Consider the following 43,625-nt stretch of genomic DNA (forward strand, 5'->3'; position numbering starts at 1 on the left):
ACGTTCTTCCCAAAGCTGACGTTTGTCTTGGGTCACCACACCAGTCACCTCGCTAAGTTATGATGGTTCGATTATCCCACCACAACAAAACTGGTGCTATGTGGGTTAGCTTTGACGTTTACGTCTCAATGAGCTGTATGCTGTTACTGGACAAGTCGGTTTCATTGCGACCCAACGGGTTGATGGAAAGCTAATTCTTCCAGAATCGATTAAATATCTGCAGATGAAAGCTTCCTAAGTTAGAGTTAGGCAGGTGAGGGTTTTGGCGGTTTCTTTGGAGGAAGCAAAACTTTATTTGAGGGTTGATGGCGGTGAGGAGGATGCGCTCATCGCCGCCCTTATTGAAACGGCAAGTGAGCTGTGTGAAGGGGTGCTCAGAATGAGCCTTGAGGATTTTGAAGAAACCCCCAAATCGGTAAACCAAGCGATACTGTACATCACCGCAAACTTGTACGAGCATCGAGAAGAACTTGACATGAAGGTAGTGGAGGATGTTGTAAAAAGATTGCTGTCTCCATTTCGGAAAGAAGGTTGGTGATTATATTAACATCGGTGATCTTAGACACAGGATAGCTATCCTGGAGTTCACAACCTACATGGATGAATGGGGGAATCAGATTTCAGACTGGATTGAGACTGATCATCTTTGGGCTAGGGTTTCTAACATTCATGGCCGGGAGTACTTTGCAGCAGCTGCAGTCCAATTAGAAAAGATGCTTGTTTTTACCACTAGATACAGAGAAGGTTTGGATGAATCGATGCGGATACGATTCCAGGGACGCGATTATGATATCAAGTTCGTTGATAACATTAAATACCAAAACAGGTATATGGAAATCAAGGCTATGTTGACCGATGCCCAGTAGACAATCGAAAACATACCGGTTGTGACCGTTTAAGAAGAGGTGGTGAAGAATGGATCTATTGGTGGAGCTAACCAAGCTTGTGCTTCCCTTTGTGGGAGTTATGTTGAGTTTTGCTGTGGCCTACGGTGCAGAGTTTTTCAGACAGAAGTCAAAGAGTGAGGTAGCAAATCGGGCAATCAGCTCTGTTGAAAATATAGTACAGGCGGCGGTGCTTGAAGCGCAACAGACTGTGGTTGATAACCTAAAAGATTTAAATGGCGGCAAACTTACCGATGAGGAAAAAGTGCAGATTAAGAGTAGTGTGCTGGCTGCTGTAAAAGCTCGATTGACTGAGGAAACGATTAATGAGTTAAGAGGAATAACCGCTGATGTAGAAGGGTATCTGACCAGCTTAATTGAGTCCCATGTCCATATTCACAAAGAATTCCGTGGTGTTATTGGGGGAAAGTAGCAGGGCCTTCGCTTTCTCTTGGTCCGATTGCAATTAGAACCACTAGCGATGGTGGATTGGGTATCCAGTATGAATCAGGGAATTTGCTAGATGGGCGATTGCTGGCGGCCATATCTGTGAGTAGGGAGCGAGGTCCTAGCTTTGGTTTTCAATGGAAAAAAGTATTTTGAGGAACGTCTGTTTTCGGGCAGGCGTTCTTCTATTTTGCCCACGAAAGAGGTGGTCTAGGTTTGCGGGAAATATGCAAGCATCTGCAATTTATGTTTGCAGGTCTTGGTGCCTGGTTGGGGTGGTTCTTAGGCGGCTATGATGGCTTTATCTACGCTTTAGTTGCGTTGGTGACCATCGATTACATTACTGGCGTCATGCGAGCTTTTGTTGAGAAGCAACTATCAAGCGAAATCGGGGCGAGGGGTATTGTCAAAAAGGTGCTCATATTCACTCTTGTGGGCATAGGGCACACCATAGACAGTCAGGTACTTGGCGGTGGTAATGCGATTCGTACTGCCGTCATTTTCTTTTATCTAAGTAACGAGGGAATCTCTATTCTGGAGAATTCCGTTGCCATGGGACTACCCATTCCCGACAAGTTGAGAACGGTACTAGAGCAGCTACGTTCGGAGGGGTCTAAGACAGATGAACCTAAATAGGCTGTATCTCACAAAAAACGAGTGCTATCGTGCGGGGCAAATCATAACCCCAAAAGGAATTATGGTTCATAGCACCGGAGCCAACAATCCACATTTGAAACGGTATGTAGGGCCTGATGATGGAAAGTTGGGTGAGAATGTTTATAGAAATCATTGGAATCAAGCTCGACCAGATGGCAGACAGGTGTGTGTTCACGCTTTCATCGGTAAGCTCGCTGATGGCAGCATTGCCACCTATCAGACCTTACCCTGGAATTATCGCGCTTGGCATGCGGGAGGAACAGCTAATAACACTCATATCAGCTTTGAGATCTGCGAGGATGATTTGACCGATAGTGTGTATTTCAACGCGGTCTACAAGGAAGCAGTGGAGCTTTGTATCTATCTCTGCGATAAGTTTGGATTAGACCCTGAGAATATCGTTGACCACAGTGAGGGGTATAAAATGGGAATTGCCAGCAATCACAGCGATGTCATGCACTGGTTCCCTAGGCATGGAAAGACGATGGATAAGTTTCGAGCAAGCAGTAGAAGGTGAACTGAACAGCAGAACTACGTACGAGGTCTATACAGTCAAGCCTGGCGATACACTTTGGGGCATAGCAGAAGCCAAGCTTGGAGTTGGAAGTCGGCATCCCGAGATAAAAAGGCTTAATAGCTTGGAGGATGATACACTCCACTTAGGTCAGAGATTACAAGTTCCAAAACAGTAGAACAGTCCCGCGGTATGGTGCTTTTCCATTCCGCGGGACTCTTTTTTTACGCCCAACCCGTCCGTTTCACACCTTTCCTGTGGCTTATAGTGAGCATGCGCATGTTAATAGCATGTTTAATGTTGGGACTGCCATGGCCCATAAGAAGGTGGGAATTTGAGAAAAAACGCCTGCTGAATGGCCGTTTATCTTGCCACATTGTCTTGACTTTATCGCTTACAAAAGTGATGTATATAGGTAGGAAGGGGGGAGGCAGAGCACTTTTGATGTAATAATGCCCGGTTATTGGGCGGTTGTTCGTCGATGCCATTAAAAGAGGAAGGTGAGAAACTATGCTTTTTGGTACCGCATTGGAGGGGTACAGGTTATCACTTAGGCAGCAGGAGAAGAGTGAAAGGACAATAAAGGGATACCTGCAGGATTTAAAGTTTTTTGAAAATTGGCTGCAACAAGTATGGAATGGGCCGGTATACCTTGATGACGTTACATTTACTGATGTTGAAAAGTTCCTGACCTTTCTAAAGGAAAAGAGGTCGTATAAACCTGCTAGCCGCAGGCGTATAGCTTCAGCCTTAAAAAGTTTCTTTAGATATGCTTGGAAGCGTGAACTGTGCAGAACAGATATAGCGTCGGACATCGAGGACATTAAGTATGTCCCCACCGAACGAGAATTTCTTTCTGAAGAGGAAGCGTTACGCTTTATTGAAGAAATTGATCACGAATTGGTGAAGGTGTTTACCGTTACGTTGCTCTATACTGGAATGAGGATCTCCGAAGCCTTAGCGCTCACAATTGATGATGTGGATATGGACACCGATTGGATTCATATTCGTAATGGCAAAGGCGGCAAAGCGCGGAGCATACCCATTAACAGGAAGCTAAAGGATAAGCTAGAGGACTATGTCCAATGGCGGACACCATCCAAACAGTTTTTTGCTACCAAAAAAACCGGCACCCTTTCTTCTGGTACCGTCCAAGCAGTCATTCGGGAAACAAGAGAACGACTGGGCTGTAAGAAGAAGATAACACCCCACGTTTTTCGGCATTCCTTTGCAAGCGAACTTGTCAAGAAGGACGCGAACATTGTCAGCATTTCGAAGTTACTTGGCCACTCCAACCTCAAGACGACTTCCGTTTACACTCACGTATCCCAAAATCAGCTGATAGATGCGATTGCGAGACTGTAAGGGAGGGTTGGTATGGTGGAATTCAGTACTAATGCGGAGAAAGCGGAATATGTTGTCCGCAGTATTGACTCTGGCAAGGATGCCGATACGGTAGCCAGAGAACTAGGATATAAACATGCGAGATCCCTGGACGTTTTTATGCGCAGGGAAGGTTACTATAAGGAAAAAGGACGGAACAACTATGTTCCTACGAGTGTTAAGAGGGAGGACGGTGCGCCAACCAAGGCGAATCCCTCAGCAAAGGCCCTAACCGTAATGGCTCTGTACAAAGATAAGCAGTTAACGCCTAAAGAGATCGCTCGTGAGGTTGGTTTCGAGAACCTAAGGGAGATGGCTGATTACATGAAGTCTAAAGGTTTCGTTTGGGACACAGGTCGAAGCAATTATGTACCAGAGAAAGTGATTGCATCGGAAGAGCCTGTCTTAAACGGCATTACAGAGGAAGTCACAATTAGCGAATCTGTAGAAGTCCATGCCATCAAGGATTACTTGCTCTTACTGCAGTATCTAGAAAGTCGTAAGGAGAAACTTGTGCAACTTCTGGAGTCGGATATCTCTGGAAACCTTCCGAGGTACGTGGTGCCAGGCGTCTTTATTACGAAGTCAGTCCATATGAGCAATCAACTTGACCAGATGATTAGAGATTACAGCGCGGAGAATAACATGTCTCAAAGAGATATTTTTGAAATCGCCTTGATTGATTTCTTCAAAAAGTATGGTTACCGGAGAGAGGTAGAGGTGTTACTAACGAAAACGAATTGAAGGCCAGCGGAACCCCTGCAGTTACTGCAAATGTTGTAGTAGCTGCGGGGGTTTGTTATTGTTATCTGCATATAGTTGTGATAGACGGATGCTGGAGCCAGGGATTGATCGGAAACCGTTCGCCTGAGTTGTTTATTGGCGCCTTGACCCCCTAGTTTTGGAGAATATGCTTGTACTTCATTTACATATCGCATGATTGCTTCGTATTTCTACCAGTTGCACATTACCCATCTTAAGCGGCCTTGAGTGCTTCTTTGATATGACGATTCTTCAGATAATAGGACAGCGGCGACACATACCCAAGACTACCATGACGCCGGCGATTGTTGTAGTAATCCAGGTAAGCGGTCACTTCGCGATATGCGTCCTGGAAGGTCTCGAATTCATGTCTGCTGTAGCATTCATCCTCCAGAATACTGTGGAACGACTCTATATACGCATTGAGATTTGGTGTATTAATCGGGATTCTTTCATGGTTAATCCCCAATCTATCTAGTGTTTCTGTAAACTCCTTGGCCCTAAACTGCGGTCCATTATCGCTGCGAAGGGTTAATTGTCCGGGTTCAATGTTGCGCTGCTGAGCGGCGATTTCAACGGTTTTGGCAGCATCTTTTGCTTTAGCACTGAGGCCAATATGACTTCCTACAATGCATCGATCGAAAATGTCGATGATTGAAATCTGGTAAAATAACTGGTTGGTACCGTGTATATAGCCGTACTTAAGGTCTATCTCCCAATGTTGATTGGGCCTTTCAGCTTTCCGCTTGCGGCCCGGCTTGATAGGGCGGCATGGTTTTATCACTCTTCTGGGCCGCAGGATGTCGAGTTCCTTACATAGACGGTACACCTTCTTGCGGTTAATTCTCAACCCATAGGTTTCTCTCAGCTCAATTGTAAGTTTCTTGTAACCATAAGGAAAACCGTCTCCTGTAACCAACTCCAGTAGCATTCGTTTAATTGTCTCGTCATCAACCCGTTCGCCCTGTGTGTTAAGGCTATAACCCGGTATTGGTCTGCCTGGCTTTCGTGGCTCTGTTCGTGGCTGTTTTGATTTTATTCTAGCATAGTAAGTGGACTCGTTGAGGCCGACAGAGCGCAGGACGGTCCTTACAGAATAACCCTCCTGGGTCCACTCTTGAGCAATGGTTGCCCTGTCGGCTATTTGGGGTTTACTGTGTTAAGTAGATCCCGGAGTATTGCTATCTCAAGCTCCTTTTCTGCCACCAAGCGCTTGAGTCTATCATTTTCAGTACTGACCTTCTTCAGTTGCTCAGACATTGCTTTCACATTAGCCAGCTCACCACGCTTAAGGCTCCTAACAGTGCCCAACTCTCGGTACTTCCTCAGCCAAGTATGGATGGTGTTGGGAGAAATCTCATAGCGCCTGGCAACAAGTGAGACATTCCCTACTTCTTGGCACTCTTGAATGATCTTCTCCTTGAACTCATCAGAATACTGGCGTGACTTCATTTGAAAACCCTCCCTGACTCAATACTATCATAGTGCAAAGGGTTTCTCCAAACTCATTGCGGGGCCTATAGGTTGGCAGTGTGGCATTAAAAACAAATAATAAACTCACTTCCTATAACCTTGGATTACCAAAGGCAAATCATGTATTGATTCGATAATCCTTTGATTGTCCAATGGCACAAATTGAAAATCGCTTGAAACGAGCATGATTCGTTAGAAGCCCATGGCGTGGGGGTTACGGACATAATGCGTTTCCGTATATAATAAGGAAGTCTTTTTCTGTGTCACAGGGGAAGAAGATTCAACGTCAGTTGGGTGCTAATCAAGCTGGTGCTGCAAGGTCCATGGAAAAGCTCTCCTCGGGTTTGCGGATCAACCGAGCTGGAGACGACGCTGCAGGTCTGGCTATCTCAGAGAAGATGAGAGGGCAGATTCGGGGCTTGAAACAGGCTAGCCGCAATGCTCAGGATGGCATTTCCATGATTCAGACCGCTGAAGGTTCTTTGAACGAGACTCACTCCATTCTTCAAAGAATGCGGGAATTGGCAGTTCAGTCAGCCAATGACACCAATACAGCTGCAGACCGTGCAGAGCTCCAAAAGGAAGTTGACCAGTTATCACAGGAGCTTTCCAGAATCGGTGCAAACACGGAGTTCAATACACAGAAACTGCTCAATGGTAGCTTCAAAGGGATTTTCCACATCGGGGCAAATGAAAGCCAAAGCTTGACTCTAGCAATAGATGATATGCGTGGATTTGCATTAGGAGTAGCTGGGGATGCTAAGCTCAAACTGACAGCCGATCCTACAGGGACAACGGACTTTGTTGATGGAACGTACGAAGTGAAAGAGAGTGCCACCGCAGGTGAGTTTGACCTCGTGGACAAGGATGGTAACGTGATTGCTACAAGTAATGACGGAGCGGGTAAAGTATTTGCATCAACTGGTGGTGCAACTGAAACCCTTACTTTTACCGAAGCGGTTACTACCGGAACCGTAGTAATAGCAGAAGGGACCGCTTCCGCTACAGCGTCCGTAACCAATGCAGGTTTACAGGCTGGTACCTATACGTATGATGCAACCGCCGGTGGATTAGTTGACGGTAATGGTCAAGTCGTGGCAAAATCCACGGATGGCATAACATTTAGTAGCTTAGATGGTGCTACCACTCTTATTACCTTCAGTGCGGCTCTTGCTACAGGCGACGAGTTTTCTGTTGGCGGCATCGATGTTTCATCTCAAGGTGCAGCAGATGCAGCAATGACAGCCATTAACAATGCAATCGAGACCGTATCTGCTGAGAGGTCCAAATTGGGCGCTACTCAAAACCGTTTGGATCATACCATTGCTAACCTTGGAACCTCTGCAGAGAATCTCCAGGCTGCTGAATCAAGAATTCGTGATGTAGATATGGCCGAAGAGATGATGGCTTTTACCAAGTTCCAGATTCTACAGCAGGCCTCTACAGCTATGCTTGCACAGGCTAACATGGCACCGCAGTCGGTACTGCAGTTGCTTGGATAGGATAAATAGTTTCAGTATTACAGGCGGCCCTGGGATATCCTAGGGCCGCTTTCAACTAACCAGTGATACTTGGAACCCTTTCATTAAGGGGGAGGGCAGAGGTTGTGCCAAAACCAATATTTCAGACACTTGATTCATGAGACAGTTTCCCAACTACCAGATAGAGCGGCGTATCGACATTTTCTTTGGATATTATCTCAAAGAAATCGTAGAAAATCAATTATCGAACAGAAATGGGAAACCGGTTAGGCTCCAGGAAACGATTATCCCTGAGTTTCCCATCAGGAAGTCGTTGGTACTGAAGATGGCACCAACCGGTCTGTCAAGGTGGATTATGTCCTTTTCTCAGAGCAGCCAAAAGGGGTCATTTTCTTGAAACTGAAGACGGATAGGGCAGGGGGAAACCTTACACATGAGTATCTTTCTGAGATTGCGGGACAACCTTTTGTATGGGTTCTAGAGAGTCTGAAAGAGATATTCCTCGGGACGAATCATAGATGCAAGTATCTATACCTGTTCCAGCAGCTGCAGAAAGCAGGGTGTGTGCGGCTCCCGGATGACCTGGAATCTAGTCTGAGGGCTTCTAGTTGCACAACCAAGTCCCTAATTCGCGAGATCAAGGTTATTAAGAGCGATGCGAAGATCAACGTGATCTACATTATGCCTAAGCAAGACCTAAAGCTTTTGGGAGATTACATCACTTTCAAAGAGATCTCCGAGTTGTTAGGGAAGCAGGACAATGATGCTATGGCAACAGAGTTTGCGAGCCATCTTTTACGGTGGCAAGAAGGTCCCTAACGGTGACTCTGATAAGCCCTGATACCCATGAGACTTAAGAAGCCTACTTGATAGTTGAGGGCAGCTTTCCATATCCACTTAGTATGTACTGCTTCATTGTTTTCAGCAGAGATAATCTAGTCAACCACTCACAGAGGAATTGTTACTATATATGAGCACACTACTATCCCTACCCCAAAGCTAAATCGGCCCTGCATAGAGCCCGTTCTGGTAAGCATAGTGTCCGTAGCGGGTAAGCCGTATGTTTATGAACTCGCCATGGCGTATACCCCTGACGAAGATGCCGCGGAAAGACTAGTCAACACGATTGCACCTTTGTTCCAGCAACCAACGACTTACGCCTTAGCGGAGAGTAGATCCTTGCGGAATACAAAACACAAAGCAGTGTAGAGAAGAAGTTTCAGCAGCTAAAATCTCCCCACCTTGTTAACTCACTCTATCCAAAAGACCCGTCTCCGCATAGAAACCGTCGCATATATGCGCCCTATAGCCATGATGATTCTGTCAGTAGTGGAACGGGTAGCCCGTCGGGAAATCAAATAAGAGGATGCTATGGTAATCGGTCCCGGTGGCGTAAAGATGACCCAGCCAACCCTGAGAGCTATCTTGGGTATGTTCAACTTAGTTCAGTATAACAGAATCATTTACAAGAATCGGGTAATAAACGATCGAAAGGCGGTCAATGGAGTAGGCTAAAGCAAATATGTCAATTGGGGAAGTGGCGTCTTCGCCGAGTTGCTTCCTTAATTGGATGGCTCTTTTCCGTAAGTCTAGTTTATCCATTGGCATGATTACCCTCAAGCAATTGGGTCATAAAGTTGCAATTCAATGCAATCTTATTTATGGCACTGATTGCTTCCAGATTCTCCTCACTAATTTTGCTTGCACGAAGCGCAAAGTTCAACGGTTTTGCCGGTTGTTTCGCATCTTCAAAGGCAGATACCTGCACTCCATATAAAGCGGCTAGTTTGTCAAGCATATCGGAAGTAAGCGCTCGTTTTCCTCAATATTACTTTGTGTAAAGCTGGCATGTTCACGCAAGGCTTTCAACTTTAAACCAATGTTTCCACTCTATTGCTTATAGTGACCCCTTTTCTCTGACTATATTATATGCGAGCGGTGTCATAAAACCAATGGGTGGGGCATCGAACTTTATGACAAGGGCTTTCGAGTCATCCTATGGTTCGCATAAACGAAGGCGAATACTTACAATACAACAGACAAACAGACATAGCATTTCTGCGGGCTACTAGGTGTCTTTAGTAGTATACTGTTGTAGCTATTTGGCCCAAACCATTAATTGCGGACAGTCTTCGGCCCTTTCGGGGTCTGTTAGCTGTGACTTCGATTGACCACCTCAGCCAAGACAGTAGCACTGGTTACGTTATCTGCATCAAGCGCTCCGCTCCTGTTACAGAACGATTACCAATGAGACATAACCATTCGGGTATCGTACTAAGACTATCAGTGAATACGAGGGCTATCTGGAGGTGCTGCGCCACGGGTTTAGGTGCTTCGGCAAGACCTTTTGGTTTGCTTACTCTGTCTAGCCAGTGATTGAAATCCGGAGACTAACGATTGCATAACGCGGATATCTTAACCATACTAGTCAAGTTCGGTACGCCAAGGCAGCATACCAAAACCTGGGCATGCCCACTATGGAATAGAAGAATCTAAAGAAGTCCATTCTTCATCTGTTACTACCGAGACATCTACAACGGTATTCACTGCTCCGAACCGTTTTTCGCGTAGACTGCTTAGACCATTGCAGCAACGCAGGCTAAACATTGCCCTTCAAAAACCGATATATCCTACATAACAACCTAATGATTCCGCCGCCGCAATTAAAGAGGTGTCAAGCACATGCAAATAAAGCCTGCGAGCGAAATCAAGGCGGTATCTAGTGTAGCAAACAACCTAGAAACACAGCATAAACAACTACCGAGCGAACGCAACGGGACGAAGGTTCATCAGCAAATCAGGCAGCCTGGCATAGGTGAGATAGAAAACGGCACCAAGCAGCTGCAAGCTATTGTTTCTACATTCAACAAACGTCTGAAATTCGATGTGCATGAAGAGACTAACCGAATCTTTGTGCAGGTTATTGACAGTGCCACCGGCGAAGTAATCCGGGAAGTTCCTCCGGTACAGATTTTGGACATGCTGGCCAAGATTTATGAAGTGGTGGGACTCTTAGTAGATGAGCGGGTTTAGGAGGTAGTAAGATGCGTATCGATGGTATTGTATCCGGAATAGATACTGAAGCGTTGGTTACACGACTAATTGAATTGGAGAAGGGGCCGATTCTGCGCCTTTACAGTGAGCGAACCAAGACCCAAAGGCTTCAGGATGCTTGGCGTACCCTCAATACACGCCTGCTAGCCCTCGAGAATACTATCAAGGACCTAAAGCTGAGCAAGACCTTTACCAGCAGAAAGGTCACATCGTCAAATGAGGGTACAGCTACCGCTGCAGCGGCAGCCAATGCTGTGGCTGAATCCTATCGGGTGGAAGTTGAGCAACTGGCCAAAGCCGATCGCGTTGCCTCCAACCGGTTTGATGATGTAGATACTTCCCTTGGATTACAAGGTGAGTTTACTGTCAATGGCAAGACCATTACCGTGACTGCAGAACATAATCTCAAGGATATCCAGGACATCATTAACCAGGTGGAGGATCTTGGTGTAAACGCAAAGATTGTGGACAACCGTCTCATCTTAGCTGGTGCAAAGACAGGTACAAAGCACGGCATCACCGTAACTGATCCCGATGGCCTTCTCCAAGAACTTGGTGTTCTGACCGAAGAGCCGACCCCTACCTTTCAGCATCACATTCAAAAGGCTCAGGATGCCATTGTGCATATTGATGGTCTTACAGTCACACGGAGCACCAATGTGATCGACGATGCGGTGCAGGGAGTAACTTTTACCCTCAAGGATGTCGGTAGTACAGATATTACCGTTAAGATCAACACCCAAGAGACTGTGGACAAACTAAAGACCTTTGTCAACCAGTATAACGCCCTCTCAGAGTATCTGCAGCAAGGGCAAAGCCGAGACGAAGCCACTGAGACAGTTGGTATCTTCTTCGCGGATAGTACCGCCAGAACGCTCCAATCGGCTCTGCGCCGGACCATTACCGATGTTATGGGACATGGTGACTTCCACTCAATTGCAGACTTAGGTATCGAGGTCGACCGCTATGGTAAGATGAGTCTTGATGAGAAGAAGTTGGTTGCTGCTTTAGAAGAGGATGCCGAGAAGGTACGCACCTTCTTCTACGATGGAGACAAGGGACTAGCATCCCGGGTTCAGGACTTTCTTGCAGACTACACCAAAAGTTACGACGGGGTGATCGCCAACAAGCAGGATTACCTAACGAAGCGTACGAAGGATATTACGAAGCAGATTGAAGCACAAGAAGACCGGCTCGAGCGGAAGAAAGAGTCCTTATATCAGCAGTTTACCGCGATGGAGAAGGTACTCTCCGAGTTGATGGGCCAAAGCGATTGGCTTGAAGCCCAGCTTACCAGCCTAAACAGTCTGGCTTCGCAAAGAACCCGTCGCTAAAGCCTTAGAGAAAAGGAATCGATCAATGTCTAAGAACCAGACGCTACTAACATTGTTCAAACAGCTACATGCCCTAACCCTAGAACAAAGCAAGTGGATTGGTCAGGGAGATTACGATAAACTACAGGAACTAGTAGATAAAAAGCAAGATTTAATGGAGAGCATCGATGGATTAGGCGATGTTCCCATCGAAGATGTGGATCAGATTAAGGACCTGCTGCTTCAAATACAAAGCCTTGATCGGGTTAACGAGAAAGAGGTACTGGCAAAGTACATCGATACCTGTGTTCAGCTTACTGAGCTAAATAAAGGCTCAGAACACCCTAAACCACAGGCACGGTTTTTAGATAAACGGGCCTAGGAGGTGAGGAATGTGTTCAATCCCCAAAACGCCTATGTTCAGTCTCAGGTGATGACCCAAAAACCTGAGAAATTAGTCCTACTTGTCTTTGAGGAAATACGAAAGGCCCTACGAAGGTCCCTTGTGGCTTTACGCCGAAAGGAACTTGAGGCAGCCCATAAAGATCTCGTTCGGGCACAGGATTTGCTAGGAGAACTATCCGCTGCCTTGGATCCGGAATATGAGATCAGTATCGCCATGGGGCAGCTTTATGATTACCTTAGTCAAAGAATCTTAGCAGCAAACATCTCAAAGAATCCTCAAGATATCGAAGAAGTACTCCCCTTCATTGAAGAGCTTAAAGATACATGGTCTGCAGCTATTGAGCATGTAAGCAGATAAAAGTACCCCCTCCCCTAAGGCCTGCAAATCCATTGGATTGGCAGGCCGTTTTTCTTGTTTATCCTTGGTTCAGCAAATTTTCGGTAAAATCTAGCAGGAATTCCATTATTACCGTCGAATAATAATTATAACCGTCGTGAAATGGGAGAAACGGGACTAATAGCATAGGGAAAACCGGGATGTCGAGTGTTAATAGTCCGACTTGAGTCCTACTTTTGCTGGATATTTACTTTCTTTGTTCATGAAAGAAGGGTTTTGGTAGATTTTAACGAATATTAAATATATGAACTGAACATAATCTAAAGCTCAACGATAAAGGCAAACCCATCGTGAGGTGGGGACGCAAAGCCACGGGTCTATCAATGGATGATCGGGATAGGTAGCCGGGTTACCGAAAGAGGCTTCTTTTATCTAAAGGCAGTCTAGATCCTTTATTGTTGTGATTTAGACTGCCTTTTTTGTATTTACTCAGTCAGGAGTTGATCGCACGATGCAAACAAGAGCCATCACTAACTTAGAATACGCGCTGGATGTTGCGGCGGCACGGCATGAGGTCATCGGCGATAACATCGCCAACATTCACACGCCAAAGTACCGGCGGAGGGAAGTACTGTTTAAAGAATCCTTAAAACAAGCTTTAGGAGAGACTACGAATCTACGGATTGTGGGTACCAACGAACGGCACATCGGATCCCGCCTTAATACCGGCCCGATCATAAAAGAAGTGCGGACAAGCATCCGCCAGGACGGGAACAATGTGGACTTAGAGTATGAGAATGCTGCCCTAGCAAAGAACACGGTGTTTTACCAAGTCACGTCCCAGGTTCTGTCCAGTCAGTTTCGGATGCTCCAATATGCGATTTCCGAAGGGAGACGGTAAGTCATGGGTTTTTTCAGCTCCTTTGACGTGAGTGCTTCTGCCCTTACCGCAGAACGGTTACGGATGGATGTGATCTCGGCAAACGTAGCTAATGCCCAATCTACACGAACTGAAACCGGTGATGTGTATCGAAGAAGGCTTGTGGTGTATCGACCGGCAAGCTACGCCCCAAGTTTTGCCCAAATTCTTGCAGGTCTCCAAGGGGATAAGGCCGCGGTGTCCGGGGTAAGGGTAGATAAGATCGTGGAAGACAACTCGGATTTTCGTCGAGTTTATGAACCGGGTCATCCCCATGCCGATGAACAAGGCTATGTAACCTATCCTAATGTGGATGTCATCCGGGAAATGGTGGATATGATTGGGGCGGTGCGTGCATACGAAGCTAATGCTGCAGTTATTCAAGCGGGAAAGACCATGGCCCAATCGGCCTTACAGATCGGCAGATAAGGAGGTTACGTGCTCATGATCGTGGAGAACATTCGACCACTACAACTACAGATTCAACAGCCCCTAAATAGGATAGATGGGCAAGGCAGTAGCTTTGCAGATTTGCTAAAAGAGGCGGGGAAGGACTTGCTTGTGAGTCAGAAGCAGGCCCACCAGGAAGCCCTAGATCTAGCATCGGGCCAGACGGATAATTTGCACGGGGTAATGGTGACCATGCAGAAGGCGGAGCTGAATCTACAGCTTGCCATTCAGGTACGAAACAAGGTTGTGGAAGCATACAACGAGATTATGCGGATCCAAGTCTAAATTACTCAAGGATTGAGTGGCATCTATGGAAATGTTTCAACAGCTAACAGCTAAGCTCAAAGCTTTGCCCCGGTCGGCTAAGATCGGCTATGGTCTAGTTTCACTACTTGTCGTTTGCACGATTATTGGTCTTTCCCTTTGGGCGGGACACAAGGACTTGGTACCATTGTTTACCGGGCTTGAGTCTAAGGATGCAGGTGAGATCTTAAGAAAGCTTGATGAACAAGGCGTATCATACAAGCTTACGGATCAAGGAACAACTATCCTAGTTCCCCAAGAACAGGTCCATAAACTAAGGCTCGAGCTTGCTGCCGGGGGGTTACCTAGCGGCGGAGTAGTAGGTTTTGAAACGTTTACGGAATCAAGCATTGGTAGTACTGAGTTTGACCGGAAAGTGAAATACACATGGGCACTCCAAGGGGAATTGGTCCGCACCCTCAAGCAACTAGACGAAGTTGAAGACGTGCGGGTTCACCTGGTCATTCCAGAGCAGAGCATCTTCCTAAGAGATCGCTACGAGCCCACCGCTTCGGTGCTAGTGAAGCTTCGGCCGAACAAAGGACTAAGCGATTGGCAGATCCGGGGGATTGTCAATCTGGTAGCCAGCAGTGTCGAAGGGATGAAGCCCAAAAACGTTACTGTTGTAGATACCCAAGGAAATACCTTATCCGCGATTATTGGCGAAGAGGGTGCTTTCCAGCTATCAGGGCAGCAGCTGTCAACCCAATTCCAGCTGCAACAACAATATGAAAGGCATCTAGAAGATCGGTTACGGTCACTTCTAGAGCAGGTGTTTGGATTTGGTCGGGTGGTGACCCGGGTCAATGTAGCCATGGACTTCGATTACCGGGAGACTACCAGCGAGACCTTCGACCCTGGTGAAGAGGGGCAGCTTATTCGCAGTGAGCAGGTCTATGAGGAGACCTTCCGGGGAACCGCAGAGGTACCGGGCGGTGTGGTGGGTATTAGTGCTAACATACCGACCTACGAACAGACCGATGAGAATACCATTGGTGATTATGCCAAACGGGACGCCACAAGGAACTATGAGTTAAATCGACAGATCGAAAAGACGGTGATTGCTCCGGGAAAGATCACCAGCTGCTCAGCCGCAATTTGGGTTGATGGGGAGCTCACCCCGGAACTTGAAGATAGCATTCGGACGACGGCGATGGCTATTCTTGGTGGCAGTGAGGATACACCCTATACTCTCGCGGTATATTCTACCGCTTTTGCGCCGACGTTGTTTGATCAACTAGATATGTTGGAGGATCCGGTGCCCGAGGTAGGACCCAAGCGATTGCCGTGGATCTTGCTTGGGGTGGCCCTTGTGGTCATTCTCATTCTTATGATTGTTCTCTTGCGACGGAAGCCAGCACCGGTAGAGGAGGCACCAATGCCCGAATGGTTGAAGGCTGCCTTTGAAGCTGCCCCAACGGACGCAGTCCCGAAAGAAGAGCCTAGTGTTCAGTACGACCTACAAAAGGAAATTGCCGAGATGTATAAGGAAAATCCAAGTCAAGTGTTAGATGCACTACGGGCCTGGTTAATGGAGGATCGATAAAATGGCAAGAGTGCTAGCTGACCAGTCCCGCATGTCGGGGTTAGAAAAGGCAGCGGTATTAATGATTTCCCTTGGACCGGAGATATCCGCAGCGATGGTGCGGCAACTAGATGAGACCAATGTGGAAAGGCTGGCAGCAGAGGTTGCCTCAACCAAAAGTGTAGATATGGAAACCAGGAAGGAGGTCCTGGAGGAGTTTCGGGATATGTGTGTGGCCTTCGATTACGTGGCTCGGGGTGGTATTGATTATGCCCGGTCGGTTTTGGAGAAGGCCGTTGGAAGACAGGAAGCCGAGGAGATCCTATCAAGGCTAAACAGTCGGTTTCAGCAGCGTCCCTTTGAGTTTGCGAGGCGGGCTTCGGTGGACCAACTGCTGAGTTTCCTAGAAGGTGAGCATCCCCAGACCATTGCCCTGACATTGTGTCATCTTAGTCCCGGTCAGGCGGCGGCGATTTTAGCGGAGCTACCACCGGAGCAACAGGCCACTGTGGCCAAACGGATTGCTAACATTGAACGGATTTCTCCTGAGGCCATTGCCCTAGTGGAACAAGCCTTAAGAGAAAAGCTTTCCTCCTATGAGGGACAACATGTGAACATATCCGGTGGAGTAGATGCCATTGTTGACATCCTAAACCGTGTTGATCGAACGACGGAAAAGGCTATTTTGGATCGACTAGCGCAAAACGATCCGGATCTAGCCGAAGAGATCAAGGAAAGGATGTTCGTCTTCGAGGATATTGTTTTCCTAGACGACCGGGCTATTCAACGGGTACTGCGGGAAGTAAGTCCGAGAGATGTGGCCTTGGCTCTAAAGACGGCCAGCGAGGATGTGGCCAACGTTATTTTCCAGAACATGTCCTCCAGGGCGGCCGATGCCCTCAAGGAGGATCTAGAAGTAATGGGTCCGGTGCGGCTGCGGGAAGTGGAAGAAGCCCAGGGACGGATCGTAAATATTATCCGGCGGCTTGATGAATTAGGCGAGATTGTCATTGCCCGGGGAGGGGAGGATACGGTCGTTGTCTAGTCTAGTGAAGAATGAATATGTGTTAAGGGACCATTATCAAGAGTCTACCTATGCCCTACATCCCAAGGGTGTGCAGACACTCGAGGAAATGAAAAGAAATCTAGAAGTAGAGTACCGAAAACTGAATGAAAAGAAACAGAAAATGCAAGGGGAACTAGCCGGTAGGCAGGAGGCCATGTTGGCCGAAGCGAGAAGCCAAGCAGAGCAGATTATTGTCGAGGCTAGGGCAGCGGGAGATAGGATTCGACAAGAAGCAGAGCAGGAAGGATGGGCCCAAGGGCAGATGCAAGGCTACGAAGCAGGCCAGGCAAAGGCCAACAAGCTAATCGACCAGGCCAGGCGAATCGTAGAAGCTGCCGCGGAGGAGCGGCGACGTCAGATGGCAAGCCTTGAGCAAGATCTGATCAAGCTTGTATGCGAGATCGCCGGCAAGCTTGTATCTTACCGTGCGGAATTCGATCCGCGGATCGTCGAGGGGGTCGTGCACGGGGTGCTCGCTGCGGCCGGCGAAGCCACGCGCATTACCCTGCGGGTACATCCGGATCAAGTTGAGGTTATCGATGACCTTACGCTAAACCTTGGGTACAAGGTAGAAGTTGTGCCCGATGATTCCCTACGGCTGGCCGATTGTTTCCTAGAGTCGGACCTCGGGGATTTTGATGGACGTATTACAAGTCAGGTGATCCGCCTTGAGCAAAGGCTGACGGAAACGGCCTAGGAGTGTAGACGATGGATCTTTTAGGGAAGTATCGTCCAATAATCAAGCAAACCGATCCCATCCTGCGATTGGGCAAAGTCACCCGGGTAGTAGGTATCTGCGCCGAATCCCTCGGCCCAGATGTACAGGTGGGGGAGTACTGCCAAATTGAGACCTTCGATGGGCAAGGCACAATTGGTGCCGAGGTTATTGGTTTTAGAGACGGTCGGATCCTGCTGATGCCCCTAGATGATATGGATGGAATTAAGCAGGGAAGTCTGGTTATTGCCACCGGATGGCCTTTGCGCATCCGTGTCGGCCCGGATCTACTTGGACGGGTTATTGATGGTTTAGGGCGACCCATTGACGGCAAAGGTCCCCTCGTCGGTCCTTGGCAAACGATTAATGCCGCCTCGCCGGATCCATTAAGTCGGGAGGTCATCGATGAGCCTTTGTCTATGGGTATTCGCGCCATTGATGCCACCCTAACCGTTGGTAAGGGGCAACGAATTGGCATTTTCTCCGGGAGTGGTGTTGGCAAAAGTACCTTGGTAGGCATGATTGCCCGCAATTGTGCAGCGGATGTGAAGGTGATTGCCTTAGTGGGTGAGCGTGGTCGGGAGGTTAGGGAGTTTTTGGAGAACCAGCTAGGAAGCTGTCAGGAAACATCGGTGGTGGTTGCTGCCACCAGTGATGCACCACCCCTAATCCGCCTGAAGGCTGGCTTTACAGCTACCACTATTGCAGAGTACTTCCGCACGCAAGGTGCCGATGTGCTACTAATCATGGATTCAGTTACGCGGCTGGCCATGGCCCAAAGGGAGATCGGATTAAGTGCTGGTGAACCTCCCACCACGAGAGGCTATACACCTTCCATGTTCAGTTTACTGCCAAAGCTGATGGAACGGGCAGGAAAGGCTGAACAGGGTAGCATTACGGGGATTTATACGGTGCTGGTAGAAGGAGATGACTTCAATGAACCAGTTTCGGACACAGCCCGGGGCATCCTCGATGGCCATATTGTTCTCAGTCGTAGACTGGCGGAACAGGGTCACTTTCCGGCCATTGATGTTCTGGCAAGCATTAGTAGGTTGATGCCCAAGCTGGTTACTCCGGAACAATTGCATGACTCGCGTAAACTAATCAAGCTTTTAGCCGCGTACCGTGAAGTTGAAGATCTGCTCCAAGTTGGTGCCTACAGAAAAGGGAACAACTCGGATACGGATCTAGCAGTAAAGATGCACGATGCGATCAATGAGTTCCTGCAACAGGACCAGAATGAGGCTGTATCCTTCGAAAGAAGTATCGAAGAGCTCAGAGACTTGCTTGCAGGCATCTAGTAATACATCTAGGGAAGGAGGTGAGTAAATGCATTTGAACTTTGATATACAGTTACTAGAAGGGGTTGGAAAGGAGGTTGTGCCAGAACTACAGAGGTTCTCCCCTAAGACGGAGTTTCAACTGAAGCTTAAGGCGGTTTTGGATCTCCTTATTAAAGGTGCTGGGGTAGAGCAGCAAGCCTGTCCTGTACCAGATCTAGAAAACCTAGATGAGGAGCTGATTGAAGAAGGGCTCTATGCGTGTCCCTTGTTGGGTTCCCTTCCAGTGGAAATACCGTTAGTAGTCCCTGAAGCCGAGGAGCAGGAATCTGTCACGGCGGTATCCTCAGTGACAGTGCAAGAAATTGCGTCCAAGACATCACTGATTACTCCGGTGGTTAACGCTGATGTGACTTCCCCCTCCATAGGCAGAAGCGGTGAAGTTAACAATTGGCTCCCCGCTGACGGGGACCATACCCAGGAGGGAGTAGTCAACACTCAGGATAAAACCCCGGTACCAGTACAACCGGCTCCAAGGTTCGCAGGAGAAGGAATCTTAGTATCCCGGGAAGGCATGGCTGAATCAGAACTAGTGGGTCCGGAGGAAGAACTGTGGCCCAGGGAGTTCATAGAGGACCAGCTGGTACCAGAAGAAGGTGTAATCTTCGAGGTCCCCTCGCGGACCGAGCCAGTACAGATGCTGCAGTCTCCGAAGATAGCTACTGCTGGGGTATTACTTGAACCCGGCACTACAGATGGGGCTGGGGACCTGCCTTCCCTGCCTAAGGCCGAGTTTGTAACCGCGGGGAAGGAGCCGGCCTTACTTGAACAGACAGAAGGCGAGGCACCTATCGCTAACACCTTTGAGGAGCATATACGCCCTGTTCTTATTCAGGAGGGATCTTTACATACCCAGGGGGAGACTCGTGAGGGGAAAGAGGAGATCATAGTTCCAGAGGTGGACCGAGAACACAGACCCATTTCCCGTGAGGATGTATCTAGGGTAGTTCATCCCGAGGGATCATCAGTGCGGATCATCAAGACGGAACCAGCTGTGGGAGGCTCTCGCCGCTTTGATAGACAGGTGGTAGAGACCACCGAATTGACTAAGACGATGGATATACAGAATTCATCAGAGATGAGGATGGAAACAGTAGAAGATGTCGCATCTTTGGCAAGTTCCCCGGGGTCTATTCCGTGGCCTGACGATCAACAGGTGGAGCCAGCAGAGGACACTATGCCTTGGTCAAGTATGACGGAGGGCGTACACTTAACCGTCCGACACGATGTCTTCCCTGAAGAAGTTAGCAATAGAGTATCAACCGATGCTCCTTCTGTAGAATTGGTGGAGGATGTGCAGGAGGTAGGGGTCTACAGCAGACCAAGTCCCATTGACGAGTCAGGACAGATTCTCCCTGCGTCTGATGGGACTCGTGCAGAGTTGAACGTTACCAATGAAACCTTGGTAGATACCTCCGAGCAGATGAGAACAGGGCATGAGGATGTTCCTTTGGTTGAAGTTAGGGAAGTGGTAGATGCTGTAGTTCCTAGGGTCCTATCCCAGGAAGTAGAACAAAACGCTGATCCCAGAAGCGATAACCCCCAAGTCGTTCGTGCCCAACAGACGATCGGTACTGTAGAAAGGATGAGTAAGAACGAGACAATCCACGAGTCAAGCTCCGTCCCGAAGGGACCAAGTCCTGTTCCGCAGGAAGCTAGGCCTGTTCTAGAGGAAACCTTTCGGTTAGAGCATTATCCGGCAAGTAGCAAGGAGCATAACCCTAAGGGCCCGGGAGAGTTACCGGTACAGGAGCAGCATAGTCTAATCCCCAATGTGAAGGCAAATCGTACCCAAGACCCACTATTTGAAACACAGGAGCCATCGCCAGATACTGTGGTGGCTTTAGACAACTCTTGGGACATGGCGACTGAACCCCAAACTAGGGAAGAATTTCCAGAGCCCTCGTCTGTGGGAAGCATTGGGGCAACTACTACGGAGTATAGCAAGGACAAAGACCAAGATAGCACCCGGGAGGATGCAGGAACCACCAGTGTAGAACTGGAGTCCCGTTCCCAGCGGGTTCACACCAAGGATGCGCGTGGGAGGAAAGAAGGAGTGGTCTTTGAGCGGAAGGCCTTTGCTGGTGAAGTCCCCGAGCCGGAAGAGCCTGTGGAATTAGTCAAGGCGCAGAGCAACATCCCAGACGGTGGGGTTAAGCCCCTCTTTTCCAGGGAAGTAGCCCTTGAGTCTGAACCTAAATCCATCGAGGTAAAGGAAGTAGCCGAGCGGATTGTGCAAGAGGCGCGACTGGTTTCCGAGGGGACAGATCGGTCTTTCCATCTAAGGCTTTCTACGGAGAAGGCCGAGATCAAAGTGATCTTAAGTTTAGTTAATCAAAGGATTACCGGGCGTTTTGTGGTGGAGGAAGCTACCTTGTTTAGAACTTTGGAAAACAGCTTACCTGAGCTGCGGACCAGCCTGCAGCGGATGGGCATTGAGATGGGTTCGATGCAAGCTTTCCTGCATCAGGACTGGGGTCAAGGTAGACATTATCCTGACTACGAACCGGCTTATACCTTTAGTGGATTTCGTTTAGCGGGACATAAGGTAAGAAACATGGTACCTAGAAAGAACCTGATGGGTTCAACCATTAATGTCTTGGCATAAAGGAGGTAAACCATGAGGACATCGGCGGTAAGTCAACTAGTTGGTGGACAAGCTCAAGTGAGCGTTGAGGGCTCATCCTTGGGTGGTGAGGATTTCCTGAAACTAATGCTCACCCAGCTGCAGCTGCAGGATCCCACGGAACCGATGAAAAACTCAGAGCTATTACAGCAGTTTTTGGCGATGGCCAATATCCAGTCCTTAGAGCAGCTTTCCGGGAGTAATCAACGGATTATGGAGGATTCGGCGAAGCTTTTAGGGATGCATCTGTTAGGCCGAGAGGTGACCGTAGTTACCCAAGAGACCTTAGTAACTGGCCAAGTGACGGGACTACGCTACGACGAAGGGAAAGTATTTCTCACTATTGGCGGAGAGAACTATGCTTTAAGCGATGTGGTTGCCTTGGTGGAAAGTCGTTAGGGGGGCACTGCCAATGATTCAAAAAGTCAGTAGCCTTGGTCAACAGACGAGGCTTCAAGATGCCAGTCGTAGGGTGGAAAAGCCCTTTGACCAGATACTAAACCAAACCCTGAACAGGCAAGGGCCCCTCCAGTTTTCGGCCCATGCCCAAAGACGGATGGTAGGTCGCAATGTGAGCTTGACCCAAGAGCAGATGCAGCGATTGGATGAAGCTGTTGGTTGTGCGGCAGCCAAAGGGCTAAGGGAACCTTTGGTGCTCATTGAAGATGTAGCCATGGTTGTAAGTGTGACCAACCGGACGGTGATTACCGTATTAAGGGGAGACGAGGCAAGACAGACAGTATTTACGAATATCGATGGGGCTGTTATTGGCTAGGCTGGACCTTCTTCAAGGAAGTCTATAGCTTCGTCAGAAGGATGGAAGCTACCCGTCAATATACTAAGGAGGTTTACTCATGTTAGGCTCACTTTATACTGGTGTATCGGGAATGCGTACACATCAGCAAAAACTAAACGTAATCGGCAATAACATTGCCAATGTAAACACCATTGGTTTCAAGAAAGATCGGGTTGTATTTCAGGAGATGTTTGCCCGGACCCTGCAGGCTGCCTATGAGCCAGCGGCCCATCGGGGTGGGGTAAACCCCATGCAAGTGGGAACCGGTACAGCCCTCAGTAGTATTGATACCATTCATGAGCAAGGGGACCTTGCTGGCACAGCGCGCATGCTGGATCTAGCCATCCAAGGGGAAGGCTATTTTATCATCGGTCAATCCCAAGGTTTTGTCTACACTCGGGCGGGCTCCTTCGACATCGATGGTGCCGGAAACCTGATTAACCCAGTAACGGGGGGATTTGTACAGGGCTGGAATGCCACCGGTGGAGTAATCGACTCATCCACCGCTCCCACGAATATTACGATTGATCCAAAGCACCTAGGTCTTGGTGGGGGTACTGCAGATGAGAGACTTGAGGCATTAACGGTGGATGACCGGGGTCGCCTCATTGGTGTACTTGCAGATAACACCCCGATAGTCCTTGGACAAGTCGCCCTGGCTACCTTTCCCAATCCAGCGGGACTGAGCAAAGTCGGGGGTACTAGTTTCAGTGAAAGTCTAAACTCAGGCACAGCTCAACTAGGAGAGCCCCAAAGCGGTGGCCGCGGCCGGATCATCCCTGAGTCTTTGGAGATGTCCAATGTGGACTTGGTACAGGAATTTACAGAGATGATCACTACCCAGCGGGGCTTCCAGGCCAATTCCCGGGTGATTACTACATCCGATGAGCTGCTCCAGGAGACGTTGAGTATTAAGCGGTAGTAAGGTTGTGGGTGACCCTTTTGGGGTCACCCTCAAAAGAGGTGTCAGGATTGGATAAATCAACAATAATCGGCATAGTTCTTGGGGTCGTGGTGGTCGCAGGAGGTATCATTACCAGTGATGGCTCCGGGGGGTTCTGGAACTTTCCTTCTTTAGTCATTGTCCTGGGCGGTACCCTAGCTTCCACGGCGATCGCCTATCCTTGGGAACAGCTAAAACGTGTTCCAAAGGCCTTACGACAGGTTCTATCTCCGGACAATCGGGACATCCAGGAACTAATCGATCAGATTATTCAGATGGATGAAATGGCTCGGCGGCATGGACTGCTGGCCTTAGATGAGCAACTAGATACTATCGAGGATCCCTTTTTGCGGAGGGGTGTCATGCTGGTGGTTGACGGTGCAGATAAGGATAACCTCCAGGATGTGTTGGAGGCGGAGATCTTTGGAACCCAGCAGGAGATTGACGGTGATTGTCGGGTTTTCGAGACAATGGCTGGTATGGCCCCTGGATTTGGCATGGTGGGGACCTTGATTGGCCTTATTAACATGCTCAGCAACCTGGAGGATGCTGAATCGGTGGCCCCGGCTATGGCAGTGGCACTAATTACAACGTTGTACGGTGTACTGATGGCCAACCTTATTTTCAGCCCGACCGCGGCTAAGCTTGCCGCCCGGGGTGAGCAAAGACTACGAGGCATGGAAGTAATCCTTGCCGGGGTCATGGGGATCCAAGCCGGAGAGAACCCAAGAAACCTCAGGGAGTCTTTGGAAGTAATAGCTGGCTTGCGGCGGGAGGTGAGCCACCCTGGAACCGAAAGACCAGAGGAAGCGCAGAGCTCGATTGAGTGGCCTGCCTAGGCGTACTAATCAAAATCAATGGTATATTACTTACTCTGATTTGGTCACGTTGCTTTTATGTTTTTTTGTGTTGTTATATAGCTTCTCGACTTTAGATGTGCAAAGGTTTCAGAGTGTTATTCGGGCCTTTCAAAGCATTTTTGGTTCAGGCATTATGGAAGGAAACAACGGGGTTATGGATGATGCCCTAGAGGGTATTCAAATGGAGAACACCGATTATTCAACTACGTTATATGGACTGCTCAGAAGGGATTGGGAACAGCTAGAAGAGATTAGGGAGCAGTTGACGCAAATGCTACAGGTGCGGGGATGGGAAAGTTTTGTTAGTGTACACCGGGAGGAATGGGGATTGGTGCTCCGCTTTAAGGACAGTGTCCTCTTTGAGTTGGGTAAGGCGGATTTGACTCCCGAGGCTTTGAACATCCTGGCGGAGATCAGCATTTTCTTGTCCCGATGGCCCAATCATGTAAGGATCGAAGGCCATACGGACAATTTACCTATACGAAATGAACGCTTCCCCTCAAACTGGGAGCTGTCCACGGCGCGAGCCACTACGGTACTGAGATTCCTGCTGGCGGAGGCAGACTTTGATCCGTTGAAGATCTCTGCGGTGGGCTATGGGGAGTATCGGCCCGTTGCTCCTAACGAAACGCCCGAAGAGCGGCAGAAAAACCGCCGGGTTGACATTGTTATCTTGCGGCAGTCCCTATGGGAGATGAATGATTTTGATATAGATCAGCTATTTATGGGGGAGGCGACAGAAGGTGGCGGAGACGAATAAGACCACTGGACGGTGGGGCTTTATCGTATTAATCGTATGCTTGGCGGTGGGGGTAACCGTTGGGTCCGCTCTGTTTACTTATTACCTCATTCAAGGGAAAGTGCCCTTGCCTGCCTTTGCTAAGAAGGAAGCGGATAAGATGGGCCCAATGGTTAAGTTCGATGAGCTTGTGCTTAATTTCGGTCCTCCCGAGCGACATGGTTACGTTAGGTTCAGGCCAGAACTGGAGCTTTATGAGGCCAAAGGGGTCAAGATAATTGATGATTGGATGCCGGCCATTCAAAATGAGATCATCCTTTATATCCGGGACTGTACCATACAGGACTTTGGTACTAGTGCCAGCCTAAGGAGAGTGGCCGATGACTTGGTGGACAAGTTGAATAACTTGTTACCATCGCCACAGATTGCGAGACTGTATTTCGTCGGTCTTGTCATTCAATAAAAGGTAGGGAGATAGGAACGTGGGAAAGCCACAGCTAGAAGTTCGCCAAGTGAAATTCGCCCAGTTTGCACCGGAATCCGCCGCAGATGTATTTGTCCAAGGGGAGGAAATGATGGATCTGCCGGTGGAGGTAATCTGCGAACTCGGTACAGCCAGCCTATCCATTGAGGAGATCGCCATGCTGAAGACAGGAACGGTGATTGTCCTTAACCGGGGTGCAGGCGAACCCATTGCCCTAAAGGCCAATGGTCGTCAGATTGCCGAAGGCGAGATCTTCCTATTGGATAATCGGCTTACATGTAGAGTGTCTCGGTTGACCTTTGTGCCGAAAAAAGAAGCGAAGGAGATAACTGAGTGAAACTGCCAAGGAAAGCCCTCATCTTTGGAGGCATCGGTCTTGTCGCATTAGTAATCTCGGTGGTAATTCCCAATAAGGGTGATGTTGGGTTTTACCGGCAGATGTTAGTTGTCCTGGCCCTGCTGTTATTCTTGCTTATGGCTCGGGAGCTGTTACTTTGCACCCAAGGGGAGAGTAAGGACAAACGAGGCCAGATCACCATTACCGGATGCCAGAAACTAGGGCCAAGCAGTGGAATTTGCGTGGTAGAGGTATTGGACCATGTGTTAGTTATTGGGTTTACTAAGGAGCAGATTCAGCTACTTTGTGAGCTGCCAAAGAAGGATAGTCAAAAGAAGGAAACTGAAAATGACCAGGGTTGATGTAGCTAAGTATTGTCTCATTTTTGTTGTGGTAAGTATCGTGATGGTGCTAGGGGTGGGATGCGCCTTGGCCCAACCGGAGTCATTCTTAGAACTTATTGATGAGCCCGGTTCCAGGGAGGCCTATGTGGCCCTTGAGATACTAGCGGTGTTAACGTTGTTGTCATTGGCTCCGGCGTTGGTGATCACGGTTACATCTTTTACGCGGATCATAATTGTGTTGTCCTTTCTGCGCAGTGCCCTGGGGACTCAACAGTTGCCACCAAACCAAGTGATTATTGGCATGGCTTTGTTTCTAACCTTTTTTGTAATGGCCCCGGTGGGTCAACAGATTAATGATCTGGCTTTGCAGCCATATCTGGCCGAGGAGATTAGTCTTAGCGAGGCCGCCACCCGAGGCATATCTCCCCTGCGGGATTTTATGTTCTCCTTTACCCGGGAGAAGGATCTAGAGGTTTTTGTGGAGCTGGCTGGGATTGGGGAGCTTTGGGATCAAGATGATGTCCCCACCCATGTACTAGTGCCAGCATTCATGATCAGTGAGTTACGAACGGCTTTCCAGTTGGGGTTTTTGTTGTTTATCCCCTTCCTTGTGATCGATATAATTGTGGCCAGCACCCTGATGTCCATGGGCATGATGATGCTTCCACCGGTGATTATTTCTTTGCCCTTTAAGATTCTGCTGTTTGTGTTGGCCGATGGATGGAATCTAGTGATTAGATCGTTGCTTATGACCTATCAAAGGTAGGGGTGAGCATTCTTGAATGAGCTTTGGGTCATTAACATTACACGTCAAGCGATCACCACCACTTTGCTGGTGGGGGGACCCTTGTTGGGTGTTGGGCTTTTGGTCGGCCTTGTGATCAGCATTATACAGGCAGTAACCCAGACCCAGGAACAGACCCTGGTCTTTGTTCCTAAGATCCTGGCGGTAATGGCTGTGCTGCTCCTCCTGGGGCCATGGATGGCACGGATCATGTTGGATTTGGTTAACCGACTATGGGTTGATGTTTGGCTTAGTTTGTTTTAAGGAGGGAACTTCCTAGTGGACCTGCAGCTTGAGCTTAATCGCATATTCCTGGTCTTTACCCGCACTGCAGGGATCCTGGCGGGAACCCCGGTGCTAAGTGGCAGAACCGTACCCTTAGCGGTGAAGCTCTGGGTGACGATGACCGTTGCCCTGTGTCTTGCGCCAGTAGTATCGACAAGTGCCAAGGTGCCTACTGGTTGGGCGCCCTTTGTGCAAGCAATCCTTAGGGAGGCCTTGATTGGTTTTACTATTGGCTTTGTGGTTTTGCTGTTCTTTTTAGCGGTGCAGATGGCCGGAACCCTCATTGATCTACCTATTGGTTTTCGCATGGCTGAGATCGTTAGTCCCCAAGTGGATGCCCGGTCGGCGCCCTTAGGACAGTTGTATTTTCTTACCGCGGTCCTCATATTGCTGGCCACTGACGGGTATCAGTGGATCTTCCGCGCTATTGCCGAAAGCTTTGAGGTATTACCCCTACTCGCCGCTCCAAGGGGTTTTGCGGGAACCATCGCCGAGGGAATGGCACTTTTGATTCATCGGTTGCTTAAGATTAGCCTCCAGATCGCCTTCCCGGTGATGGCGGCGATTTTCATCGCGGATGTTCTATCGGGGATCATCTCCCGGGCGGTGCCCCAGATTAACATTTTTATCTTGGGCTTTCCGATTAAGATCATCCTGGGACTTTTAATGGTGATGTTAACCATGCCCTATTTCGGTAGCTTCCTTAAGGGAGTCTTCGAGTTTATGGGTCGCACATTGTTCGAAGTAATCGCGGCCTTGGGGAGTTAAGAATATGAGCGAGCTGTTGCGGTGGGATTTGCAGCTATTTGCAGAGGAAAAGACCGAAGAGCCAACGGAGAAGAAAAGGCGAGATACGCGAAAGAAGGGACAGGTGGCCAAAAGCCAAGAACTAGGCGTGGCGGCCAGTATCATTGCCTTGTTTGCGGGATTTCATCTTTGGGGGGACCATCTTGTCAGAGGCCTATATCAGTTTACATATAGGTGGTTTTTCACCCTTGGGGATAAACCGGTTAATGTTGAAAGTGTTGGGGAAATCGCTAAGACAAGCGTTACCAACATATTGTACCTGACGATGCCGGTGTTTCTGGTTAGTATTACCCTGGGGCTTTTTGTAAACTTCGCCCAGGTAGGATTCATGTACACTCCCGCGGCGATCTCACCGAAGCTGGAGCGGCTCAATCCCTTGGAGGGGTTGAAAAGAGTCTTTTCCAAAAGAGCTTTGGTACAGCTGGTAAAGTCCCTGGCAAAGCTCACACTCCTTGGGGTGGTGGCCTATGTACAGATCCGGCGGGATTACCCGGCCCTAGTTGCCAGTATGGGCCTTTCCATAGAAGAGAACCTGGTGGTCTTTGGTCAGTGGATTCTAAGTTTTGGCATGCGGCTTGGTTGGATCTTATTGGCCCTGGCGGTATTTGACTACGCCTACCAAAGGTGGGAGTATACGCAGAATATTAAGATGACCAAAGAAGAGCTGAAGGAGGAGTACAAGCAGACCGAGGGTGACCAGTTAGTTCGCTCCAGGATCCGACGGAAGCAAAGAGAGCTGGCCACCAGAAGAATGATGCAGATGGTACCCAAGGCAGATGTGGTAATCACTAACCCGACCCACATTGCGGTGGCCCTAGCCTATGACCTAGAACAGCGGCCGGCCCCGGTGGTGGTGGCTAAGGGTAAGGGGCCTGTGGCCGAAAGAATTAAGGACATTGCCCGGGAAAACGATGTATACATCATGGAGAATCCCCCCTTAGCCAGGACCCTGTACCAGTCGGTGGAGATAAACCACATCATACCAGAGGAATTGTTCCAGGCGGTGGCAGAGGTCTTAGCCTTTGTTTATCGACTTAAGGGCAAGACGCTTTAGGAAGGAGTAAGTACATGGCCACAAAGAGGATGAAGCAATCAGCCGGATACAAGGATGTCGTAGTGATGGTGGGGATCATTGGTATTGTGATCATGATGGTGGTACCCCTCCCTCCATATATCTTGGATCTACTCCTTGCAGCAAACATCAGTTTTGCAGTGGTGCTTTTGCTTTTGAGTATGAATGTCAAAAGTCCCCTGGACTTTTCCATATTTCCGCCGGTCCTATTGGTTGCCACTCTATTTCGATTGGCCTTAAATGTCTCTTCCACGAGACTGATCTTGCTCCACGGATATGCGGGCAGAATCATCCTCGCCTTTGGCAACTTCGTGGTGGGTGGGAACTATGTAGTAGGTCTTGTAGTCTTTCTTATCTTAGTGATCATCCAATTCGTGGTGATTACGAAAGGTTCTGAGCGTGTGGCGGAAGTGGCTGCTCGATTCACCCTTGATGCCATGCCCGGAAAGCAGATGAGTATCGATGCCGATCTAAATGCGGGATTAATCGGTGAGGATGAGGCCCGAAAGCGCCGGCAGGATGTGGCCAGGGAAGCAGATTTTTATGGGGCTATGGATGGCGCCAGTAAGTTTGTCAAGGGTGATGCCATTGCCGGGATTATCATCACCTTTATTAATATCGTGGGTGGATTAATTATTGGGGTGGTCCAAGGGGGCCTTAGTGTTGGCGATGCCATCCAGAAATATACCCTGCTAACCGTAGGGGATGGCTTGGTCAGCCAAATTCCGGCTCTGCTCATTGCCACGGCCACCGGGATGATTGTGACCAGAAACGCCTCCACGGGGAATCTCGGAGAGGTGTTTCTAGAACAAGTTGGGGCCCAACCCAAGACTATTGGCATTGCCGCCGGGGTACTTGTGGTATTCAGTTTAATCCCGGGGCTGCCCTTTTTCCCTTTTCTAATGATTGGTCTTTTGCTCGGGATTACCGCCTATCGGCTGACAAGTGCTGGCAAACAGGCAGAAGAGGAGTATAGATTAGAAAAAGCTAAGGACGAGCAGCAACGTTCTGAGATCATTACCCCTGAGGATGTACTTGAAATGATCAAAGTGGATCCCTTAGAGGTAGAGATTGGGTATGGCTTGGTGGTGCTGACCGATGAGAAGCAAGGTGGGGATCTTTTAAGCCGTTTCGGTGCCGTACGCAAGCAGTGTGCTCTGGAACTAGGCATGGTGGTACCGATGATTCGGATCCGGGATAATGTCCAATTGGGCATGCACAATTACACGGTTAAGATCTACGGTGCTAAGGTGGGTGAAGGGGAATTACGGCCCAATAGACTTCTGGCACTGTGTTCAGAACCCATGGAGGAGCTGGCGGGTGAACATGTGAAGGATCCCACCTTTGGGATGCCTGCGGTGTGGATCCAAGAGGAGCAAAGGGATGAGGCGGAAGCCCTAGGTTGTACTGTCGTCGATCCATCGACGGTGTTGGTTACTCATATTACCCAGGTAATCAAGGACCATGCCCATGAACTCCTTGGACGCACGGAGGTGAAGAAACTCCTAGATAGCCTCAAACAAGATCACGGGCCCTTGGTCGATGAGCTGGTGCCAAATCAACTGAGCATCAGCCAGATCCAAAGTGTTCTCAAGAACCTATTAAAGGAAGGAATCAGCATTCGGAACCTCGTCGGGATCCTTGAGGCCATGGCGGATCATGCCGGTAGTGCTGATTCCATTGAGACCCTCACCGAGTATGTAAGGCAGTCCCTGTCTCGGCAGATTACCGAGGAGTATCTAGGACCCGATGGAATCTTGAGGGTGATTCGCCTGGACCCTGCCCTGGAGGCGGTACTGGCCGAAGAGGCGAAAACCGGGGGGATCATTGAGGCCCAATTTGTGCATCGGCTGATGCACCGTCTGATGCAGGAGATACAAAAACTGGCGGCAGGCGGTTACCCGCCAGTAGTGCTGACATCAGCGCCAGCCCGCCCAGTATTTCGGCGGATTATCGAACCGTTGGTGCCCCAGCTGATTGTTCTATCCTTCAATGAGATTGATCCAAAGATTCAACTGGAAGTAGTGGGGATGGTTAACCATGAGAATTGACGGCACCTGTTGGCAAGGGAGTGACTGGCATGTTTCAAAGGGAGAATATTGAGGCCTATAAAGTACAAAGCCCGAGGGAAAGGCAAAGAGAGGAACTGATCAGTGACCACTTATCCTTAGTGCGTCGTATTGCCGAGCGGTTGGCCATTGGGTTACCGAACCACATGCAAGTAGATGATCTAGTGGGCTATGGATACCTGGGCCTAATCGAAGCAGCCCAGCGGTATGACCCCTGTCAAGGCGTTTTGTTCTCCACCTTTGCCTCCAAAAGGATTCGGGGAGCGATGCTGGATGGGATTCGCTCCGAGGATTGGCTCCCCGATAGCCAAAGGCGGAAGATCAAAGCCATGGAGCGGGCCTATGCGGAGCTTGATGGAAGGTTTGGTCGTCCCGCGACCGATGCGGAGGTAGCGGATGCCCTACACATTGATCTTACAGAGTTGTATGACCTACAGCAGAAGGCTTCATCTACCACGATGCTTTCCTTGGAGCTAATGATTAGCTCCCCTGATGGCGACGGGGGACAGCTGTCTGACCTCATCGCGGATCGACAGGCTGTTAACCCCCAACAGAGGGTAGTTGAGGAGGATCTCAGGAACAGACTAGCCCAAGCAATTGGCTCCTTGCCCGAAAGGGACCAGATGATCTTGTCTTTGTATTACTATGAGGAGCTGACCATAAGTGCCATTGGTGAGGTACTTGGGATCTCCAAAGGAAGGGTATCTCAGCTACACACCAGGGCCATTATGCGACTTAAGAGCATGCTTGAAGACGAGGCCCATGAGTTACTTAAGCTAGGAGAGGAGGTGTGTTAGATGATTCGAGGTCTTTACACCGCGGCAAGTGCCATGGTATTAGGTGATACCCAAATGAATGTGATTGCCCACAATTTGGCCAATGCCTCCACCAATGGATTTTACCGGCAGTTACTGATTCAACAGGGGAGCGGTGGTCAAGAGGTACAAAGAAACGACGGGACCCGAACAGTCCCTATTGGGGATCTGGCCACTGCAGTGATCGCAGAGGAACTCTTTGTAGATACCAGTCAAGGTTCCCTGATTGAAACCGGTAACGTTTTTGACCTAGCCATTGAGGGAGAGGGTTTTTTCGCAGCGCGAACGCCAAGAGGCATTCGCTATACCCGCTGTGGGGCTTTGGCCCTGTCCCCAGAGGGCTCATTGGTCACCGAACAAGGCTACCACGTCCAGGGACTAAACGGTGATATTCAGCTAGAAAAGGCTGAGTTTAGTGTGAGCCCATCTGGGGAGATCTTCCAAGAAGACCTAATCGACAAACTGCAGATTGTGAGGATTCCCCGGGAAGCTTTGCTTGCCGAAGGCCATAGCTTCTATGCGCTGAAATCCATGGAGGGTGTTGAGTTAGCCGAGGATTGTATGGTGGTGCAAGGCACATTAGAGCAGACCAATGTTAGTGTCATTGAAGAGATGGTAAGGATGATCAGTGCAGTGCGGGCCTATGAAACGGCCCAGCGTTTGATTACCGCCCAGGACGAAGTCCTCGGGTTTGCGGTGGAAATAGGTAAGGTATCTTAAAGAAAAATGGGAGGTAATTAATCATGATGCGTTCATTATGGATTGCTGGTTCCGGCATGACAGCGCAGGAGCTTAGTATCGCCACAATCTCCAACAACCTAGCCAATGTGAACACCAGTGGTTTTAAGAAAAGCCGGGTAGACTTCCAGGATCTGCTTTACCAAACGGTGCGCTACAGTGGAACCCCGGTGGTACAAGGGGCCCAGATTCCAACGGGTATTCAAGTGGGACATGGGGTGCGACCAGTTAGTACCCAAAAGATCTTTACCCAAGGGGATTACCAGCAGACCGATAATCCCTTGGATCTAGTCATCGAAGGGGAAGGGTTCTTCCAGGTTACCATGCCCGATGGTTCCACGGCATACACCAGGGATGGTGCATTGAAACTAGACAGTGAAGGACGTCTGGTTACTTCCGATGGTTTTGTGCTGGAGCCGGAGATTGTCATTCCGGACAATGCCCTGGATATCTCCGTAAGCACGGATGGTACCGTTTCTGTTTTGACTTCGGACTCGGAAGCAGCCCAGGAAGTAGGACGCATTACCTTGGTCCGCTTCATTAACCCGGCGGGACTCCGCAATATTGGCAGAAACTTGCTAAAGCAAACCTCTGCATCAGGGGAGGCCATCTTTGGGACTCCTGGACTGGAGGGCTTTGGTACCGTAGCCCAGGGCTACTTGGAAATGTCAAATGTTAAGGTCGTTGAGGAAATGGTCAGTATGATCACCGCCCAGCGGGCCTATGAGGTAAACTCCAAAGCGATTCAGGCCTCCGATGAGATGTTGCAGACAGCGAACAATCTCCGGCGTTAGGGTGAGATAATGATGCATCGGCGACGAATGTACCTACTCCTTGTTTTACTAGCACTGATCCTGACCCAGGGTATTTGTGCCCAGGTGCTCATCAAGATTGATGAGCATGTGGAGGTATCCGGTACCAAGATCTTCTTGGGGGACATAGCCCAAATTCAAGGGGCGGATCCAGCGGATCTAGAGCAGCTGGAGGTGGTCTATATCGGGGAAGCTCCTCTGCCGGGGTATAGCCGGACGCTGTCCCTTGGGATCCTACGGATGCGTCTGCAGCAGGCCAAATTCTCGCTTAAGGAACTGGAGCTTTTGGTACCCCCTTCTTTTCGGGTATCCACCAGGACGCAAGTGCTAGAGTCAAAGAGGATTATCGAGGTGGCAGATGGGGCGTTGATGCAGGCTTTAGTTGAGTATCCACAGGTTAGGTTTGAAAGGATCACTAAGGTGCAAGATGTTGTACTACCCGAGGGGGAAATACAATTGTCCCCCTCTTCCCTCCCTATGGTGGGACGGACGATGTCCTTTGGCATCGATGTGTTGATTGACGGTGTGTTCTATCGGTCCCTATGGGTCTCCTACAGCGTAAGTTTGCCGGTTCAAGTGGTTGCAGTAAAGGATGCCCATATGAAGCATCAGGTGCTAAAGCCCGATGAACTTGTACTAGTGGAAAGGGACCTATTTGTTGTGCGGGATAATGCGTTTAGTTCTATAGAAGACTTGGCCGGGTACCGGGTTAAACGCTGGATACTGTCCGGGACAGTTTTGACTAAGGATCTAATCGAGCCTGTACCCGAGGTTACAGCTCAGCAGATTGTGACCCTAGAAAGCTCATACGGCAATGTCTACGCCATCACCAAAGCTTTGTCTTTGGAGGATGGGTATGTAGGTGATTGGATTAGGGTGGAGAACCTTGAGTCGGGCCGGGTCGTGATTGCTGAGGTGGCCGGACCCGGACGGGTAATATCTTTAATTACAAAGGGGGCGTGAAAATGCGTAAGAGATTATCTATCATATTGTTGATGCTCCTGATGGTTACGATTACATCTGAGTTGTGTGCCGCTTCGTTTTTTGCCCAGTTAATGCGGGATCGCCGGGCCCATAAGGAAGGGGATCTTGTTACAATTATTGTTGTGGAGCAAGCGGAAGCAACACAAACCGCGGCTACCCAAACGGGGAAAAAGGGCTCCGTTGGTGTTGGCCCAGGATTAGGGTTATTGGATTTTATTCCCCTTATCCGGGCCAGTGGCGATGATGATATGAGCAGTAAGGGAACCACTTCCCGGGGCAGTTCGTTGCAGACAAAGATCACAGCCCAGATCTCGGAGAAGTTACCCAATGGAAACTTGGTTATTGAAGGGACGCATTCCTTCGTATTAAACGGGGAAAAACAGGAGATTTCCATCAAGGGTGTAGTTCGTCCGGACGATATTGACGGGGACAACGAGGTCTTATCTTCCCATATTGCCGATGCGGAGATTACTTACCAAGGCTTTGGTGTGGTGGGAGATAAGCAACAACCTGGAATCTTGACTAGGTTGTTTCAGTGGCTGTTCTAACAGGAGGGATTAGTGTGAGGTTTCTCGCCTTATTGTGTGCTTTCTGTGTGTTCTTAAGTCCTGGTTTTCTTGAGGCTTCAGCCTTCGATCAGCCAACGGTACGGCTTAAGGACATTTTGCGGATTGAAGGGGTTCATCCCCAGCAATTGGTGGGTGTGGGTTTGGTCACGGGTTTGGCTAGTACCGGTGATTCAAGTAAAAGCCCCACGTCCAACATGTTGATGACCCTGCTTAGTAGTTTTGGTATTGCTGCCAGTGACATGCCCAGTCGTAATGCAGCTTTGGTGATGGTAACCGCGGAGTTGCCTCCCTTTAGTCGACCGGGCGATCGGGTTGATGTGAGTGTATCCTCCATTGGTGATGCAAGAAGTCTTGTAGGGGGCAACCTGTTTCTCACTCCCTTGCTTGGTGATGACGAGGAAGCCTATGCTTTCGCCGAGGGACCGGTTTCTGTTGGCGGTTTTTCCGCTTCGGGCTCGGGCTCGTCGGTAAGTAAAAACCATCTTACCGCTGGCGTTGTACCTGCAGGGGGACTAGTGCAGAAACCAGGAGCGACACCGATTCTCGATGAACAAGGGTTCTTGCCTTTGGTGCTAAACAGTGAAAACGCTGATTTTACAACCGCGGCCCGGGTGGCGGAGGTGCTAAACAAAACCTATACACCAGATACAGCCCTTGCGCTGGATCAAAGCCGTATTGCAGTGCTAGTTCCCCCGGCCTATGAGTACCGGCTTGTAGATTTTATCGCTGATTTTGGTGCCCTCGAGGTGAATCCGGATAGCGTGGCAAAGGTAGTCGTTGATGAGCGAAGCGGGATCGTGGTGATCGGGAAAGATGTACGTATTACTCCAGTGGCCGTGGCCGCCGGGAGCCTACAGGTTGCTATTCAGACCGAATACGACGTTGTTCAACCACCGCCCCTCTCGGGAGGAGAGACCGTTGTTGTGCCGGAGAGCAAGATCACCGCGACAGAAGGGCAGAAACAAATGACTGTACTGCAATCCGGTAGCACCATCCAGGATCTAGTCACCGCCCTCAACGGACTTGGCGCAAGTCCCCGGGATGTTATCTCGATCTTACAAGCAATAAAGGCTGCCGGTGCCCTCTATGGTCAGCTGGAGATTCGTTAGGAGGATGCCTATGCGTGTTAGTACTGCCTCTACTGTGCAAGGACAGGACTTCGATGCTAAACTTAAACAAGCATGTCAGGAATTTGAAGCCATTTTCTACCGAATGCTTCTCAAGGAAATGAGGAAGACAGTCCCACAGGGTGGTCTAATTAACCGGGGACTTTCTACCGAAGTATATGAAACCTTGCTTGATGAAAAGCTGGCTGATGAGTTTGCCAAGCGCGGGGATTTAGGGATAGGTAAGGCCTTGTATGAGCAGCTAAGCGGTAGGCCGCACCAAATAGCCAAAGCCAGGTAGTCTAGATAAAGGGGACAGTGGTGTGAGTGAAGTTCTAAGTCAAAAGGAAATAGATGAGCTAATTGGTCTGCTATCTGAAGGGACTGTGACAGAGGAGCTGCCCGAGGTTATTCCCTATGACTTTAAGCAGCCGAATAAGTTCTCGAAGGATTTGATTCGCAGCATTGAACGAATCTTTGACCAATTGAGTAGGACCCTAAGTACTAGTCTGTCCATGCAGACCCGTACCCGTGTGACTTCCCGGGTGGTTTCTGTAGAGCAGCTTAGTTATGACGAGTTTCTGCGTTCGATCCCAAACCCATGTATTGTGGCTGCCTTCGGGATAGAACCGTTACCTGGCACAGCCTTGATGGAAATGGGTATAGATATTGGCCTAGTCCTTTTTGATATTCTCTGCGGAGGCCCAGGACAGATCATTGACCAGCGGGGTGAGCCTACAGATATTCAACTTAGGGTGCTTCGCCATCTGATCAAAACCATTTTGCAGAGGGATTTGCCAATTGCTTGGCATGATGTGGTGGCACTTGAGCCTACCTTGCAGAATATAGAGACCAATAGTGAGTACCTGCAGATCAATGCTCCGGAGGAGGTTGGCATTCTAGCTACCTTAGGATTACAGGCTGGACAACATGAGGGAAGCGTTAATTTCTTTATGGCGCATAGCAGTCTTGAGGGAATCATGTCTCGTCTACAACGGGGATTTAGGGGACGGGACCAGAGCCGTACCTCCGTTGATGTCAAGGATCTGGGGACGACGGAATTAGCCTATGTTAGGGTACCGGTGGAACTAGAACTGGGTAGTGCTGGTCTTACCTTTTCGGAAGTAGTAGTCCTGGAGAAGGGTGATGTCATTCTGTTGGGAGACATTGATCAACCATCGGTGGTGCGTATTGCTGGCCTGTCCAAGTTCCAGGCAGTGCCCGGCGTACACAAGGGGCGGATGGCTGGTAAGATTACTGGAATATGGGAAGGGGAAACCGATGAGTAGGTATGAACTGACTGATGAGCACAAGGACATAATCGGTGAGGTTGGCAATATCGCCATGGGATCTGCAGCTACGGCTCTTTCGCAGATTCTACAAGAAGAGGTGCTGATCACTACGCCTGTTGTAGAGCTTGTGAAGGTTGTTGACCTAGAGGAGCAGTTTCCCGTGCCCTGTTTGGTCTGCGAGATCAATTATATTACGGGACTATCCGGTTCTAATGTCCTAATTCTAAACCAGGACGATGCTAAGTTAATCGCATCGTTGATGATCGGTGAGGATATATCCAATGATCTCCAGGCCGACGAATTAGCCCTCAGTGCCTTAGGTGAAGCGATGAATCAGATGATGGGGTCAGCGGCTACAGCCATGTCCAAGTTTTTCGCCACCGAGGTGATTATATCGCCCCCAGATGTTCAGGTGAACCTAGTCAGAGAAGGGAGCGGTTTCTTCTCTGAATTCAGCGGCTCCGATGATGTGGTCGAAGTCCTCTTTCAAATGACAATCGGTGATCTGCTAGAGAGTACTATGGTTATGATCATTCCTTTGGAGTTTGCTAGATCAATGTCCGATAACTTGCTCACTGAACTTACTGAGGAACCCGTTGCTGACCCAGAGCCCAAAAAAGTCGAACTACAGGAAATCACGCCGGAACCTAAACCAGTAGTGCATTCCGCGGCTATTGCCAATGGCGGTGAGAAAATGCACCATCAATTTGATTTTGAGGTACTTAAGGATACAACACTAAAAGTGAGAGTAGTGCTTGGTCGGACGGAAATGACTATGGCGCAGATCCTGGCCTTGGGAAAAGGCTCCATCGTCGAGCTGGACCGATTGGAGGGCGAACCGGTGGACGTATTCATCAATGAGAAAAAAGTAGCCGCAGGTGAGGTGGTAGTTGCCGGGGAGCAACTGGGTGTTCGGATTACCGAATTTGTTGCAGAGCATTAGCCTGCAAAGGCAGGTCGCCTTACTTAGCTAAAGCGACCTGCACATTTTAGCTTAGCGCATTGAGCATGGCACTCCAGATCTTGGCATGACCATATTCATCAGTGATAATCGATGTTAGCAGATAGCGGATGTTGGCTGTCGGTGCACATTGTGCAAGCATCGAATAGCGGGCTACAGCGCTGATCTCGCCGGCAATGGCGGTCTCTACGTCTTCCTTGAAATCACCGGTTGGGGTTGGACATGCCGGTGGCGTGGATAGCGGCGGTGGATTCACACCCAATAAGGCAGCCTGGATACGGGCGTGAGCATACTCATCACCGACAATACTAATGGTGAGCAACCGAAGGATGTCAGTGGGTGCCTCCAGTGCAATTCCAGCGTAAAAGCCAATATCACAGAGCTCATCCTGAATGGATTCCTCAAGGTCAGCTCGAAACTGATCCAGATTGCAGGGTGGCGCCACGGATATTCTCATCTCTTCATTGATCATGAAGCCTTCCTCCCTTCGTTATCCTTCTATATTCTATGTTAGTTTTCGACCGAGTTAACGTGACCCGAGACTTGTTTTACCGGGTATAGGTGCATCATTCTGCTGGCTCCAAGGTGACCTGAATGTAGTCTGGTTTCGGACGGTTAACATCAAAGAAGAAGGATAACACAAGGGGCGTCTGGCGCTTTTTTAGCAAGGCCATGGCCAGTATCTACGGGCTGCTATTGCCAATTGACGATGATCACGATATGAGAGTCTATTGGGGTGGTATTATGTTCATCAAACGTTCCCGGAATAGCAGACTCAAGAACCTGAAAGTACATAGGCAGCTTAAATAGGGCATAGGTTTCTATGCGGTATGCTTCTGGGATAAGCCCGTTTATCATTATGGCGGGTACATCCGCTATGAGGAGAAATAGCACAAAGACCTGTCCTCCCAATTGCTATTACCCTTAAGGCAAAGGGGGTCGTCATATGGAACTACGCCCAATGGTGTGATATAATCTGTGTTGTTGGCTAGGGTATTCTGGATGTTTTCGGGCTCACGGGAACAAATCCATGCCTTCGATCATGTGATGGGTGACCTTAGCAAACCAACATTCGCCTTTTAACGTCCATCAAAGCCAAATCAAGTTCAAGAGGTCCTGCTCAGGTTTAGGCAGGGCCCCAAGGATTAGCCCCATGCGTTTATCGTAACATACACTAATTCTCGGCTTGCGGCACAAGTGATAGTGTAACAAGTTGACGGGAGGTTTTACAATGCAGGTACTTGTGGTTATGTTGTCTAGAACCGATGTTCTTCACGAGATCCTCGGTGACTTTGTAGAGTCAGGCATCAAGGGTGCCACAGTGTTCCATACCTATGGACTAAGCGAACTTGTCCCAGAAAGCTTGCCCTTTTTCGGGAGGGTGAGTTACCTTACTTCCGGTAAACATCAGGATCACAGAACCATCATGACTGTGTTAGAGGATGATCAGGTAGAGACTGCAGTTCAGGTAGTCGAGAAGCATGTAGGTGACCTCGAACAACCGGATACCGCCTTTGCTTTCACGATGCCTGTTCTTTTTGTTAAGGGGCTTTCGGGGCACGAATGGCATGCGAACGGAGATGACACCTAAATGTTAGCGGCAGCAGGTTTACTAATTGTTCTTGGTCTATTTGGCGGTAAACTGGTTGGCAAAATTCACATGCCCAGTATTACTGGTTGGATCTTGGTTGGCCTTGTCCTAGGTCCATCGGTGTTTAATGTTGTCACCGGAGATATCGCCCAGATGCTTCAGCCCATTGAGGGCCTAGCCTTAGCGATTATTGCCTTGGCGATCGGCGGGGAATTAACCGTAAGCTCACTTAGAAAACTTGGCAGCTCCATTATTACCATTACCATTGTGCAGATGCTGATGACCTTTCTGTGTGTCTTTGGGGCCACATATTTATTCGGCGCGTCCTTACCATTGGCCCTGGTATTTGGGGCCATGTCGGCTGCTACTGCGCCAGGGGCTACAGTAGCGGTCTTACATGAGCTAAGAGCAAAGGGCCCCCTAACCCACACCTTATTGGCGGTAGTTGCCCTGGATGATGCTTTTACGATTCTGTTATTTGGAATTGTGATGAGTTTTGTCGAAGCCATGGTGGCTGGCGGTAGTGTTGCTGTGACGTCCTTAGTAGCACCATTGCTGGAGATTGCTTTTTCCGTCCTGTTGGGTGTGATCATGGGTTTTATCGGGATATTTGTTTTGGATCGGCTGCGCCGGAGCGAAGAGATTTTACCCTTTGTGATTGGGCTTGCGCTTCTTGTCGCGGGTTTAGCCACTAAGTTCAACCTTTCCTTGCTTTTAGCCGCGATGGTGACCGGTTCTGTGATAGCCAACTTTAGCACCAAACCACGGATCATGTTTGAGACTTTGCAGCAGATTGAAGCACCAATCTATATCCTTTTTTTCTCCCTAGCCGGAGCGAAGCTACATTTGAGTGCACTTAGACAGGTAGGATTGCTTGGAGCAAGCTATATCGTTGGCCGTACTATCGGTAAGCTTGGGGGCTCGTATCTGGGAGCTGTGCTGGCAAAAGCCCCTGAGACGGTGCGCAAATACTTAGGCTTTGCCATGTTACCTCAAGCGGGGGTAGCGATAGGTCTTGCGATTGTGGCCGTGGAAAGACTGCCTGAACTAGGGGGCGTAATCATGACTACCACCCTGGCGGCAGTAGTGGTCTATGAGATCATCGGACCCTTGGGTGCCAAGTACGCCCTTACCCAAGCAAATGAGACAAATGTTCCTAGGGGCACGAGAAAAGAGTCGGTTTCAGGTTAGAAAGAAGACCGGGATACTGCCCGGTCTTTACAATTCTAGTGTAGGCAGGTTTCCAAGACTGCTCCCTCCAAGTGGAAGTATCGTTTGTTAAGTGATATAATGATTCCTGTTGAAATTCCCTCAGGCTTTGCAGTGACGATTCTAAGCGAGCCCTTCTTGTATGAATCAATCGGACAACGAAAGTCTGTCAGGAATGCCAGAATTAACTCAAGGGATACTCGATCATAGCTTGGGTATATCTGTGCCTCCTAGCAGGGGTAGGTTTGTGTTGCCTATTTTTATGATCGAAGACGGAGATGAAGTGTAGATGTTAGCAGCAGCAGGAGCTTTGATTGTGTTGGGGTTATTCGGCGGCAAGTTGATTGGGAAAATTCGCATGCCGAGTATCACCGGGTGGATCATTGTTGGACTTCTTCTAGGCCCCTCTTTTCTCAATATTGTGTCTACAAATATTGCCAGTGAGCTGCAGCCAATTGAGGGTTTGGCCCTTGCGGTTATTGCATTTGCCATTGGCGGAGAATTAACGGTGAGTTCGCTTAGGAAATTGGGTGGCTCCATCATTACTATAACCATTGTACAGATGATGGTCACCTTCGGTTCGGTTCTTGTCGTTACTTACTTGATCAGTGAATCCTTGCCATTGGCCCTCACCTTTGGGGCGATGTCGGCGGCCACAGCCCCAGCAGCAACCATTGCCGTATTGCATGAATTGAAAGCCAAAGGTCCACTAACTCGCACGTTGTTGGCGGTGGTTGCCCTAGATGATGCATTTACTATCGTCCTTTTTGGTGTAGTAATGAGTTTCGTAGAAGCTATGGTTGGTGGCAATAGTATAAATGCAACATCGCTGTTAGCTCCCTTGCTCGAGATTACTTTCTCTGCATTACTGGGGATTGGCGTGGGAATAGTTGGTGTCTTAGTCTTAGATCGGTTACGGCACAAGGAGGATGTGTTGCCCTTTGTGATCGGACTTGCTCTTGTGGTTGCAGGCTTGGCCCAAAGACTCAATCTTTCCCTTCTGTTAGCAGCAATGGTAACAGGCTCGGTCATCGCTAACTTCAGTCGAAAGCCGAGGACCGTTTTTGAGACCCTAGAATCTGTGGAGCAGCCAATATATATTTTGTTCTTTGCGCTGGCAGGCGCTAAGCTACAGCTAAGTGCCCTGCAAGAAGTTGGTTTGCTTGGAATAGGTTACGTACTAGCCCGGTCTATTGGCAAATTGGCGGGCAACTATTTGGGCGGTTTGCTTGCTCATGCTCCGGACTCCGTAAGAAAGTACTTAGGCTTTGCTATGTTGCCCCAAGCGGGGGTTGCCATTGGTCTTGCCATTGTAGCCGTGGAGCGTTTTCCCCAATTCGGAGGTGTGATTATGACAACCACCCTGGCGGCTATCTTTGTCTATGAGGTCATTGGTCCGGTGGGTGCTAAGTATGCTTTAGTTAAGGCCGATGAGGTTCCCCGGGCACAGGTTGGATCAAGTTCATAGATGGTCTACCTCTATCCTTTCTTTCGACGGTGCATATAGTGATATAAGAGCCGTTTGAAAGGTAGGAGGTAGTCTATGGAAACCGACAGCAACCTTGTATTAGTGAATGGCTATTGGTTGCCAGAATCCAGTATTCAGTCACTGGGTAACGATATCTATGTGGAAATTGGGCTGCTTGCCGCAAGTATAGGGGTTAATTACCAAAAAGGTGAGCACGGGTATATATTAAGCCGCGAAGAACCGGCTTTGCTTGGTAGAATAATTGCTATTGATGCGGCCCACGGGGGTGCCGATGGAGGAGTTAGGGGACCTGCTGGTGTGCAGGAGAAGGATGTTAACCTAGATGTCGCTTTGCGGCTTGCCATCATGGTTGAACTTGCCGGAGGTAAGATCATCCTAACCCGCAAGGCTGACTATTCAGTTTCCTTCGCAGCGCGGCTATCGACTATACTTGATGCTAAGGCGGAGTGTATTATCAGTATTCATCAAAGTAATGCCGAGGGAATCCGAGCATATCATGGTAGGGACCTCAATTCCCGGCGGCTTGCCTTAGAGGCGCATCGGGAGCTTATCCAAGACCTAGCTCTGAAGGATCAGGGACTTCACGAATCGGCTGTGGATCTGCTTCATGTATCCGAGGTGCCCGGCGCAATTATTGAGACCATGTCATTGTTTAGTCCACATCTAGAGAAAATGGCTTCATGTGTGATGAAAAGGCAGCAAGCCGCTGCGGCCCTCTATCGGGGTATTCGCGCCTTTTTTGAAGAACTCTAAGAAGAAGAATTGTAAACGTCAAAGCTAACCCACATAGCACCAGTTTTGTTGTGGTGGGATAATCGAACCATCATAACTTAGCGAGGTGACTGGTGTGGTGACCCAAGACAAACGTCAGCTTTGGGAAGAACG

General features: G+C 49.1%; 52 protein-coding genes, 2 pseudogenes and 1 riboswitch. Of the genes and pseudogenes, 49 read left to right on the top strand and 5 right to left on the bottom strand.

Going from position 1 to position 43,625, the window contains the following annotated elements; genetic code table 11:
• The first annotated feature begins 121 nt into the window (after window positions 1–121).
• The 9 genes and pseudogenes from M0Q40_06875 (at window position 122) to M0Q40_06915 (ending at window position 4,629) form a co-directional block, all read left to right on the top strand.
• Window positions 122–238: pseudogene (locus M0Q40_06875) on the top strand (phage major capsid protein).
• 24 nt (window positions 239–262) lie between these two features.
• A complete protein-coding gene (locus M0Q40_06880) occupies window positions 263–538 on the top strand; it encodes a head-tail connector protein (GenBank protein MCK9222333.1) in 276 nt (91 codons plus the stop codon).
• Window positions 539–596: 58 nt separating this feature from the next.
• Window positions 597–866 (top strand): phage head closure protein, encoded by a 270-nt coding sequence (locus M0Q40_06885; protein ID MCK9222334.1) that lies wholly within the window; start codon window positions 597–599, stop codon window positions 864–866.
• Between the two features lie 49 nt (window positions 867–915).
• The gene (locus M0Q40_06890) at window positions 916–1,317 is read left to right on the top strand and encodes a hypothetical protein (GenBank protein ID MCK9222335.1); all 402 of its coding nucleotides are present in this window, start codon (window positions 916–918) and stop codon (window positions 1,315–1,317) included.
• A gap of 260 nt (window positions 1,318–1,577) precedes the next feature.
• Entirely contained in the window at window positions 1,578–1,967 is a 390-nt protein-coding gene (locus M0Q40_06895; GenBank protein MCK9222336.1) for a phage holin family protein, read from the top strand.
• Window positions 1,954–2,502: pseudogene (locus M0Q40_06900) on the top strand (peptidoglycan recognition protein family protein). The gene M0Q40_06895 and the pseudogene M0Q40_06900 overlap by 14 nt, the downstream one beginning before the upstream one ends.
• Window positions 2,462–2,680 carry a LysM peptidoglycan-binding domain-containing protein gene (locus M0Q40_06905; GenBank protein ID MCK9222337.1) on the top strand — a complete coding sequence of 73 codons (219 nt, stop codon included), beginning with the start codon at window positions 2,462–2,464 and terminating at the stop codon, window positions 2,678–2,680. The pseudogene M0Q40_06900 and the gene M0Q40_06905 overlap by 41 nt, the downstream one beginning before the upstream one ends.
• Before the next feature lie 332 nt (window positions 2,681–3,012).
• The gene (locus tag M0Q40_06910) at window positions 3,013–3,867 is read left to right on the top strand and encodes a tyrosine-type recombinase/integrase (GenBank protein MCK9222338.1); all 855 of its coding nucleotides are present in this window, start codon (window positions 3,013–3,015) and stop codon (window positions 3,865–3,867) included.
• Window positions 3,868–3,879: 12 nt separating this feature from the next.
• Complete coding sequence (locus M0Q40_06915; GenBank protein ID MCK9222339.1) at window positions 3,880–4,629, top strand: hypothetical protein; 750 nt, start codon at window positions 3,880–3,882, stop codon at window positions 4,627–4,629.
• 232 nt (window positions 4,630–4,861) lie between these two features.
• Here the strand turns inward: M0Q40_06915 and M0Q40_06920 are convergent, their stop codons facing one another.
• Window positions 4,862–5,728 (bottom strand): IS3 family transposase, encoded by an 867-nt coding sequence (locus M0Q40_06920; protein ID MCK9222340.1) that lies wholly within the window; start codon window positions 5,726–5,728, stop codon window positions 4,862–4,864.
• A gap of 59 nt (window positions 5,729–5,787) precedes the next feature.
• The gene (locus M0Q40_06925; GenBank protein MCK9222341.1) at window positions 5,788–6,099 is read right to left on the bottom strand and encodes a transposase; all 312 of its coding nucleotides are present in this window, start codon (window positions 6,097–6,099) and stop codon (window positions 5,788–5,790) included.
• A gap of 281 nt (window positions 6,100–6,380) precedes the next feature.
• On the opposite strand from M0Q40_06925, the gene M0Q40_06930 reads away from it, so the two are divergent.
• A complete protein-coding gene (locus tag M0Q40_06930; GenBank protein MCK9222342.1) occupies window positions 6,381–7,622 on the top strand; it encodes a flagellin in 1,242 nt (413 codons plus the stop codon).
• A gap of 372 nt (window positions 7,623–7,994) precedes the next feature.
• Window positions 7,995–8,420, top strand: coding sequence for a hypothetical protein (locus M0Q40_06935; protein ID MCK9222343.1), 426 nt, complete (start codon window positions 7,995–7,997; stop codon window positions 8,418–8,420).
• Between the two features lie 775 nt (window positions 8,421–9,195).
• Here M0Q40_06935 and M0Q40_06940 read toward each other — a convergent pair.
• Entirely contained in the window at window positions 9,196–9,399 is a 204-nt protein-coding gene (locus M0Q40_06940) for a hypothetical protein (protein ID MCK9222344.1), read from the bottom strand.
• Between the two features lie 884 nt (window positions 9,400–10,283).
• On the opposite strand from M0Q40_06940, the gene M0Q40_06945 reads away from it, so the two are divergent.
• From M0Q40_06945 to fliY, 34 genes are all read left to right on the top strand, one after another.
• The gene (locus M0Q40_06945) at window positions 10,284–10,634 is read left to right on the top strand and encodes a flagellar protein FlaG (GenBank protein ID MCK9222345.1); all 351 of its coding nucleotides are present in this window, start codon (window positions 10,284–10,286) and stop codon (window positions 10,632–10,634) included.
• A gap of 11 nt (window positions 10,635–10,645) precedes the next feature.
• Window positions 10,646–11,989 (top strand): flagellar filament capping protein FliD, encoded by a 1,344-nt coding sequence (gene fliD, locus M0Q40_06950; GenBank protein ID MCK9222346.1) that lies wholly within the window; start codon window positions 10,646–10,648, stop codon window positions 11,987–11,989.
• Between the two features lie 25 nt (window positions 11,990–12,014).
• Window positions 12,015–12,350, top strand: coding sequence for a hypothetical protein (locus M0Q40_06955; GenBank protein MCK9222347.1), 336 nt, complete (start codon window positions 12,015–12,017; stop codon window positions 12,348–12,350).
• A 12-nt stretch (window positions 12,351–12,362) separates the two neighbouring features.
• On the top strand, window positions 12,363–12,731 hold the full coding sequence (fliS, locus tag M0Q40_06960; protein ID MCK9222348.1) for a flagellar export chaperone FliS: 369 nt from the start codon (window positions 12,363–12,365) through the stop codon (window positions 12,729–12,731).
• Between the two features lie 307 nt (window positions 12,732–13,038).
• Window positions 13,039–13,127: riboswitch (cyclic di-GMP riboswitch) on the top strand.
• 94 nt (window positions 13,128–13,221) lie between these two features.
• The gene (gene flgB, locus M0Q40_06965; protein ID MCK9222349.1) at window positions 13,222–13,611 is read left to right on the top strand and encodes a flagellar basal body rod protein FlgB; all 390 of its coding nucleotides are present in this window, start codon (window positions 13,222–13,224) and stop codon (window positions 13,609–13,611) included.
• A gap of 3 nt (window positions 13,612–13,614) precedes the next feature.
• On the top strand, window positions 13,615–14,058 hold the full coding sequence (gene flgC, locus M0Q40_06970; GenBank protein MCK9222350.1) for a flagellar basal body rod protein FlgC: 444 nt from the start codon (window positions 13,615–13,617) through the stop codon (window positions 14,056–14,058).
• Between the two features lie 15 nt (window positions 14,059–14,073).
• A complete protein-coding gene (gene fliE, locus M0Q40_06975; protein ID MCK9222351.1) occupies window positions 14,074–14,364 on the top strand; it encodes a flagellar hook-basal body complex protein FliE in 291 nt (96 codons plus the stop codon).
• Between the two features lie 25 nt (window positions 14,365–14,389).
• Window positions 14,390–15,928 carry a flagellar M-ring protein FliF gene (fliF, locus tag M0Q40_06980; GenBank protein MCK9222352.1) on the top strand — a complete coding sequence of 513 codons (1,539 nt, stop codon included), beginning with the start codon at window positions 14,390–14,392 and terminating at the stop codon, window positions 15,926–15,928.
• A gap of 1 nt (window position 15,929) precedes the next feature.
• Window positions 15,930–16,952 carry a flagellar motor switch protein FliG gene (gene fliG, locus M0Q40_06985; protein MCK9222353.1) on the top strand — a complete coding sequence of 341 codons (1,023 nt, stop codon included), beginning with the start codon at window positions 15,930–15,932 and terminating at the stop codon, window positions 16,950–16,952.
• The gene (locus M0Q40_06990) at window positions 16,945–17,670 is read left to right on the top strand and encodes a FliH/SctL family protein (protein ID MCK9222354.1); all 726 of its coding nucleotides are present in this window, start codon (window positions 16,945–16,947) and stop codon (window positions 17,668–17,670) included. Before fliG ends, M0Q40_06990 begins: the two co-directional genes overlap by 8 nt.
• A gap of 11 nt (window positions 17,671–17,681) precedes the next feature.
• Window positions 17,682–18,989: a FliI/YscN family ATPase gene (locus M0Q40_06995; GenBank protein MCK9222355.1), complete on the top strand. Its 1,308-nt coding sequence runs from the start codon at window positions 17,682–17,684 to the stop codon at window positions 18,987–18,989.
• A gap of 28 nt (window positions 18,990–19,017) precedes the next feature.
• Window positions 19,018–21,636, top strand: a complete 2,619-nt coding sequence (locus tag M0Q40_07000; protein MCK9222356.1) for a flagellar hook-length control protein FliK — start codon at window positions 19,018–19,020, stop codon at window positions 21,634–21,636.
• 12 nt (window positions 21,637–21,648) lie between these two features.
• Window positions 21,649–22,053, top strand: coding sequence for a hypothetical protein (locus tag M0Q40_07005; protein ID MCK9222357.1), 405 nt, complete (start codon window positions 21,649–21,651; stop codon window positions 22,051–22,053).
• Window positions 22,054–22,066: 13 nt separating this feature from the next.
• Window positions 22,067–22,429 (top strand): hypothetical protein, encoded by a 363-nt coding sequence (locus M0Q40_07010; protein ID MCK9222358.1) that lies wholly within the window; start codon window positions 22,067–22,069, stop codon window positions 22,427–22,429.
• A 79-nt stretch (window positions 22,430–22,508) separates the two neighbouring features.
• Window positions 22,509–23,372 carry a flagellar hook-basal body complex protein gene (locus tag M0Q40_07015; protein MCK9222359.1) on the top strand — a complete coding sequence of 288 codons (864 nt, stop codon included), beginning with the start codon at window positions 22,509–22,511 and terminating at the stop codon, window positions 23,370–23,372.
• A 50-nt stretch (window positions 23,373–23,422) separates the two neighbouring features.
• Window positions 23,423–24,232, top strand: coding sequence for a MotA/TolQ/ExbB proton channel family protein (locus tag M0Q40_07020; GenBank protein MCK9222360.1), 810 nt, complete (start codon window positions 23,423–23,425; stop codon window positions 24,230–24,232).
• A complete protein-coding gene (locus tag M0Q40_07025; GenBank protein MCK9222361.1) occupies window positions 24,216–25,013 on the top strand; it encodes an OmpA family protein in 798 nt (265 codons plus the stop codon). Before M0Q40_07020 ends, M0Q40_07025 begins: the two co-directional genes overlap by 17 nt.
• A complete protein-coding gene (locus tag M0Q40_07030; GenBank protein MCK9222362.1) occupies window positions 24,997–25,455 on the top strand; it encodes a flagellar basal body-associated FliL family protein in 459 nt (152 codons plus the stop codon). The genes M0Q40_07025 and M0Q40_07030 overlap by 17 nt, the downstream gene beginning before the upstream one ends.
• A gap of 19 nt (window positions 25,456–25,474) precedes the next feature.
• Window positions 25,475–25,813, top strand: coding sequence for a FliM/FliN family flagellar motor switch protein (locus M0Q40_07035; GenBank protein ID MCK9222363.1), 339 nt, complete (start codon window positions 25,475–25,477; stop codon window positions 25,811–25,813).
• Entirely contained in the window at window positions 25,810–26,175 is a 366-nt protein-coding gene (locus tag M0Q40_07040; protein ID MCK9222364.1) for a flagellar biosynthetic protein FliO, read from the top strand. Before M0Q40_07035 ends, M0Q40_07040 begins: the two co-directional genes overlap by 4 nt.
• A complete protein-coding gene (gene fliP, locus M0Q40_07045) occupies window positions 26,162–26,923 on the top strand; it encodes a flagellar type III secretion system pore protein FliP (GenBank protein MCK9222365.1) in 762 nt (253 codons plus the stop codon). The genes M0Q40_07040 and fliP overlap by 14 nt, the downstream gene beginning before the upstream one ends.
• 12 nt (window positions 26,924–26,935) lie before the next feature.
• Window positions 26,936–27,205 (top strand): flagellar biosynthesis protein FliQ, encoded by a 270-nt coding sequence (fliQ, locus tag M0Q40_07050; GenBank protein ID MCK9222366.1) that lies wholly within the window; start codon window positions 26,936–26,938, stop codon window positions 27,203–27,205.
• Window positions 27,206–27,220: 15 nt separating this feature from the next.
• The gene (fliR, locus tag M0Q40_07055) at window positions 27,221–27,994 is read left to right on the top strand and encodes a flagellar biosynthetic protein FliR (protein ID MCK9222367.1); all 774 of its coding nucleotides are present in this window, start codon (window positions 27,221–27,223) and stop codon (window positions 27,992–27,994) included.
• A gap of 4 nt (window positions 27,995–27,998) precedes the next feature.
• Entirely contained in the window at window positions 27,999–29,087 is a 1,089-nt protein-coding gene (flhB, locus tag M0Q40_07060) for a flagellar biosynthesis protein FlhB (protein MCK9222368.1), read from the top strand.
• 14 nt (window positions 29,088–29,101) lie between these two features.
• Window positions 29,102–31,156: a flagellar biosynthesis protein FlhA gene (flhA, locus tag M0Q40_07065; protein ID MCK9222369.1), complete on the top strand. Its 2,055-nt coding sequence runs from the start codon at window positions 29,102–29,104 to the stop codon at window positions 31,154–31,156.
• A 29-nt stretch (window positions 31,157–31,185) separates the two neighbouring features.
• Complete coding sequence (locus tag M0Q40_07070) at window positions 31,186–31,971, top strand: FliA/WhiG family RNA polymerase sigma factor (GenBank protein ID MCK9222370.1); 786 nt, start codon at window positions 31,186–31,188, stop codon at window positions 31,969–31,971.
• A complete protein-coding gene (locus M0Q40_07075) occupies window positions 31,972–32,709 on the top strand; it encodes a flagellar hook-basal body protein (protein ID MCK9222371.1) in 738 nt (245 codons plus the stop codon). It begins immediately after the preceding gene.
• Between the two features lie 23 nt (window positions 32,710–32,732).
• Entirely contained in the window at window positions 32,733–33,521 is a 789-nt protein-coding gene (gene flgG, locus M0Q40_07080) for a flagellar basal-body rod protein FlgG (GenBank protein ID MCK9222372.1), read from the top strand.
• A 12-nt stretch (window positions 33,522–33,533) separates the two neighbouring features.
• Window positions 33,534–34,502 carry a flagellar basal body P-ring formation chaperone FlgA gene (gene flgA, locus M0Q40_07085; protein ID MCK9222373.1) on the top strand — a complete coding sequence of 323 codons (969 nt, stop codon included), beginning with the start codon at window positions 33,534–33,536 and terminating at the stop codon, window positions 34,500–34,502.
• A gap of 2 nt (window positions 34,503–34,504) precedes the next feature.
• Window positions 34,505–35,071, top strand: a complete 567-nt coding sequence (locus tag M0Q40_07090; protein ID MCK9222374.1) for a flagellar basal body L-ring protein FlgH — start codon at window positions 34,505–34,507, stop codon at window positions 35,069–35,071.
• Window positions 35,072–35,085: 14 nt separating this feature from the next.
• Entirely contained in the window at window positions 35,086–36,201 is a 1,116-nt protein-coding gene (locus M0Q40_07095) for a flagellar basal body P-ring protein FlgI (protein ID MCK9222375.1), read from the top strand.
• A gap of 10 nt (window positions 36,202–36,211) precedes the next feature.
• On the top strand, window positions 36,212–36,499 hold the full coding sequence (locus tag M0Q40_07100) for a rod-binding protein (protein MCK9222376.1): 288 nt from the start codon (window positions 36,212–36,214) through the stop codon (window positions 36,497–36,499).
• A gap of 22 nt (window positions 36,500–36,521) precedes the next feature.
• Window positions 36,522–37,487 (top strand): flagellar motor switch protein FliM, encoded by a 966-nt coding sequence (gene fliM / locus M0Q40_07105; protein MCK9222377.1) that lies wholly within the window; start codon window positions 36,522–36,524, stop codon window positions 37,485–37,487.
• Window positions 37,480–38,433 (top strand): flagellar motor switch phosphatase FliY, encoded by a 954-nt coding sequence (fliY, locus tag M0Q40_07110; protein MCK9222378.1) that lies wholly within the window; start codon window positions 37,480–37,482, stop codon window positions 38,431–38,433. Before fliM ends, fliY begins: the two co-directional genes overlap by 8 nt.
• A gap of 46 nt (window positions 38,434–38,479) precedes the next feature.
• Here fliY and M0Q40_07115 read toward each other — a convergent pair whose 3' ends face one another.
• Together M0Q40_07115 and M0Q40_07120 are read right to left on the bottom strand one after the other, a co-directional pair.
• Window positions 38,480–38,923, bottom strand: a complete 444-nt coding sequence (locus M0Q40_07115) for a ferritin-like domain-containing protein (protein MCK9222379.1) — start codon at window positions 38,921–38,923, stop codon at window positions 38,480–38,482.
• 221 nt (window positions 38,924–39,144) lie between these two features.
• Window positions 39,145–39,345 (bottom strand): hypothetical protein, encoded by a 201-nt coding sequence (locus tag M0Q40_07120; protein ID MCK9222380.1) that lies wholly within the window; start codon window positions 39,343–39,345, stop codon window positions 39,145–39,147.
• Window positions 39,346–39,682: 337 nt separating this feature from the next.
• Between M0Q40_07120 and M0Q40_07125 the strand changes: the two genes are divergently transcribed.
• The 4 genes from M0Q40_07125 to M0Q40_07140 all read left to right on the top strand — a co-directional run bounded on the left by M0Q40_07125 (window position 39,683) and on the right by M0Q40_07140 (window position 43,493).
• Window positions 39,683–40,042 (top strand): hypothetical protein, encoded by a 360-nt coding sequence (locus tag M0Q40_07125; protein ID MCK9222381.1) that lies wholly within the window; start codon window positions 39,683–39,685, stop codon window positions 40,040–40,042.
• The gene (locus M0Q40_07130) at window positions 40,043–41,233 is read left to right on the top strand and encodes a cation:proton antiporter (protein MCK9222382.1); all 1,191 of its coding nucleotides are present in this window, start codon (window positions 40,043–40,045) and stop codon (window positions 41,231–41,233) included.
• A gap of 307 nt (window positions 41,234–41,540) precedes the next feature.
• Window positions 41,541–42,719: a cation:proton antiporter gene (locus tag M0Q40_07135; GenBank protein ID MCK9222383.1), complete on the top strand. Its 1,179-nt coding sequence runs from the start codon at window positions 41,541–41,543 to the stop codon at window positions 42,717–42,719.
• A gap of 75 nt (window positions 42,720–42,794) precedes the next feature.
• Window positions 42,795–43,493, top strand: a complete 699-nt coding sequence (locus M0Q40_07140) for an N-acetylmuramoyl-L-alanine amidase (protein MCK9222384.1) — start codon at window positions 42,795–42,797, stop codon at window positions 43,491–43,493.
• Window positions 43,494–43,625: the final 132 nt, after the last annotated feature.

This window comes from Limnochordia bacterium (assembly GCA_023230925.1).
Classification (GTDB): Bacteria; Bacillota; Limnochordia; order DUMW01; family DUMW01; genus JALNWK01.

Coding starts and splice junctions, on each gene's coding strand:
- M0Q40_06885 (MCK9222334.1), top strand. CDS start 597: ATGGATGAATGGGGGAATCAGATTTCAGACTGGATTGAGACTGATCAT.
- M0Q40_06890 (MCK9222335.1), top strand. CDS start 916: ATGGATCTATTGGTGGAGCTAACCAAGCTTGTGCTTCCCTTTGTGGGA.
- M0Q40_06895 (MCK9222336.1), top strand. CDS start 1,578: ATGTTTGCAGGTCTTGGTGCCTGGTTGGGGTGGTTCTTAGGCGGCTAT.
- M0Q40_06905 (MCK9222337.1), top strand. CDS start 2,462: ATGGAAAGACGATGGATAAGTTTCGAGCAAGCAGTAGAAGGTGAACTG.
- M0Q40_06910 (MCK9222338.1), top strand. CDS start 3,013: ATGCTTTTTGGTACCGCATTGGAGGGGTACAGGTTATCACTTAGGCAG.
- M0Q40_06915 (MCK9222339.1), top strand. CDS start 3,880: ATGGTGGAATTCAGTACTAATGCGGAGAAAGCGGAATATGTTGTCCGC.
- M0Q40_06925 (MCK9222341.1), bottom strand. CDS start 6,099: ATGAAGTCACGCCAGTATTCTGATGAGTTCAAGGAGAAGATCATTCAA.
- M0Q40_06940 (MCK9222344.1), bottom strand. CDS start 9,399: ATGCTTGACAAACTAGCCGCTTTATATGGAGTGCAGGTATCTGCCTTT.
- M0Q40_06945 (MCK9222345.1), top strand. CDS start 10,284: ATGCAAATAAAGCCTGCGAGCGAAATCAAGGCGGTATCTAGTGTAGCA.
- fliD (MCK9222346.1), top strand. CDS start 10,646: ATGCGTATCGATGGTATTGTATCCGGAATAGATACTGAAGCGTTGGTT.
- M0Q40_06955 (MCK9222347.1), top strand. CDS start 12,015: ATGTCTAAGAACCAGACGCTACTAACATTGTTCAAACAGCTACATGCC.
- flgB (MCK9222349.1), top strand. CDS start 13,222: ATGCAAACAAGAGCCATCACTAACTTAGAATACGCGCTGGATGTTGCG.
- flgC (MCK9222350.1), top strand. CDS start 13,615: ATGGGTTTTTTCAGCTCCTTTGACGTGAGTGCTTCTGCCCTTACCGCA.
- fliE (MCK9222351.1), top strand. CDS start 14,074: ATGATCGTGGAGAACATTCGACCACTACAACTACAGATTCAACAGCCC.
- fliF (MCK9222352.1), top strand. CDS start 14,390: ATGGAAATGTTTCAACAGCTAACAGCTAAGCTCAAAGCTTTGCCCCGG.
- fliG (MCK9222353.1), top strand. CDS start 15,930: ATGGCAAGAGTGCTAGCTGACCAGTCCCGCATGTCGGGGTTAGAAAAG.
- M0Q40_06995 (MCK9222355.1), top strand. CDS start 17,682: ATGGATCTTTTAGGGAAGTATCGTCCAATAATCAAGCAAACCGATCCC.
- M0Q40_07000 (MCK9222356.1), top strand. CDS start 19,018: ATGCATTTGAACTTTGATATACAGTTACTAGAAGGGGTTGGAAAGGAG.
- M0Q40_07005 (MCK9222357.1), top strand. CDS start 21,649: ATGAGGACATCGGCGGTAAGTCAACTAGTTGGTGGACAAGCTCAAGTG.
- M0Q40_07010 (MCK9222358.1), top strand. CDS start 22,067: ATGATTCAAAAAGTCAGTAGCCTTGGTCAACAGACGAGGCTTCAAGAT.
- M0Q40_07015 (MCK9222359.1), top strand. CDS start 22,509: ATGTTAGGCTCACTTTATACTGGTGTATCGGGAATGCGTACACATCAG.
- fliP (MCK9222365.1), top strand. CDS start 26,162: ATGACCAGGGTTGATGTAGCTAAGTATTGTCTCATTTTTGTTGTGGTA.
- flhB (MCK9222368.1), top strand. CDS start 27,999: ATGAGCGAGCTGTTGCGGTGGGATTTGCAGCTATTTGCAGAGGAAAAG.
- flhA (MCK9222369.1), top strand. CDS start 29,102: ATGGCCACAAAGAGGATGAAGCAATCAGCCGGATACAAGGATGTCGTA.
- M0Q40_07070 (MCK9222370.1), top strand. CDS start 31,186: ATGTTTCAAAGGGAGAATATTGAGGCCTATAAAGTACAAAGCCCGAGG.
- M0Q40_07075 (MCK9222371.1), top strand. CDS start 31,972: ATGATTCGAGGTCTTTACACCGCGGCAAGTGCCATGGTATTAGGTGAT.
- flgG (MCK9222372.1), top strand. CDS start 32,733: ATGATGCGTTCATTATGGATTGCTGGTTCCGGCATGACAGCGCAGGAG.
- flgA (MCK9222373.1), top strand. CDS start 33,534: ATGCATCGGCGACGAATGTACCTACTCCTTGTTTTACTAGCACTGATC.
- M0Q40_07090 (MCK9222374.1), top strand. CDS start 34,505: ATGCGTAAGAGATTATCTATCATATTGTTGATGCTCCTGATGGTTACG.
- M0Q40_07100 (MCK9222376.1), top strand. CDS start 36,212: ATGCGTGTTAGTACTGCCTCTACTGTGCAAGGACAGGACTTCGATGCT.
- fliY (MCK9222378.1), top strand. CDS start 37,480: ATGAGTAGGTATGAACTGACTGATGAGCACAAGGACATAATCGGTGAG.
- M0Q40_07115 (MCK9222379.1), bottom strand. CDS start 38,923: ATGATCAATGAAGAGATGAGAATATCCGTGGCGCCACCCTGCAATCTG.
- M0Q40_07125 (MCK9222381.1), top strand. CDS start 39,683: ATGCAGGTACTTGTGGTTATGTTGTCTAGAACCGATGTTCTTCACGAG.
- M0Q40_07130 (MCK9222382.1), top strand. CDS start 40,043: ATGTTAGCGGCAGCAGGTTTACTAATTGTTCTTGGTCTATTTGGCGGT.
- M0Q40_07135 (MCK9222383.1), top strand. CDS start 41,541: ATGTTAGCAGCAGCAGGAGCTTTGATTGTGTTGGGGTTATTCGGCGGC.
- M0Q40_07140 (MCK9222384.1), top strand. CDS start 42,795: ATGGAAACCGACAGCAACCTTGTATTAGTGAATGGCTATTGGTTGCCA.